Genomic DNA, 57,671 nt, shown 5'->3' with positions numbered 1-57,671 from the left:
CCTGCGTCGTAACGTGGAGATCGTGACGGCAGAAGGTAATGAAGATCTGATGGTGAAGCATTACGATCTGGGTGAAGGTGGCTTGAAGAACAGCCAGGCGCCCGAGGAGTTTTACGCCCGCGGCCATGTCATGCTGATGAACACCAACGCCTCTATCCACAATCTCTACCTGGGTAACCTGGGCCGGACCAACAAGCTGTTTGGCGGCAACGATACCCTGGTGGACGAGTTCGGTACTATCACCCACATTGGCGTCAACCCCATCGCTCGGTATCCTCTGCACTTCCATGAAGCGGGGGCTGCCGGTGAACGCGCCCTCGTCGCCGGCAGTGTGGTAGATCACTCCCCAGGCTGGGGGTTCGTTAACCACTCCTCCTCGGTGGATTTCCTCAGCAATACCGCCTACGACGTTAAGGGTGCCGCCTTTGTATCTGAGTTTGGTAACGAGATCGGCCGCTATGTCGACAACGTCTCCATCCGCACCGTTTCCCACCTGGATCATGGCTACAAGACCTATCCGGGAAAATCCCGCAATATCCCCACAACCTCGGACGAGGGGCGCAACGGTCATGGCTTCTGGCTGGTCTCCAACCTGGTCGAAGTGGAGGACAATGTCGCCAGCGGTTGTGCGGCGGATTGTTTCGGCATGCAGGGGCAGGGACTCGAAGATCTCGATGATGTCGGCCTGGACGTCAGCCTGCTCAGCCGCCCCGAACAGTTCGAGCCCGGCAAGGTGATCGAAGCCAAGGCGCCAGAGCGTCTCAATCGCAACAACACCGCCTACGGTGCCCAAACCGGCATGCGGCTCTACTTCAACACCGCCAAAGACAAGAACTGGGAGCGGGTCGATAACTTCACCGCCTGGTCCGTCTTTAACGGCGTCACCTTCTGGTATGCCGACCGCATCATCATGAACAACCCTGTCCTCATCGGCGATCGCAACAACCCCGCCGGTAACGGGTTGCATTCCATGGAGACCACGGACAACATCAGTCGCCACCGCTATATGGATCCCCATGTCGAAGGGTTTGATATTGGCGTGATCCTGCCCGGCAAATATGACAGCAACCTGCTGTTTAACGGCACCCTGGATAACCTGAGGAACCTGGCCTTCGGTAAGCGGGTCGACCGCTACTCGGAGATGAAGGTAATGGGCACAGTGAACTTCCAAAACAGCCTGCCCTTCGCCCAACAAAACCTGTTCGGACACGCCGAGATCCACAGCTTTGCCATGCTCAAGTGGATCACCGAATGGCCCGAGTCCGTCGTCCAGTTCCCCGGCAGCCTGGTGGGGCGCTCCGAGCCTCTGCTTGGCGCCTACATGACCGAGCAGCAGGCACCGGATTATGTCGCCTATAAGAGCTCAGAGATCACCGATCCCCGAGTGCTGGCCGTGATCCCGCCTCTCTGGCTCGACAAAACCAACGCCGAAATGGCGCAGATCGGCGAGCACACCATGGAGGATGGTACCGTCATCGCCGGCAACCAATGGTATAACGGCGGCGCCATCCCAGCCGGGGCCGAAACCCTTATCGACGATCCTGACTACGCCGTGATGCCCCTGGCAAAAGAGGCGGTCAACATGATGCCGGTGCGGGAGAAGTTTGTGGATGCGATTGTCGTGGCCCCGGGCACGACCTCGGTGACCGTCGATCTGACCGACGTTTTCAGTGATGTCGAAGGCGATACCATTAAATATCTGCTGCGCAAAAGTGTTCCGGCGCAGTCCGTCGGGTCCCTGAGTGCCAATGGCGATCTCGTCACCCTGACCATCCCGGCGGGCGTCAATGAGCAGATCTGGGTCTCCATCCGCGGGGATGACAGCAGCAACCACCCCAACAGTGAGCTGGACACCATCAACTTCTTTATTCAGCCTCAGTAAAACCCAAAAACCCCCAAGCCCTTCGGGCTTGGGGGTTTCCCTTCAACTCAGCGCGCCTGCATCAATGCGTTTCTGCCCAAACCGCCAACTCATTGCCCCCGGGCTCAACAAACTGGAAGCGACGTCCACCGGGAAAGGCGAAGATCGGCTTGATGATCTGCCCACCGTGGGCCAGAACACGCTGCTGCGCAGCCTCCAGATCCCTGCTGAACAACACCACCAGAGGCGCCCCCTGTTCGGATTGCGCCACCTGGCCGCTGGCATAGAGGCCACCGGCCACTCCGGCATGACTGAAGGCGCTGTAATCCGGTCCATAGTCGGTAAACTGCCAGCCAAATACCCGGCTGAAAAACGCCTTGCTGGCCGCCAGATCCCGGACCTGGAATTCAATGTAGTTAATGGGTTCCTGTACTGACATACCGTTCCTCTCCCTAAGGTAAGTTTCCCTGCTAAGCCAATGACAACCCCAGCGCACCCAGCGCCCGGGAAACACTCGCCCTGCCCGCTGCCTGCTCCGGGCTGAGCACCAGATAAAAACGCTCCTGTGCCTGATACCAGGCCAATCGCTCGACCAAGGCTTCATCGGGCTGCTCTTCCCCTATCTCGACAAACAGATCCCACTTAGGCAAGTAAAAATCCGCCACCAGCTCCCGGGCCAGGGGGACCTGGCAGGCAAAAGGGACGGCGGCGAGAAACAGGCTGTTGGCCAGCTGGAGCTGAGGCAGGGTACAGAGGTAATGACCACTCATGGCCCGGTACTTGGCGTCGAACCGCTGCTTAAAGGCCGCCACCGAATTGTGGGTCGAGCGGCTGTCGGCGTCATCGCCGCGATACTGGGCCAGCACGGCGCGCAGCGCCGGGTGACGCTCCAGCGAAGCCGGCCAGAGACTGTCCGGCAGGCCACTGGCAAAGGCCAGGTTTGCCATGCCGCCCACCGCCTGCCCGGCGGCGGTCACCCGCCAGCCCGCGCCAAGGGGGGAGAGCCAGCCCAACTGCTGCAACAGGCCACACAACTCGGCGGCGGTCAGGGAGAGTGCCTTGGCCAGCTGGCTTGGCGTCTGCAGCCCCTTGGGATCGGCCAGCTGCAGCCCTTCGGGCCAAACGATGTAGCGCCCAAACTTATCGCTATGGGCGTACTCTCCCCCGCTTTCCCGGCCCAGGGGCGTCAACAGCCACTGTCCGCCGCTGCGTAGCACCAGTCCGGCCTTAGCCAGCCGCTCAAACATCGGCTTGGCGGCAATATTGGCCTTTCGAGCCAGAGACGAGGTGGAGACATGTCGACTCATAAACACCTTCCTTTCGATTTTATCCCCAGATTACCAGTCACCTGCATCAAGCGGCAGCCTTTATTTGCGCTTGCTGTTGCTGCTCTGGCTAGCCCCCGACTTGCGCCGAAAGCGGCGCTTGGGTGAGGGCAGATTCGCCAGGGCAACGGGCGGTGGAGCCGTGCGCGCCTGCACCACCATCTGCTCTATCTGTTGATCCAGCGCTGCCATAAAGGGGCGGTAGCCGACCTTTTTCTCGGCCATATCCTGCAGTTGGCTCTCCCAACGCGCGGTCATATCCGGATAGGTCGCCGGCTCCGGCAGCGCCAGGATCAGCCCCTTACCCGCCTCCGTCGCCCGGATCTGCTTACCCTGACGGCTCAAAAAGCCACGCTTGAACAACAGCTCCAGGATCCCGGCCCGGGTCGCCTCGGTGCCCAGGCCGTCGGTCTCCCGCAGAATACCTTTCAATGCCGGATCCTGAACGAAGCGGGCGATCCCTGTCATCGCCTGCAGCAGGCTGGCCTCGGTAAACACCTTGGGCGGCTCGGTGAGCTTATCGAGGATCTCCCCCCGCTCACAGTGCAGCACCTCCCCTTGACTCAGGCGCGGCAGGCTTTGCTCCTCCTGGGTGTCCTCACCACGGAGCGCTTTGCCCCCCAGCAAGGTGCGCCAGCCTGGTGCCACCAATTGACGCCCCTTGGCCAGGAAGTGGCCCCCGGCGATCTCAAACTCCAGCCGGGCTTCGGCAAAACGGGCGGGGGGGTAAAACTGCATCAGATACTGGCGGGCGATCAGGCCATACACCTTGGCTTCATTGGCAGACAGTGAACGTCCTCCCGAGGCCTTGGGGGTGGGGATGATGGCGTGGTGCGCTCCTACCTTGGCATCGTTCCAGCAGCGGGATTTCAGGCTCAGATCCGCGCCCTCCACGGCACTAGCCAGCTCGCCATGGTTCGACCGGATCGCCCGACACACAGCGTCAGCTTCTTTCCAGTGATCCTTGGGCAGGTAGCGGCAGTCGGATCTGGGATAGGTGATCAGCTTATGCCCCTCATAGAGTTTCTGGGCACAGGCCAACACCTCCTTGGCCGACAATCCAAACCGTTTGGCGGCGTCGATCTGCAGGCTGGAGAGGGAGTAAGGCAGAGGCGCCGATTGGGGCTTCTCTTTAAACTCCGCTTCGGTCACTCGGGCATCCTGGCCTTGGATCCGCCCGGCCACGTGCTCCGCCAGCTTTCGGGACAGCAGGCGACCGGACTCATCCAGCCACTGGGCACAAGCCTCGCTGGGCTGCCAGCGCGCCCGGATGATCCCCTCGGGGTGGGCGATCAAGGCATCGAGCCGGTAATAGGGTTTGGGCACAAAGCCCTCAATCTCCTGGTCTCGCCGAACCACCAGGCCCAATACCGGCGTCTGTACCCGTCCAACGGACAACACCCCCTGGTAGCCGGCCTTGCGCCCCAGCAGAGTAAAAGCACGGGAGAGATTCATGCCATAGAGCCAATCGGCCCGGCTGCGGGCCAGGGCCGAGACGGACAGGGGCATAAATTCGCTGTTCTCCCTCAGCTGAGAGAGGGATCGCTGCACCGCCGCCGGGTTGAGATCGGCGATCAACAGACGCTTGATCCCCGCCCTGCGTGCCGAGCTGACGCCCAAGTGATCGATCACCTCATCCACCAGCAGCTGTCCCTCACGATCCGGATCCCCGGCATGCACCAGCGTCTTGGCCTGCTTGAGCAACTTGCGGATCACCGCCAGCTGCTTGCCCATGCCACGGCGGGCCTTGAGCTGCCACTGTGCCACCCGTAAAGGCAGATCTTCCATCCGCCACTGCTTGTACCTGGGATCGTAAGCCTCCGGCTCCACCTGCTCAAGCAGGTGACCCACGCACCAGGTGACGCAGTCGCCGTTTCCCAGCTCGATATAGCCTTCATGCTTGATATGGGGTTTGGGCAGCACGGCCGCAATGGCCCGGCCCAGGCTGGGTTTTTCGGCAATATAGAGACGATCCATGGCTTTCGAAAACGAGAAACGATGGCCACAGGGTAATCAAGCCGTAGAAAGGAGGCAACAAGAACTGTATATAAACACAGTGCAGGAGCGGTTTGTGCTCAATGCCCGATGTTGGCATCGATACTGCAGTCCCGCCCACTATACAGAGTGATCCAGCAGGGTTTTCGGGAGGCACGCATGAGCCAGGTTGTGGGTTTGATAGGTAACAGAGTACAAGATCCGGAATATAACGTTCATAAAAACAAACTGTTAGAAAGCCTAAGCGTGCCGAATCCCAAGATCTTCAGCCTCCGCTCTTGCTGGCTAGCCATCGCCCCAAGCGAAGCGTTATCCCCCGAGTGCTCCCTGCAATCCGCCACGCATATTGCAACCCTGTTGGGCCACCCCCTGCTCAGTGGCCACTACCAGCAGGATCTGGCCCGCCTGTGCCATGAGAAGGCCCCCGGCACGCTGTTGCAGCAGGCCCAGGGCGCTTTTACCCTGCTGCACTATGACAAGCAGGCGGGCACCTTGGGGATCTACCATGATCGCCTCGCCCTCAAACCCCTCTACTGGCTTGAGCAACCCGGTCTGATCGCCTTTGCCAGCCAGCAGCACAGCCTGAGCGCTCTCCCTGTCTCACTCACCACAGATCCCGTGGGTCTCAGCGCCCTGGCCACTCTGGGGTTCGCCCTGGGAGAGCGGACCCCCTACCGGGAGATCCGCTGCGCCCGACCCGGCGAGGCGCTGCAGTTGAGTGCCAGCGGGATCCGCCGTCATCGCTATCTGCACTGGCCCAAAGAGCAAGCCCCCGCCCCTCAGCAGACTCTGGTCGAACGGCTCGACAGCGCCTTTAGCCAGGCGGTTGATCTCAGCCTTGGGAGCGACAGTGAGAGCCTCACCACCCTGTCCGGCGGCCTGGACTCCCGAGTCATTTCGGCTGCGCTGCTGCGTCGTAAACAGAAGATCCGAGCCCTGAACTTCTCTCGCCCAGACAGCCAGGACAGCCTGTGTGCCCAGGGGTGGGCCGACAAGGTGGGCCTGGATCTGATCCGCATTCCCGTTACCGATACCCAGGGGATCACGGTCGAGCAGCGCCTGGGCCACAACCTGTCAGAGGCCGACCGGGGACGACGACGGATTGTCTGGTCCGGCAATGGCGGCAGCGTCTGCGCCGGGGGGGTCTACGTCGATCTCGGGGTGCAGCGGGCGATCACCACCGGCGATCCAGAAGCCGTGATCGATGCCTATATCGAGCAGCAACAGGCCTATCTACCGGCACGTCTGCTGCATAATGGGCAGCAACTGCAGGACGATCTCAAACAGGATCTGCTCAATGAGTTGCTGCGCCACCAGGACCGCCCCCTGGCACGGGCATTTCAGCTGTTTCTGTGGGAACAGGATCAGCATCGCCACCTGGCCGGGCCGTTTGAACAGTTCGCCGATTATCGCCTGGAGTTTCATCTGCCCTTTTACTCCGCCGCGCTGCAGGATGCGATCCTGGCAGCCCCGGCCGAAGCGGTAAACGGCCACCGGCTCTACATGGACTGGCTCGAGCTCTGCTATCCGGATACCCTGCTGACCCCCTGGCAAACCTATCCGGGCCACCTCCCCTGCCCCTTGCCGGCACCCGCCCTGCCCCAGTGGCAGTTTGCCGGCCGCCGCAGTCGGCGCCAGCGCCGAGATATGATCTGGCGCCACTGGCGCGGTCAACGTTCGAAGCAACTGCGCCCGGGCTCGGTGGCCCTGCTGTGTCTGGCCGATCTGCTGGGCGTGCGCAACGCCGGTCCCAGCCTTCAGGCTCTGCAGATCTTCAACCGTTATGGCGCACGCTGATCGCCTCGCAATAGCTGCCTTCACGACTGCGGGGCGTAAACCAGAGATAGCGGTAGGCATCAGCCCCCTCCGGCAGATACGCCTGCCAGCGGATGCGTGGTTCCTCGACCTCCAGCAGGGCAATGCTGAGGCTGCTTGCCCCCGAAGCCTTCAGATGAGCCGGCACCCCCTCCAAGGCGACGTGGAACCCGCCGGCCAGCAGCAGCCCCCCATCGGCCGCCTGGCTGGCCAGGGCGTGCGCCATGCTCGCATCCCTGGCCACCTGGATCTGCACCATGCGCGCCATCCGTGTTCTGGGCAGCTGACCGCAATGCTGCTGGTACATCAGCTCTCCCCAGGCGCCGCGCACCCTGGGCTCTACCTGTCGATAGGAGGCGTACCAGGGCGCGTCCGCAAAAGCGCTCTCCCCCTCGGCCATCGCCCCGGCCAGCTGCGTCGTGGTCAGGTTGCCCGCCACCAGACGCATCGACAAAGCCAGTGCCCGACGAACCTGCTCCTGGTAATCGTCCCAGGACCAGCCGCGTCTGGGCCAACCGACCCAATTGCGCAGCGTCTCATCATCCAGTTCAGCCACCGACCGTTCCAACGTGCCCATCACCTCATGATCCCCGGGAAGCATCTCCATCACCAACACCGGATGGCTTTCGGCCAGCGCCTCGATCGCGTCGGTCTCGATGCGGTGATGATCCGGGTTGTCGTGCTTCTCCCCAATCAACACGAATCGCTCCTTGGCAACCTCCTGCCACAGCTCTTCGGGTGACAGCATACGACCAGTACGGGTATCGATGATCTGCCCCACCAGGGGGTGATCCTGGCCATAGGGTGAGAGCCAGGTGCTCTGCGCCCTGACACCCATCGTCGTGAAAAAGCCAAGCCACAACACGATTCGACACGCCAAACCCAGTGCTGCCATCCCCCCAACCGCTGATCGCATCGCTCTCCTCCTGCGCCAGAACCGAGCCCGGTGACTGGGCTTAAGTGTAACCCTGACCTAAGATCTCCCCATGAAAACCCTCCTGCTCCTGCTGAGTCTCCTGCTGGTGTTAACCAGGGTGTTGGCCTACCCCTGGCTTGCTCACACGCACAGCCATCACAGTGTGCTCTACTACCAACCCCAGATGGATGAGGCCCTCGCGCACTTCATACTGCAGAGCACCTTGTTGGAGTGTCAGCTGAAAAGCCGTCAGATCCAGCTTCTGGTGCTCAACGCCGATGGCGTCGTCCATCCAAAGCAACGGCTCCCCTTCAACCAATTCGAGACACTGCTGCAACACTATGGGCTGGATCCCGCTTTGCCCGGTGGGGTGCTGATCGGCAAAGATGGTCAGATCGCCCTGCGCTGGCAGGCCCAAATCGATTGGCAGCATATCTTCTCGGCGATCGATGCCTCGCCACAGCGACAACATGAGCGCAAGCACAGACCCGATCCCTGCCTGATCTGATGCCTCTCCCTAAACGAACTTGCCAGACCGAGATCAACGCCCCATACTCCGGACCCTTGGTTATCGTTTAACTACACCTTGATAATGAGTGGTTATGGTTAATCTGCATTGGCTGCGCACCTTCTGCACCCTGGTGGAAACGGGCCACTTTACCCGTACGGCAGAGAAACTGGCGATGACTCAACCCGGGGTCAGCCAACAGATCCGCAAACTGGAAGCACACTATGGCCAGCCCCTGCTGCTGCGCGAAGGCAAGAAGTTCCACCTCACCGAAGCGGGACAGCTGGTGTATCAACAGGCCGGGGACACCCTGTCCCGACTCAGTCAACTGGAGCGGGAGCTGTCACAGGACGATCCCCACTCTGGGCTGTGCCGGCTGGCCAGTCCCGGCAGCCTGGGACTCAAGATCTACCCCTTACTGCTGGAGCGCCAATGCCGCCATCCGGATCTGGTGATCGATTACCGTATCGCCCCCAACGACGCCATCGAGCGGGATCTGGCCCAGCGACAACTCGATCTGGCACTCATGACCCGTCCATCGGAACTCCCTGAGCTGCACAGCGTGGCCATCGCCTCCGAGGCCCTGCAACTGATCACCCCCAACACCTCGACCGAAATAGATTGGCAGCAACTGATGCGGATGGGCTACATCGGCCACCCGGATGGTGCTCACCATGCCCGCCTGTTGCTGGGGGCCAACTTCACCCAATTTGAACAGCTCGACCAACTCCCCCTGAGAGGCTTTTGCAATAACATCGGCATGATCCTGGAGCCGGTCAGCCGGGGACTGGGGTTCACCATCCTACCGGCCCATGCCGTCGCGGCCTTTGCCAAACAGGACACCCTGACCGTCCATCGCCTGCCCCACCCGGTCGAGGAAACCATCTATCGGGTACAACGCCGCCATCAGGCTCAACCTCAACGCCTCCAACGGCTGCAACGGCTGATCGAAGACACCCTGGTCCCCTCGACACCCGACCAGGCTGGCGCCGAGGGGCAGTACAGAGGGTGACAAGCCCCCAAGGACGAACTTTACCTTGCCGTTTAAGCCGGGCTGTGCCTAAGATAACTTTCGGATTTACAAGGAAAGGAGCCCTTTATGGCCAATCGTAAGAGCAGCAACAAGCGCATCCGTCAGATCATTGCAGATCTGGAAAAAAACAAGGCCAAAGCCGTGCCGGCCAGCGAAGAGAAGTCCAAAGCCGCATAGGCTTCCTGACGACCACTCCAGGGGGCTAGCAGCCCCTTTGTTGTTTCCCCATTGCATCCATATCCTCGTACTACCAGCCCAGGCTCACACCATCTGTGCGCCGGCGATGACCCAGTCTCATCCCCCGCCTCACGGTTGCCAAAGCCAACGCCGGCCAAGCTGCAGCCTCACCAGGTTTGCAACGGCGCAGCGACAAGGTTAATAAAGTTTGAAATTTCCGCGATTTAGTTCGAGCTGCCTTGTCATTTTCAGCGCTATCGGCGATAACTGCTGTTTACCTCGATGATCCGCTCTGATGAGCGCAGCCAATAAGGGAATACCATGACCGAGTCTTTCGAAGGCCTGTTCGCGTTTCTGACCTACTTCGGCACAGGCCTGGGCCTGATGGTGCTATTCAAGTACCTCTATGCCCTGCTGACCCCGTTCGATGAGTGGCAGCTGGTTAAAAAAGACGGCAACAGCGCGGCGGCCATCAGCATCGGCGGTGCCCTGCTGGGCTTCACCCTGGCCCTGTCGGCCGCCGCCAGCAACTCCGTTGCCTACGTCGACTTTCTGATCTGGGCCGGTGTCGCCATGGCTGCCCAGCTGCTCACCTTCACCCTGGTGCGCTTTGTGGTGTTGCCCACCATTGTCGACAAGATCAAGAACAATCAGATCGCCGGTGCCGTGGTCTTGGCCAGCATCAACATCAGTGTCGGCCTGTTCAACGCCGCCTGCATGACCTACTAGGAGCCCCCATGAAACGCAGCAGTAACGTTCGCCGCGCCCGCTTCCGCAAAGCGGTCCCCACCGCCACCACGGTGGCGCTGTCCGTCTCCCTGATCCTCAGTGGCTGCGCCCCGGCCCCCAAGCAGGAGGAGGCCCAGATCTACCGCAATGCCGCGGAGTGCAAGGCGGTCTACCCGGACCAGCCCGCCCTGTGTGATCAGGTGTTTGGCTCCGCCCAAATGGATCACCTGGCCACCGCGCCGCGCTTCGACGGGCTGGCCCAGTGTGAAGCCGACTTCGGGGTTGGCAACTGTGAGGCCGCTCCGGAAAACCCGATCGCTGGTACCTCGCAGCCGGGCCAGGAGCCGAACCAAGCCCAGTCCTCAGCCGGAGGAGGCTGGTTCATGCCGATGATGATGGGCTACATGATGGGCAACCTGATGGGGGGCCGAGCACCGCGCCAGGCACCAGTTTACAGCTCCTCCGCGCCCAACTCCCCCATCAAGGATAAACTGGTCACCGGCAAGGGAGATGTGGTGGGTAACCGGGGCGATCGTACCGTGCGTACCAGTCCATCCGCCTTCCAAAAGCCCTCGGCGCCGACTCGAGTCACCCGTACCGGCGGCTTTGGCACCATGGCGGCACAAAAGGCCAGTGCCAGCCGATCCGCCACCGGCTCACGTTCCACCAGCCGCAGCTTCGGGGGCTAAATGCAGCGTCATTTGATCACCCCCCGAGCACACTGGAAGGCCCAGGCGGAAGAGTACGGCTTTAACTTCCATACCCTGTACGGCGAGCCCTACTGGGACGAAAGCCGCTACTACGCCTTTACCCTGGATCAGATCGAAAACGACATTGAGGCCCCCACCGAAGAGTTGCACCAGATGTGCCTCGATGTAGTGGAGGAAGTGGTCAACAATGAGAACCTGTTGCGCCGTTTCGCCATCCCGGAGGAGCACTGGGATCTCGTCGCCTCCTCCTGGCGCCTGAAGGAGCCCAGCCTCTATGGCCGGATGGATCTGGCCTACGACGGTAAAGGACCAGCCAAGTTTCTGGAATACAACGCCGACACCCCCACCTCCCTGTACGAGTCCGCCTTCTTCCAGTGGCTCTGGCTGGAGGATCGCCTCAAGGATGGCACCCTGCAACCGGGCTCGGATCAATTCAACGCCATCCAGGAAGCCCTGATCAACCGCTTCGCCGAGCTTAAGCAGCAGTGGCCACCCGTGCCCCTGCACTTTGCGTCCTGCGAAGAGAGCGTCGAGGATCGGGGCACGGTGCAGTACCTGGAAGATTGCGCCGCCGAGGCTGGCCTGACGACCCACTACACCGCCATCGAGCAGATGGGCCTGGGCAAGATGGACCAGTTCGTCGACGCCAGCGGCAACGACATTCGCGCCTGCTTCAAGCTCTACCCCTGGGAGTTTATGCTGCGCGAAGAGTTTGCCCAGTATGTGCAAAAGGCCAATGTTCGCTGGCTGGAGCCGGCCTGGAAGTCGATCCTCTCCAACAAGGCGATCCTCCCGGTACTCTGGCACAACCACAAGGGCCACCCCAACCTGCTGCCCGCCTACTTCCCGGACTTTCTAGACACCTGCACCGAGTCCAAGCTGGTGAAGAAGCCCATCTACTCCCGGGAAGGGGCCAATATCGAGATCATCGAAAATGGCAAGGTGGTGGAAAGCTCCGGCGGCGAGTACGGCGAAGAGGGGGTGATCTATCAGGGTTACACCCAGTTACCCAAGTTTGGCGACGACCACGCCCTGATCGGCTCCTGGATCGTCGGCGACCACGCCGCAGGCATGTCGGTGCGCGAAGATCACAGTCGCATCACCCAAGATCTCTCCCGCTTTGTGCCGCACATCATCCTGCCCTGAAGCCAGTGATGCTCTGAAGAGGCCACCCAAGCGGGTGGCCTTTTTATTCTCGCGATGATCCCTTTAGGACAGCTCTGTAAACAACACCTGATGACTGACGCCAGCAAAAGCCCTCCTTGCAAAAGGACACCTTGCTTCCTACCTTTATTTGCCGACTGAGAAAATCCTGACTCAGGTTGGCGTCCTCACTCTCATACCAAACTCAACAAGGAATTATTTCCATGGACGGAAAACCAAAAGTCGATATTTTTTTTCTGGTCGATGCGACCGGCAGCATGAGCAATTGCATTGCGAATGTAAAAAATAATATTGTGCAAACCTATGAGCAAACCGCTCAATGTGCCAAGTGTGATCTCCAGATTGGACTCGGCTATTATCGTGATATCGATGTCGAGAACAGCTACGACGAGTATGGGATCCTTCAAGGGATCACCGCAGACAAAACCCAGTTAACTGCCGCCCTGCAAAATTTAACCGTCTTCGGCGGAGGCGACGCGGCCGAATCCCAAGTCTATGCCCTGACTCAGCTCAGTGCCGATAGCGGCCTGATCAAGTGGCGACGGGGAGCAAACAGGATCGTCGCCTGGATGGGAGATATCTATGGCCACCCGGAACAGAAACTGAACAACGTCACTTATACCGTCGACAATGCCAATGAGAGTTTGTACTTGGCGAACATCTCCGTCTTGGCCTTTAGCATGGCTCCCACCAACCAGTTAAATGAAAGGGCCAGTTTACCTGGGGGTAAAAAAGCGGTGGCGGCATGGCAGATCACCGATGAAAATAACGGCAGCGTCACCCTGGACGTCGATCAGGATGATGCCGTCAGCGTTATTTTTAACTATATCAAACAGAATGTTCCAGGTTTTTCCTAACACTCACAAATGGAGCTCTGCCAGGGTTAACTGTTAAGTCAGCCTTGGCGTTGTTGCTCCCTTCGAAATAACTGCAATGCAAACATTACCGCTCGGTGTTACTCAGTCCAATGCCTGACAGGGCGCGCCCCCCGACTCAGGGTCAACACTCCTCGCCAGCGCAGCTCAACCCGTTTGGGCAGGACGTTCCGATCCGCGCTCCTATCGGACATCCCCTAAACAGCCGGTACTCCACGGACGACACGCCCATCAGCCACCGCGTATTGCCGATTCATCGATTAAGCGCCGCTTCATCACTGCGCATCAGCCAGAAGTAGTAGCCGAAGATGGCGCCGGCAAGTCCACCGACCACAAGGGATTTGAGCACAAAACGGACCGTCAGATCGCCCGACAGCCATCCGTTCAGCAGGCCGATCAGATCGCCGACAATCACGCAGACTGCGAGGGTCAGGGTGAGATAGGTCAGCCACTTGCGCACAGAGGAAAGCCGTCGAGAAGCATCGGTTTGCAGCTGCCGGGCAATGCGGATGGCGACATAGAGAAAGAGAGGAAATGCCACCACCAGTGCAGACACGGACCCGCGAATATTTCGCGCAATTGGATCTCCGTAGCGGACTGCCACAGGATCGGGAAAGGCCATATGGATAAACTGGAACAGCAGCTTGCCCAAATTCCACACGCTGAGATAGAGCATGCCGAACATCACAAGGTACAAGAACGCATCACGGGCCAAGAGTTGGGCTCTGGGCCGCGGCACAGGTATTGAAAATTCGATCGGTGCATAGGCCGCCAGGGCGGCCGCCACTTGCTCTTTCGACCAACCCGCCTCCAGCAGGACACGCTCCGTCTCCTCTCTGGAGGCCCCGCCTCGCAATGCGGCCTGTACGAAGGTCAATAGCGTCGCATCAGCCATATCAACCTCTGCCTGTTGAGAATCGTGCTAAGGAGAGCCCCGACGCACAGTGCAGTGCCCCCCTCGATCAATACGATCAACCCGGAGGGCTCACCCAAGCATAGGGGATCTACTCATCCCAGAGGGCCGCCTGGGTATAGGGACTGCCCTCACCGGTCCAAAACTCTGCACTGAAATAGCGATAATGTTTGTCCATCGCCGCGATGGCCGCCATATCATCCCGATCCAGGGTTAACTTGGCAGCCGCCAGGTTCTGTGCCAGACGCTGAGGGCTGACGGATTTCGGGATCACCGCCACCTGACGTGCCAGGTTCCAGGCCAGCAAGATCTGAGCCGGCGTCGCATCATGCTTATCGGCAATGGCCACGATCTGTGGATGGCACAGCAGCCTGGGATCATCATCGTTACGCAGAAATTCCGGGCGGTCCCCGGATCCCAACGGGGCATAAGCCGTCACAGAGATCCCGTTTCGATGGCAATAACGAACCAAAGAGGCCTGTTGCAGATAAGGGTGCAACTCCACCTGATTGTTCACCGGCGGGATCCGCGCCTGACTCAGTAGCGCCTCGAGCTTGCTCTCGCTGAAATTGGAGACTCCGATGCTGCGGATCAGCCCCTTATCCACACAGGCCTCCATCGCACGCCAAGTCTCGATCAGCGGCACCTCCTCAAGAGAAACATACTGTTCAGGTGAGCTGGCAAACCCCACACCAGGTTTGAAGGCTACCGGCCAGTGCATCAGGTAAAGATCCAGTTGGTCCAGCTTCAGGGCCTCCAGGGTCTGGCGTAACACCGGCTCGACAAACTCGGGATGGTGGTAGCTGTTCCACAGTTTGGAGGTGATAAAGAGCGCTTCCCGGGTCACCTCTCCATCGGCCATGGCATCATCCAGCGCGTCACCGATCTCCGCTTCATTGTCATAGGCAAAGGCGCAATCAATGTGCCGATAACCCAGGCGGATCGCCTCACGAACCGCCTCATACACTTCACCAGGCGTGGATTTCCATGTACCCAGACCCAGCGCGGGGATCCTGTGATCCAGTCCCAGGGGAAACTCATCAACAAACTGAGTAAGAGGGGGCGATATCGTCATAAAGACACTCCTTGATATTCGACTCACAATGGCGGCAAAACCGCGAGTGAGCCTCTATGCTAACTGACTTACTCATGCAGAAACATAGATCTGAGTCCATCCTTTGCATAATTGTACAGCCACTCCTTGGCCGCCAAGTGATTGCACTGCCGTTGCCTATCGGGTACGCTGCCTGCCCCCTGGCGGCCTGTCGCCATTTTGATATTGAGATCGACTATGCATTTTTCCGAGCTGGGCTTGTCTGCGCCCATCCTGTCTGCCGTTGCTGACAAAGGCTATGACACCCCATCCCCTATTCAAGCCCAGGCGATCCCCGCCGTGTTGGAGGGTAAGGATGTGATGGCTGCCGCCCAGACCGGAACCGGCAAGACCGCAGGTTTCACCCTGCCATTGCTGGAGCGTCTGTCCAAGGGACAGCGTGCCCGCAATAATCAGGCCCGAGCCCTGGTGCTGACCCCCACCCGAGAGCTGGCTGCTCAGGTCGGTGAGAGCGTAGAGATCTATGGTAAGAACCTGCCTATGCGCAGTGCTGTGGTGTTTGGGGGGGTTAAAATCAACCCACAAATGCAAAAGCTGCGCGGTGGCGTAGATGTTCTGGTGGCTACCCCGGGTCGTCTGCTGGATCTCTACCAGCAAAACGCCATCCGTTTCGACAGCCTGGAAGTGCTGATCCTGGATGAAGCCGACCGCATGCTGGATATGGGCTTTATTCGCGACATCAAGAAGATCTTGGCTTTCCTGCCCAAGCAACGTCAGAACCTGCTGTTCTCTGCCACCTTCTCCGACGAGATCCGTGCCCTGGCCAAGGGGCTGGTGCACAACCCGGTCGAGATCTCGGTCACGCCGAAAAACTCCACCGCTAAAACCGTTGAGCAGTGGCTGCACCCGGTCGATAAGAAGAAAAAGCCCAAGCTGCTGACCGATCTCATTATCGACAACGACTGGCAGCAGGTGCTGGTGTTTACCAAGACCAAACACGGTGCCAATAAGCTAACCCGTTACCTGGACGAAGGCGGGATCAGCGCCGCCGCCATCCACGGCAACAAAAGCCAGGGGGCCCGTACCAAGGCACTGGCTAACTTCAAAGACGGCAGCATTCGCGTCCTGGTGGCCACCGACATCGCCGCCCGAGGTCTGGATATTGACCAACTGCCCCAGGTGGTCAACTACGAGCTGCCGCAAGTGGCTGAGGATTATGTTCACCGCATCGGCCGTACCGGCCGTGCTGGCGCATCCGGCAAGGCGATCTCTCTGGTGTGTGCCGACGAGCATGAACTGCTGGTGAAGATCGAGCAGTTGATCCAGCGCCACCTGGAGCGTGTCTTGATGGATGGCTACGAGATGGTTCACCCCCTGCCGGAGTCCAAACCGATCCGAGCCCCGAAAAAGCCAAAGAAACCAAAGAAGCCCAAGGCGGAGCATCAGGATGGCCAGCGGGGCGTTCGGGATCACGGCAGTGACAGCCAGCACCGCGACAGCGAGCGCTCCCCCCGAGGACGTCGTGGCCGGGGCGGCAACTCAGCTGGTGGCGCCAATGCCAGCAACAGCGGCAACAAGCCCGCAGGCAACCGGCGCCGTCGTCCATCGGGCAACCGCAAGCCAGCCCAGGCTCAGTAAGCCCAGGTAAAAAAGCGCAGCCTTGAGGCTGCGCTTTTTCATTCTGACATAAAGGCCGGCAGAATATATTGCGGCGTAAACTCAAAGGGGCGGCGACGATCTGGCCCCGAATTGCTGCTGGTCACCACTACCACCAGTTCAAGCTCGGGCATCATGTAGATGAATTGGCCACGGGCCCCGCGACCGGAAATAGTCTCCACCGGCTTACCCTCGACCTTGAAATCCTCCGTCCACCAGAAGTAGCCATATTTGCCGTTGGGCGTCTTGGCCGAGGTCGCTTCCTCCATCCATGCCTGACTCAGGATCCGCGTGCCATTCCACTGCCCGCCCCCCTGGGTGGTTAATCCAAGCTTCAACATGTCACGGGAGGTCAGATACAGACCGGAGCTGGCCTTGGTCAGGCCACATGCGGACTCTTCCCAATGCAAATTCGTGATCCCGAGGGGAGAAAGCAGATGCTGCTGGGCATACTGCGCCAACGTCTGGCCCGTCGTCTCAAACAGGATGTGATTCAAGATGTCCACATCCGCCCCCTGATATTTGAAGGCCCTCCCTGGCGTCACCGGCTCTGTCAACGTCAGGTATTGCTCAACATGGTTATCCAGGGTGAGCTTGATGCCGTCTTTGGCCCCGTCAAAGCGCAGGCCAGAACGCATGGTGAGCAGATCCCGAATGCGGATCTGCGCCACGCCCTCTGCCAAGGGTTTATTTTTCAGGGCGGGAAAATAATCCAGGATCCGGTCATCGACGCTGGCGATCTTGCCCTGCTCAATCGCCTTGCCTATGGCATTGGACATGATATTTTTCGTAATGGAAAAGAGGTAGTGGGGCGTGTCAATCTCACCGCTGCCCCAGTACTCCTCCACCAGTAACTGGCCCTTGTGGTGGATAAGCAGGCTGTTGATCTGACCATACTCTCCGCCGCCGATCTTCGCTCTGAGCGTCGCAATGCCCGACGTATCGAGTTCAGCCTCGTTCAGGTCGCCCACACGTATGCCATCATCACGTTGCAGTGGTACTCGATATGGACGCTGGCGTTCATCCGAGCGCACCTCGCTACTGTGTTTCTGCTGGGCCAGATCGATCCGATTCAGGCTAACGACTTCATCGGCTAGGCCATCTTGTGCCCAAGCGCTCGTGGCACAACTGGCCCCGATCAACATTAGACCGGCGCAAAGCCTTGTCGGCTGATTGGTTATACGTTTATGCATCTTGCTTCCGTGTCCTCTTCACACTGCACAGCGGATCTGTTGGCGTCCCTCACACCGGGAGTTCACACGACATCGAGCTATACCTGGGTATAGGTCCGGGCGAGTCAAAATCCCCTCACGTTCACATACGCGCGTAGAAAAATAACCTTTAGATCACGTATGCTGGTGCATGCTAATAGATAGAAACATCGAGCAAAACGGGCAGCTGAGACCTTTACCTAACTTTGACTAATCGCCTGCTTCTCATCCGTCATTACTCTATGCTCAAAAGGCCCAGTGACGGGTTTTGGTATTTTTGACAGTGGATGTTATCTCGCCATGAATATGCTGAATAAGCTCAAGATCTCCCTCTCTGTTCGCTTACTTATCCTGCTTCCCCTGCTCTTCGCCATGATCAGCCTTGGGTTGTGGATCGGTCACCTGTCGGATCGGGTCACTCAGGGGCAGATGGGCCAGGAAGCGATAGAGCTGGCCACTTTACTCGACGAACTGGCTCATCAGCACGCCGTCGAAAGGGGCTTGACCGCCGGTTACCTGGCCGCCCCGAGCCCCGAACGGCTCGATAAAGTACTGGCGCAACGCCAGCAGGCGGATCGCGCGGGCGACGCGCTCACTGCCATCACACCGACGGAATATCCCGCCCTCGGGCCCGAAATCGTCAGCCGGATCCTGGCACCGATTCGAGGCCAGCTGGCGCACAGGGACGCTCTGCGCAAGAGGGTCGACGCGCTTGAGCCCGGCGCACAACCTTTTGCCTATTACTCCCGGCTAAACCAGCTGGCCCTGACCGGAATCGCGCAGCTGATCTTGGCCCTGGATGAGCCGACGCTGCGCCAACAGGCCCAGATCCATTGGTTACTCCTGAGCGTCAAAGAGCAGGCAGGACAGGTCCGGGGTAAACTCAATGGGGTGTTTGCCGCCGGTCGTGCCACCCAGCGTCAGCACAGTGAGATCACCGCTTACCTCAGTAGCAGTCAAGCCCACTTGGAGCAGTTTCAGCAGTTGACCTCACCCCATTGGCAGACACAACTTACAGCCTTGGAGCAAGCCTCACACTGGCAAGAGATCGCTCGGATCAGCACGGAATTTGTCAATCGTCAGAAACTGGAAGCGGTCACAGGCCCGAATAACTGGTTTAGCCTGGCGACGAAGCGGATCACGGATCTGAAAACCCTGGCCGATGAGCTCAAGCAGGACAACCTCGCCTTGAGTCAGCAGGAGTACCATCGCGCCTCCCGTCACCTCTGGCTTAACGTCGGCCTGTTCACCTTGATGCTGATGGCGTTGGGCGCCCTGACCTGGCGACTGGATCGCTTCCTTGCTGCCCGCGTTACCGGGATCCAGAAGACTCTCCACCGAGTGGCGATTGAAAAAGATCTCACCGCCCGCAGCCAGCTGGCCAATACCCGGCATAGCCAGAATGAGCTCAACCAAATCGTCCGCTCCATGGATGATCATCTTGACGATATGGCCAGGGTCTTTAACCAGACCCAAGGCCGCATAGAGAACAACCTGAGTCAACTGCAGAGCATCGCTGCCGCCGCCGATGCCGCCCGTCACAGCGCGGACGAGCAGCACAATATGACGGATCAGATCGCCACTGCCATGACCCAAATGAGCCAAACCAGCGAATCCATCGCAGCAGGAATGCAGTCGGCGGCCAGCGAAACGGAGCAGGTGGGCCAACACTGCCAAGAGAGTAAGCAGAGACTGGGTCAAATCCAACAGGTCATGACACAGATGGAGAGTGAGATCCAAAACAGCTTCGAGCGCGTTCAGGCGCTGACCGACAGCACAGAAAAGATCCGGGGGATCCTCAGCACCATCGAAGGGATCGCAGAGCAAACCAACCTCTTGGCACTCAATGCAGCGATTGAAGCGGCCCGGGCGGGTGAACAGGGCCGGGGCTTTGCCGTCGTCGCCGATGAGGTCCGTTCGCTGGCCGGACGAACCCAAGGTGCCACCAATGAGATCCACACCCTGCTTGCCACCCTGATCTCCGGCTCAGAGTTGGCCCACACGGCGATGCAAGGCAGCCATGATCTGACCTGTCATGCGACTCAGGAAGTGGAAAATAACCATGCCCAGTTTGACGAGCTCTTCACGGCGGTCGACCGACTCAACCAACTTATCGCCCAGACCGCGACCGCCTCGGAGCAGCAAACCGTGGTGGCCAACGAGATCAATCAGAGTGTGCTCACCGTCGCCCAGCTATCGGATCAAACCCTCAATCATATTCGCACCACCGACGAAACACTTCATCATATGGAGCAAGACTTTACCGAGCTAAAACGGCAAGTCGGCGCCTATAAAACCTGAGGCGGTCAGACAGGCAGTTCGCCAGCCATCACTGGATGGCTGGCCTGAGTATGTCGTTGCCCCGACTTGGCCGGCTCAGATCCAAGGCTCGATCCGGGATCACAAACCCATCACAGGCCGGCGCTGAGCTCCAGTACCGCTTTAGCCCCCGAGTATTCCAGTTCCACCCGGCTTTCCCGTAAGAAGATACGCTCGGCCGACAGCCCCAGCTCTTCGCTGAGCATCCTCTTGACCGCATCGGCTCGCTGAGACGCCAGTAAGCCCAGCTCCTCAGTGGATACGTTCTCATTGGCCAGCAACAATTGATGGAGCTGCTGATATCCCGCCTGAGGCGATGGTGCAGCCGCCAACAGGGTCTGTGCCGCGCCCTGGCCATAGTCCTTATCATAGGCCTGACTCAGCGCCGCACCCTCTTGGGCCGACAGGTCCGCGGGATCCATGTCTTCGGCCAAGCCGAGCCTGGCATTGAGCCTGGGGACGGCCAGGGCCAAACGATCACTGGACGACTCAACACTAGCCGATACCGATAGAGTCAGTTTCGGCCGCTGCTCCAAGGCCTGAACCAAACGCTCCAGCGCGGCGCGCTCAGACAGAGGGATCTGCGCGCTGCCGGGTTCAAATGCAACCTCATTATCGGGGGGATCCCCCCCCAGTAGTTTGCCAAGGAGATTAAATGGGGCCGTTACCAGCTTGGTAATGGCATTGGTCAAGGCCTTTAACACCAAGGGACCAATGGCAAATTCCGGATCCTCGACATCCCCCTGCACCTCCAGGCCAAGATCGATCACTCCATCACCATCCTGCATCAGGGCCACTGCCAGCGCCACAGGCAGATCCGTCGCCTTATCCGAGCCGCTGCGCTTACCCAGCTTCAACTTGTCCACCACCACACGGTTGCTCCCCTTGAGGGTCGTACCATCGAGCCGATAGTTCAGCGCCAGATCCAGCTGCCCCTGATCGATGAAATAACCCGCATAGGTCCCGGAATAGGAGTTCAAGCGGGTCAACTCAAGGTTGTCGAAGCGCAGGGCCAGATCCAGATACTTGTCGGCAGCCAGTGGCTGCAGTTCACCCTGAAGACTGACCGGGGCATAACGGTCGACCTGGCCGGTGATCGCCACCTTAGCCCTTGCCGCCGGGTCCGAGTTTAACCCCTCAATACTGCCGGACAGCTTCTCTATCCCGGTAGCAAACTTGGGCGTCAGGGTATTATCGGCAAAGAAGGCCGCCCCATCGCTGAAAAGGATACGGTCGATCGCCATCGACAGTGAAGGCTCGGCGGAAGCCGGGGCAGGTTGAGCAATGGCTTCCTGGGTGGCGGAGGGACTCAAGGATCCACTCGGATCATCTGGGCCCAGGATCTGCTTCAGGTTGGTGCTGCCATCCTCATTGATGATCACTCGGGCATAGGGCTGCTCCAGTGACACCTCTTCGATGGTCAAGGCCATGGGCTGGGTGGCAAAGCTCAGGGGGGCAGCCACCAGCCGTGACCATTTTATAAAATCCCTGTTTCCCGCTGAATCCTGGGTGATCAGATCGGCCACTTCCAGTTGCCCATCGAAATTCATATCCAGCGGCTCCAGCGAGGCGATCGTCAACCTTCCCTGACTGCTCAGGGTGCCGCTTGGCAGGGTCAAGTGAGCCGAATCCTGCCAGTAGGGCCGCGTGTCCGCCAGGTCAAACGTCTCCAGCTGCAGATCCAGGGCCGCTGTCAGGGGCACAGGCGTGATCTCTCCATCCAGGCGAAGGGTGCCGCCCTGGTTGATCTGCCCATCGAGATCCACCAACACGGGCTGGGTCAGATCTGTGCCCAGTGGCCCTAACGCCAACTGGCTCAGGAGCAGCTGCCAGTGGGCCTCCCGCGCAGGATCCCGAAACGCCACCCTGAACTCATCGAGCATCATCTCATCCAGCATGACCTGCCACCCTGGAGACTCCGGTGGACTCACCGTTTCCGTGGCCTGTTGGACCGGTTCCGACGGACTGGCCCCTACGTCCCGTTCAACGGGAGCGAAGATCTCAACCCAATCCACCCCACTGGCAGTCTGCGTTACTGTCGCCCAGCCCGGTCCGAGTCGAACCTCGGCGATATCCACCGTGCGTGCCGACAGATCCAGCTGCACCGACTCGACACCGATCTGCTCAAGCTGCAGGAAAGGCGTTTGCTCCTGGCTCAGGCTCAGCTCCCGCACACTCAACCGGCCCTGCTTGATCAGCAGTTGCAGCGGCTCAGCCTGCGGTTGGCTCAATTGTAATTGGGCATTGAGATCCAGCTTTGCGCTGTCGGGATAAAAGCGGAAGCCGTTCTCCACTAATGGCCAGTAGTGAAGCAGATCGGCATTATCAAGGCTGAGATCGGCCAACAAGTTCAAAGGCGAGAAGGTGGCTGCCAGGGCCAATTGCAATCGACCACCGCCGGGACCCGTCAAGGCTACGGCCAGCTGATTCCCTTTCCCATCAATATGGAGATCCTGAGCCGTTAGCGTCAGATCGGCAAAGAGTAACGAAGGATCATCCAGGGGATGATAGCCAACTTGGCCACTCACCAGCTCGATCTCAGCAAACTTCAGGCCGGGGAGCCCGCCTTGGTCCGACGCTGGCGTCGCTGCCGTGGTCTGCATCGGGGCCAACAGGCGGGACAGGTTCGTCTCCCCTTGCTCATATTCACGATAGTGTACGGCAGGGCCGTGTAGGGCCAATTCGCGAACCTGTCCTTTAAAGGTAAAAAGCGACAGCCAGGGATCCAGATCCACTCTCAGGCGGTCCAGGCTGGCAACCTTTTCCCCACCCAGATCCGTCAGGGTGATCGCCGCCATCTCAAGGCGCCAGCGCAAGGGATGAAAGCGAGTTTCACCTATGGTCAAGGTACCTGCCAGGTTCTGTGCGACCCACTTGGGCAACTGGGCCTGTAGCAGCCGGGGCAAGCCCCAGCCGGTGAGCAGCAGATAAAGCACGAATACCGCCAGGATCCACCCTGAGCGATGCAACCAGCGATTCGGCAATTTCGATTTTTCCTGCTGTTTTTCCACTGCTTTACCCCTATTTACCCGTTCTGCATGCTCATCTATGAGCGTAGCGCGAAGAGCGCCACCTGTCGGGATCCCGTGATGAAAAAACGCCAAGCTGCATCGGCAGACTTGGCGTTACCTTGTTGCCCCTTGGCATCACAGCTGACGGATCATCCGTTCGGGCACGGCAGAGCGACTCGGTGAGGTGGCTTTGTTTGGCGTTCCCAGGTAGAGGAAGCCAACGATCTCATCTTCCCCTTCGACACCGAGCATCTCCCGCACCCGTGGATGACGTGCATAGCTGCCGGTACGCCAGATCCCCCCCAGTCCCTGCGCCTGCGCCATCTGCTGCATCAACATCAGGGCACATCCTGCCGACAGGTGCTGTTCTATGGCCGGAACTTTCGGGTGCTGAGTCACCTTGGCAATCACGGTGATCACCATGGGTGCCCGAGTGGGTAGCAAGCGGGCCCGGGCCAGGGCCTCTCCCTGGGCACCGTCGGCGACAGCGGCCTGGAAGAAGATCTCCCCCAGGCGATTGAGTCCCTCCCCCTGAGCGACAACAAATTCAAACGGTTTCAGTCCAGCATGATCCGGGGCACGGTATCCGGCTGCGAAGATCTGCTCTAACTGTTGCTGTGTTGGGCCGGGTTCGTTCAGGCGGGGATTGGAGTGACGAGACAACAAAAATTCGATCGGTTCCATCAATGCGAACTCCTTATTTTTCAGCAAGTGTGCAACAGCCAATCAACAAGATCAACGAGACTCCTTCAACAAAGCCGTTTCCCCCTGCTCCAGAGCCAGGAGTGCTCGCTTGAGCGTCAAGCCTCCGGCAAAGCCCGTCAGGCTGCCATCGGCGCCTATCACTCGGTGACAGGGGATCACCACGGGCAAGGGGTTACGGCCATTGGCGGCCCCCAATGCACGGACCGCCTTGGGCCTGCCAATGACGGTCGCGATCTCACCATAACTGGCGGTCTTGCCATAGGGGATCTGCTGCAAGGCAGACCACACAGTACGTTGAAACTCGGTCCCCTGGGGAGCGAGTGTGAGGGAAAACGCCCGACGTTCACCACGAAAGTACTCGTTTAACTGGCTCACCACATCGGCAAAGGCCGTGTCATCCCGACGCCACTGGGGGGCAATCCCCACGGGCTGGAGGCCCTCTTGAAAACCTATATGGCGTAATCCCGCCCCATCGCCAGCGATCAGCACCTGGCCGAATGGGGAAACGATCATTCGATATAACATCATGTTGTCATGATCCTGTCTTGGAATAAGTTGAGTGTGTCGCTGACTGCCACAACAGCGTGGCCCCATAGCCGCGCCAGGGAGCCCACTGTTCCGCCTGTCTTGCCAGTGTCTTCGCATCCTGGGCCAGGCCTAACTGGCGAGCCTGTTTCAGCAACACCGCATCATTGGCAGGAAAGCTGTCCGGGTCCAGGCCACTGCGCAGCCGCCAATAATCCAGGGTCCAAGGGCCAACCCCTTTGATCGCCCCCAATGCCTGAACCGTAAGTTCGGGATCCGGCCACCGCTCCAGCGCCTGAACGCCTTGTCCATCGGTCTTCCATTGCTGGGCGAACTCGGCGACCGCCTTGAGGGTTCGCACTCGGCTACCAGGCATGCCGATCCCATCCAGATCCATGGCCAACAGGGCATGCGGTGATGGCAAACCGAAGCCCCCCATTGCCCCATGACGCGCCACCAGCCGCCCAAGCAGCGTCATGGCACCGGACACCGTGATCTGCTGGCCGACAATGGCCCGTAATAGCGCTTCCCAGCCATTGAAATAACTCGGCATACGCAAACCTGGCCATCGCCTGGCGAGCGGCGCCAGCACCTTATCCGCTGCCAGGAAAGATCCAATGCCATCGGGCTGCGCCTCCAGATCCCACATGCGGCGAACCCGAACCTGCAGATCCGGCCAGGCCTGGGGAGGCAAACCATAGGGTTCCAGCAATAGATGATCCCCGTCGCCCTGACGCACGCGAAATCCCTGCTGTGGATCGAGCTGGCGATGATACACCCCCTGCTCGACCGATTCGATCCCCGCCACGGCTCGCTGTGCGAAAAACGCCATCAAGGCGGGCAGATCCAAAGGGGGTCGATACGGCAAACGCAGTTGCACCAAAGGGTGCGAATCACCAAGCTGGCTTCGACGAAACTGCCCCGGGGCCATGCGATAGGCCGCGAGGAAGGCATCATTGAAACGACGCACACTGTGAAAGCCACTGGCAAACGCCACATCCGTGACCGGCAAGGTTGAATCGGTCAACAACTGCTTCGCTTGCAACAACCTCTGGGTCGCCAGCATCTGGAGGGGGGACACGCCCAGATGTTGCTGAAACAGGCGCCGCAGTTGACGTTCACTGATGCAGCACGATCTGGCGAGAGCCGCGACCGAGCCCACCTGCCCGCTGTGAAGCAGGGCGATGGCTCGGTGCAAGCGCGGCAGATGGGCCCGCAGATCATGGCTCGGCGGCGCCAGCTCTGGTCGACAGCGCAGACAGGGGCGCAGCCCCTGGGCTTCGGCCAGCGCCGCACTGGCAAAGTAGCTGACGTTTTTCTCCAGCGGGGGCTTCACCGGGCATACGGGCCGACAATAGATCCCCGTCGTCCAGACACCAGTATAGAAACGGCCGTCAAAACGGGGATCCCTGCTCAGCCGAGCATTCCGGCATTGGCCAGGATCCAGTGGGTGCGGTCGTGACAAGAGGGGGAAAGAGCTATCCATGTCCGCCAGCATAGCGCCGGGACCGGCCCGGCACTAGCCAAGTTCGGCCATCATACTGGATCTAATCGTTAGCCCGGGTAAGGAGGTGGTCCAAGCTGGTGTAGCGGCCGCCCCCGAGGAAAAACAGGGCGAGCAGCATGATGAAGTAGGTCGCAGCAAACTCGATGCCGTTATTCAGGATCACGAAGTTACCGGAGCTGGTAAGCCACTCATAGTTGCCGTGTTCTGCCAGCAGGGCGCGACCGCGCTCCAGTTTCTCCGCCGACGCCAGCACCTGTTCATTGGCCAGCCAGGAGCCCGTATCGGCGATCGCCAACCAACCATTTTGCCAATGGACGGCAAACGCCGCCACCAACATGGTGACCATGAGGGGAAGGCTTACCAGGCGGGTAAACAACCCGATGATCAACAGGGCGCCGCCAACCAATTCCGTCACAGACGCCAAACCCGCCATCAAGGTGGGGAACGGCAGTCCCAAACCCCAGTCGGGATTGCCAAACCAGGCCACGGTGTCGCCAAAGTGGGACAGCTTATTCCAGCCTGCTTGCATAAAGACAGGGGCGAGGTAAAGGCGAATGGCCAGCGGGGCCAGGCCCTCCAGCGGTGTCGTGGCAGCAAATAATCGCTGCCAGAGTTGGGTCAGTGGCTGCATCATGGATCCCTTTTCTACGAGTAATAAGCACAGACCGGACAGTGACGAAGATCCTTTCGACCTATTTGATACCCTGCCGGTTAACGCCTGGCGAGATGAATAAGGTCAGCATGCAGAGTATTCATCTCTTTTTTCAGGGTTTTCAATTGGCGGCCACTGAGACTTTGCTGGATCCCCGCCATCCCCTGGGCGAAGCGCTGTCGATTGTCCTCGATCAGCAACAAGTACTCCTGACTCCTCAACGCCTCGGGCTCCACCAGCAAGAGCCGAAGCGATGCCGCCAACTGGCCGCCATCCTGGCGCCCATGCAGAGCCTCTGACAGTTGCTCGTACCACTGCTGACGATACGCCAGCCATAACTCCAGGGTGCGGTGTCTGCTGTGATTGTAGTCATAAATCAAGGCTTTTTGCTGCTTGGTCAAACGCCCTATGCGCTTGCGGATCGACTTTTCCATCCGCTTGTTGGCGGCGCGGATCTGCTCTTTAAACGTCTGATCAGCATACTCATCACGCAGTGCCTGCTCCTCCTTGGCCACATTTTGCAGCAGCTCGGCCACCTGGGGATCGGACAAAGACTGGATCAGTGGGACCAGCTCTGGGATCAGGTGGCTGAACAGGCGATCCCAGTGTTCCCCACTGCGGGCGAGGTGAAACTGGATCTGCTGCGCCGTCATGGGCTGGTTCACCTCATCACTGAGCAGTTCGAGGTGTTCGATGTAACGGGGTAACTCATTGCGCCGATGCCATGCCAGCGCACGTTCTATCACCCCATCCAGTTCCCGCTCCTGGGCATCGGTCAGGGTCACGTAATCATCCAGCTGCCAGGGAATGATCCAGTCCAGCCAGTGATAGACGAAGCGTGTCGAACACGCCGTCAACCACAGTAGACCAAGCACCCACACCCAGTGTCTCACGCTTTCTCCTATTCCTGGCTCATCGGCCCCAAATGCACATGACCACGCAGGTTCGAAAGCGCCTGCTGGCGCCAATATGCCACATCGGCGCCTTGAGAAATCATGCGCAGCGACCAACTAAGCGACAGCAGTGCCAACAGCAAGCCTGCCGCTCGCAGTGCCAGTCGCTCCACATCACAGGGAACGACTCCCCGGGCGGCCAGGTAGTCTCGCCACAGGGGAAGGCGCGACTCGTTCGGCAGGGAGTCACTGGCCTGAGCCAGATCGATCAAGGGGTGGCCCAGGGTGGCATATTCGAAGTCCAGTGCCAACAAGGCTCCGTCCGATCCCTTACGCAGGTTGCCACTGTGCAGATCACCATGGCAAAACCCAGGTTTCAGTGCGCTGGCGCTCAACTGTGCTTCCCATACAGGTATGAGTCGACAGTAGGCTTGAAGTTCCTGTGCACCGATCCCCTGGCGTGCCAGCTGCTCACCCTCCAGATCCTCCAGATAATGGCGGATCCGTGGTCCCAGCTCCAGGGACTCCCCCTCGAGCGGCAGGCGGTGGAGGGCCAGCAGCAAAGCCAACAGCGCCGGGGACGACGGTTCGGAGCACTCCTCGCCCACATGATCACTGATACACCAGGCGTGATCCTCGGCCCAGTAGCGCAGGGGGGGCGCCAGTCCGGCAGCAGCGGCCCGCTGCCAGGCGAGTCGTTCAGCCTGACGACTGACCGCAAAGCCATTGGACTGGCCATGGAGGCGGATCACCAGATCCTCCCCACCGAGACGAGCCCGAATCAGGCGGTTGGCAGTGGCCCCCGCTAGCTGGGTATAGCACCAATCGCCTTGCGGGAACCCCGCCTGTGTCAGGATCCCCCCGAGCCGGTCCGATTCAAGCAACCGTTCAGGCAAAGGCCGGCGCCTCCCCCTGTTGCGTCCGGTATGCCTGCTGCCACTGGCGCAGGCCAAGCAGGGCCAGGCCCAGGTAGACGACGTAAAGGCCAGAGCTCAGGGCCAGGCCCTTACTCAGGTAGAGGTAGATGGAGACGCTGTTGATCACCATCCAGTAGAGCCAGTTCTCCACCACCTTCTGCACCACCATATAGGTGGTGATCACCGCAAAGCAGGTGGTCATGGCATCCAGATAGGCGAGATCGGCCCGAGTGTAGGTGTCCATCAGATATCCCAGGATCAGGGCGATCGCCGTCGTCGTCAGGATCACGCGAACATGCCGCTGCAACGACCAGCGAACCAGGGGCACCCCCTCCCCCTGACCACCGCCGTAGCGCCACTGCCACAAGCCGTAACCGGCCATCGCCAGATAGAAGAGGTTCAGCACCGACTCCATCAGCAGGGCCACATGCCAGAACAGCGCGGTAAAGATGGTGGTGCTCACCGCGGCACAGGCCCAGCACCACAGGCTTTGGCGCATGGCCAACAGCAGGTAGGCCACCGCCAGCGCCACCGCCACCGCTTCCCAGTGGGTCAGGGCGTGGGCATCGGCCCACAGCCCCGTCCAGAACTCACTCACTGTGGTCAAGGTTCACCCCGCCCGGAATGAATTTGCACACGAACACGCCCTTACCCCACTTTCGATGGGCCGCCTTCATCTCAGTGGCCAGCAGGGCCATCACGGCATCATAATCCCCACCAAGCTGGGTGCTCATGCCATTGGTCAAACGCTGAATATCCGGGTAGCTGTCCAGCCGGCCGATAAACCACTTGATGATCTCGAGGTAGTTGTCCTGCAGCGGGTACAGGCTGATCTCTACTGACAGTTGCATCGAAAATTCCTTAAAAATAATGGTATTGGAAGGTGATCCCGAGCTGACGGGGATCACCGTAGCGGATGTACTGTTTCGCCACCCAACCCTGATCAGGCTCGTTTTCGAAGAAGAAGCCCCGTGTGCCGTATTGCTCATCGGTCAGGTTGCGCCCCCACAGATAAAGCGACCACTGCCGGGCTTCATAGCCCAGCTTGGCATTCACCAGGGCATACGCCTCGGAGCGGGAATCGTGGCTGTCCGAATAGTAGAACGCATCCTTGCCGTTGACGTTCACATTGGCAAAGAAACCTCGGGCGTTGCGGTAGGTGGCACCCAGGGCATACTGGAAGTTGGGCGCATGGGCCAGCTCCCGGCCGGACAGATCCGTCTCGCTGGTATCGGCTTCGGTGAAGCGGTAATCCTTGTAGCGGGCCTTGAGCAGCCCCAGGCTGGAGTAGAGCTCGAGATCGCGGTGCAGCTGCCAGTTGAGCGCCCACTCCAGGCCGTAACTCTCGCTGGCTCCGGCATTATTGGTGTACAAGATGAAATTTGAATCATTATCAGGATCTTTCAGGGACGCCTCGACCTGTTGGTCTTGCCGATCCATGTAGAACAGCGCCAGGTCCGAGCGCAAGGCTCCGCCAAGCCAGCGGCTTCTGAGGCCCAGCTCGTAATTATACAAGGTCTCCATATCATAAGAGACATGTTTTGCTAAAAGATCAGGCAGCCCCATATTGAAGCCCCCCGCCTTGTAACCCCGGGCCAGGCGCAGGTAGGCGTTGTGCTCATCGGTCAGACGATAGGCCGCCGACAGATGACCCCCCCACATGTTCTCATCGGGGGAGAACGCCTCCCCGCTGTCATCCTGGTAATCCGCCTCACGGCGCTCGAGGCGCACGCCGGCAGAGAGATCCCAGTCGCCCAGCCGGCTGTCGAGCTGGCCAAACAGCGCCAGATTTTTTGCATAGTATTCACTGTTGAGGCGGATCTCGTAATCGGGAATGTCGTTGTAGTCACTCGCAAGGACATTGTCCTCCCACAACTTGCTGACATAGAGCCCCACCAGCCAATCCGTGGTGCCACCGAACACGCGGCCCGCCTCATCAGAAGCAAAGCGCACCTCCTGGCTCACCGTGTCACGCTTGGCCCGTTTGTCCCATGTCGCAAAGTACTCACAAGGCTCGGGTTCTTCGTCTGAACCACAATTTAGGCCCTCCCAGTACTCATTGTTGGACCAGTCCCCATCATAGGCGTGCCGGGCATGGGTGTTGCTCCAGCTGGTGATGGACTGCAGGGTGACCGCATCACTGATCCCCCAGTTCAGATCCAGCGACGCACCATTGGTGCGCTGGCTGTCGACGCCGGGCTCGTCGGTGCTGGTGGTAAAACCGTTGTTGTCCAAAGTCCAGACGTCGTAGCCGTTGTCCAGATCGGCGTGTAGGAAGGTCAAGTCCGCCACAAAGTTGTCCGCCGGTTGCCAGCGCCACTTGCCCCGAAACGTCAGCTCATCCCGCTTGTTGGTGTCGTCTCGGTCCAGGTATTCGTTGTGGCGGAACCCATCCTGGCTGTGGTGCTGCAGCGCCAGACGGTAGAGCAGCTCGCCGTGCGGGTCGGCAGCGCCTGAGACATAACCGGCGTAGGTCTGCTGATTGTCTTCGCCAAAGGTTAACTCGGTGCCCGCCTCAAACTGCTCGGTAGGATCCTGACTCTTCACATAGATCAGTCCCGCCAGGGCATTGGCGCCGAAACGGGTGCCCTGGGGGCCGCGCAGCACTTCCAGCTGCTGGATATCGTAGAGGCTGGCCGCCATGCCGATCCCGGACAGGTCGATGTTATCGACAATAAAGCCGACGGAGCTATTGGGTGCCCCTTGGTACTCCTCCTGCTCACCCACGCCCCGGATCTGAAAGTAGCGGGGACGAGAGCTGCCGCCGGACCAGTTGAGGTTGGCGATGCGGCCCAGGGCCTGTTCAAGATGCTCGGCGCCTTCGTCCTGCAGTTCATCGACGGAGAGGATGGTGGCGGAAGCCGGCAGACGCTCCAGCGAAGTGCCGCGCAGATCGGCGGTGACGGTGAGGGTTTCGATGGGTTCTTCGGCCATGGCCGAGAAACTGGCCAAGACGGCCAGGGAAAGCAAAGTACGACGCACTGTTCTCTTCCTAAGTCAGCAGGATGCGATCGGACTGTTGGGCATTGGGGGCCTGTTGCCAGCCATTCCTACGCCGGCACTATCCGGATCAGGTTCTACGGGTTTCCTAAAGGATCTCAGCAAGATAGTTTAATGTCCTGCACCCCGTGGCGGCCGTCACTATAGCAAGATTCTTAATGCAAATAGCAAGTTTCGTGACTCTGAAGAGAAAAAACGGGCCATTCATTCGAAGGGCCCGTCTGGGGAGATCGCAATGCCTTAGCGAACCGTTATTTCCGTACCACCTTGGATCCGGCGCCGGTGCGGGCACCGTCGTGAACGATCAATGCCCCAAAAACCAGACACAACACCAGCAGGGCCGCAATCAGGGTTGCAACCACCGGCGCTGAAAACAGGGCAGGTAGGATCTCAAGGATCAGCTCTTTCATGGGCGTTGTGCTCCAACTTGGCCAACTCAAGTCACCACAGCGCACACGCCCTGGCTCAACCCAACGGGGTCCAGCACATAGACAAGGCGAAGGACATGTGACGTAATGGTGACGTCAATGGCGCAAAATTGTACGCCCTTGCCACAAAAAGAGCGCGACCCGGATCACAATCCGGGCCGCTTGTTTCTCACACTGTAAGCCGCGCTAAGGGGTCACTCATCCGTTGCCCGGCGCACATAGATCTCAAACTCCACCGCGTAGGGACTGCTGGCCGTGGCCTGCACCGGTCGACGCTCTCCGCCATGCAGGTTGAGCGGTCGCCAACTGGTACTGCCTGGCTCAACCACCACCCCATCACTGTCGTAGAAAGTGAACTTGTACTGCAGATACCGATCCGTACTGACCCGGGAGATCAACAGCGCGGATCCCTGCAAAAAGTCGCCAACCCGGCGTTTTTGCACCCGCTCTATGCTGACCTCCCGCGCCACCGCACTCGAATCTATCCTCAGTGTCGGTTGATCGGAGCGGGCCGCCACCCCGGCAGTAATTGAGCTGCAACCGGCCAGCAACAACGCAACGCTTAGTAACACTAGTCTCATGGTCCCATCCTGCCCTGCACTTCCCAGGGCACTAGTCGATCAAAAAATGCGCCCTCGCCGTCGCGATGGGCTGCTTTCGGTTCGTCTGCCAGGCGCTGATACTGACATTGGCGACCCGTCGCCCCTGACGCGTGAGCTTACACTCACAATAGGCCTCCCGAGCATATCCCGCCCGCAAATAGTCGATAGAGAAATCGACGATCTTTGGCACCTGAGTCGTTTGCATCATCACCATTAACTGAACAATGGCCGCCATCTCCATAAATCCGGCGATCACGCCTCCGTGCAACGCGGGCAGCATAGGGTTACCCAGATTGCTCTCTTTGGGCGGCAAACGAAACACCAGTTCGTCACCAAAACGCTCGCACTCCATGCCGATAAACTGGGCGTAGGGCACCAGAGCCAGCAGCGCACCGTAATCATTACGGGCCGCCGCCTCATGGATCTGGTTGGACAGGGTCATGACTCTCCCTCCAGGGCCTGACGGAACGCGTCCGTCATCAGATCGGACCCTATCCGCATAAAGGAACCCACAGCCTGGGCCAGGGGTTGGTCCGTGGATTCTTGGTAGGCGATGGCTCGAACAAAGGCCACCGCCGAAGTGAGCTTATAACATTCTGAAAATCCGTATACTGGCAGGTTTGGCTGGGCCGGTTTCATATAATCCACCCGCAGATCCAGGGTGGGACTGAGCTCAATCTCACCACTCTTTTGCTTTATTGCGCACACCACCGCCGCACCGCAAGCGGTATCCATTAAGGTGGTGATCACACCGCCATGGATCACGCCGGTTTCCGGGTAGCCGACGATCTGGGAGTGGTAGGGCAACATCAACAACACATGATGCTCGCTGGCTTCCAGAGTCTTTACTCCCAGCGCCCGACACTGGGCCAACTGCTCGACAAAGCGCTGGGCAAAATCCGTTAATGGAAAGAACGCTCGATTGTTTGGCTGCACCTTGCCTCCCGTTATCCATATTGCCGCTCTACGCCGCCATCACGCTCCGCACCATGGCCGGTGAATACCCAAAGGTAACTGTAACAGCCTCTTAGCACACTTTAGCCTATCCCCTCACCGGCGTATCTGTCATGCGCCGGAGACAAAAGCAGGGTTTTCCCTTTAGCGTGAGGCACTCAGATATTCACCCGGACTCTCGGAGGCAACAATTGCTGCCACAGATCCAGACCCCTGCCTGACCGTGTGGCGACAGTGAACAGGGACAAGAGCCGAGTCCGCAGAGCGATTAGACAGCACATCCTTTGGAACCCGGTGCCATATGAGTGGCACTCAATACGGCCGGTGCCTGCAACGACGAATGGTAAAAGGTCCAGTCACAGTGCCGTGCTCCCACCGAGTGTGCCCGATACTCTTAACCTTAACGCATGCTTTACTCGCATAAAGCGTCCACTCCCGGTGATCCCTTCGCCTGTAACACTTTAAATGTTCGACAAGGAAAAAACGATATCGTCAAAGATAATCACCATTTTCATCAATTCCGAAAAGTAGATTACCGTCGGGATCAGTTAGTGTCGGACCAGGGATCCATTTCGAAAGACATGCTCGGTTTTTTACACAGGGATCGCTCAGTGAATGCAAAAATGCCTCTAACTGCTCCACACTCTCTTGCGTAAAAAGGTGAGAAACTTCACTTGGTCTGGGTAACCCCCCGTATTCCAACAACTCCAAGTGCTGTAATGCTTCTTTCGTGTTGGCGTAAAAGTCACTGTATTGCTGGCCTTCAGTCAAAATGCCAGGGTCATAATTCTCTAAAGAATAACCAGGGTCCAAATGGTGCACTATCACATCTTTAAGGTTTTGATATGCCCCCGCATGTCCCCAAGGGCCAGTCACATCGACATTCAGTAAACTTGGGGTTCTAAATGCAAATTTATCCTTTTCTTCATGGGTTTCCCTGTAGCGGCCAAAATCGTTGGTCGTTGAGTTACCATCGCCTTTACCACGCCCAATCTGGATCATCGCAATATTATGAAAGGACTCATCGGTAAAAAAGTCACCCTTATGGCAAGTATTACAGGCCGCACCTCCATCTTCTGTTGAGTTAAAAAATATCAGCGCACCTTTTTTGGCAGAAACAGACAAAGCATTATCATCACCCTCAATATACCTTCTCCAGGAACTCTTAGTTAACACCTGAGACCGCTCATAGAAACTGATCGCCTGCGCAACCAGCTCATAGGTAATGCTGGCATTAGGATCGACGAACTGCTCAGGAAAAGCCTGGGTAAAATACGCACGCCAGACGGGCTTGCTGTTCAGCCTTGCCGCCAACTGAACTCTTACCTCATGATTGTCCAGCCCCTGCAAGTGATTAAATCCTTTCATCTCCTCGGCAGAAGTGACAGGAAACCTGGCCTGCGCTTCGGGCAGATCTTCCCCGGCACCGGGATCGGCTTGGCCCAAGGGGGAATCTGGCGTCCTGATCAAAACGGGTTCGTTCGAATTCGTTAGACGCTCCACTCTCCCATCATGAAACATGACCCTTTGCCAAAACGCGACATTGAACGTCGTCGGGGCATTTCTTGGTACCGTAGGTCCGCCATCATAGTTATGGCCACTCACTCTCTGTTTTCTTCCCGGACCTAATAGATCAGGTTCTACCGACTCAGTACCAATCGACAGCGACATCGCGTCGCCTCCGCCAAGACTCGGGTGATGGCAGCTTGCGCAGGCAACGTCCTGATCCCCGCCTAATGTTTTGGAGAAGAATAGAAGCATACCGAGCTGAGCTCTGGGATCACGAATGTCGACTGTAACACCTCGTGACTGCTCTCTATTTTCCGGTGATCCCGTTAGTTTCAACTCGGTGATACGTTGATGCAGTTCATCGTCTAATGACTTGTTATCATGCTCACCACCACACGAACTTAGTGCCATCATGCCAAGAGGTAAAATCACAGACGCACCGAAAAACTTATAGGTATTCAACGCTCCTCCTTAGGCCAGACCAAGAAAACAACAAAAACCCTACCGCAATGCCTATTAAATATCCAGGAAACACCTTATCCCGGCTTAAATAAACACTTTTACCGACACCCGGAAAAAATATTTGCTCGCGAAAGACAACCAATCAAAATGCCAATCCAACATTATGACAAAGACAAGCCGACACCATACAATAACATTGTCCGTTCATCTCATGTATTAAATAGACAGCAACAAAAACAATCAGTTAATTAAGTTAAGCCGAGCATTTCTCTCCTGTCAAGCCTTTGAAACCGGCATCCGGCTATCGAAAAAACACGGGGTTCGACAACCTGTTTAAAACTAATGATGTTTTCCACATTATGGGATATAGGCATGGATCTGTTTCAACTCAAAGTCTTGCAAGTACTTCTGCTATCAGCTCAATCCAAACCGTTCTCTGAATGTTATCTGCCCACGCTCCCATTACGTCTCCACCCCATATCAAACAATGGATCTAAGCTGCTATGGCTATGATGGGCGGATGAAGCCAAATGAATGACATCACACCGTCGGCGTACAGGGGGACCTTTTCTGGCCTTTACCCTGAAATCCACAAGGCGCTGCTCCCGCTTACAAACCAACTGTCCTACATGATCCAGCTGAATGATCCGAGCACTCACGTCTGCTAAATGACGGTTATCGCTAGACGCTTTCTCTGAGCAGATCTTCTGGCCAACGCGACGAGGTCAAACCCACCTTAGTTGCCGACTTGCAAACTCATTGTTGAGAACTACCTTGTAAGAGATTTTCTTACCACCGACGCCTTACCATTATCAGCAGTTTGCTGTGTCGGAGGAGACAAAGCGATGTTCCGCTTTCTGTTATTTGCCTCTGCTCTCCTCTGTTCGACCGGGATCTTAGCGGTCGAACTCAGGTTCTCCACCAACCCAGATCGCAGCGCTTCGTTGCCGCTGGAACAGGCGGTGCTGAAGGATCAAGGCTATATCTTTGTCGCCGACCCCCTCAACATAGAGCAGGTGCTGTTCTTTATCGATGGCGATCAGGTTCAGGAAGAGAACCGGGCCCCCTGGGATCTCGCCGGTACCGCCGGGGACAGCCAGCGCAGCGCCTTGCCCTTTGACACCCACACGCTCACCGACGGCCCTCACCAGATCCAGGCACAGATCCGATTTAACGACGACAGCCAGCAGATCCTGACGGCGGCCGTCACGGTGCAAAACCTTCAAGCGGGTCTGCTGGTCTCCCCCATTCCTCTGTTCCAGTTTCTGCTTTCCGACGAGAGCCAAGAGCAGCCCCTTTCCATCAGCACCAGTGACGGTGAAGCGGTTATCGTCCAGCTTAGTGAAAATATCGACTGGCTCAGGGTCAACGAGCCAAGCGGGATCACCCCATGGAGCCCAATCATTACCTGGGACGGCACCGGCCTCGGCCAGGGGATCTACGGCGGCGAGATCACCCTCAGTGCCAATGGCTACCCTTCACTCACCCTGCCGGTCCAGCTGCAGATCGGAACGAGCGAGGCCGGCGACGCTCCCCAACTCCATCTGAGCTGGGCTCAGGGCCCGGACCGCATAACCGCAGTCTGGTTTACCGCCGATCCCTCCACGAACTCTCGTATGGAGTATCGCCTCATCGGCGACACCTTATGGCAACTCGCGTTAGGCCAGGTGCGTCACAGCAATAGCGACGGTCAGTATCATCAGGCCACCACAGGACCCCTGCCCCTGGGAGAAATCGTCGAGTTTCGTCTGCAAACCTCAAGCCAAACCGTCAGTCGGATCTACACAGCGAAAACCGGACCGATGCCCGATCAATACTGGCAGGCCGCCTTCCTCGCCGACACAGGTTTGATCGGCCGACTGGACGGTCTGGCGACCGGAACCCAGGCGGCGATCGATGCCCTCTCCCAGATCGCCCCCGATCTCCTCCTGCTGGGTGGTGATTACGCCTATTTCAATACCGATACCCGTTACGGCACCTTAGAGCGCAGCATTGACGCCTGGTTTAACCAGATGGCCCCCTTGGCCACCATCCCCATGATGCCCGCCTGGGGCAATCATGAGATCCAATTGGGTGAGGGCTTTGCGCCCTGGGCCGCACGCTTTGCCCTCCCTCAAGGCTATGATGATGGCCGGATGTATGCGTTCGATGTGGGCAGGGTTCACTTTATTGCCGTCTACGCCTTTAACGAGGACGAAGCCATGCCCGCCAGCGCACTGGCCTGGCTCAGTGATCACCTCGATAGCATTCGCTCAGAAAGCTACGACTGGGTGCTCCCCTACTTTCATGCGGCCCCCTTCTCCGACGGAGAAAATCACGAATCCGCGCTCTCCATACGCCAGCAGGTTGGCCCCCTGTTTGAACAGCATGGGATCCGCCTGGTATTGACCGCCCACGACCAATCCTATGAGCGCACATACCCATTGCGCGATGTTCCCGGCACCAACACCCCAGGCAGCCTGCGACTCGACTGCTACGGTCCGACGGAGGGGACCATATACATGAAAGTCAGCCCAGGGGGAAAACTGAGCAACCGAAACGGCGGATTCTCCCCATGGCGCAACACCCCGCCTCCTCCCTGGAGTGCCAGTCGAAATAATGATGCCCACCATATCGCCAACCTCAGCTTTATCGCTCGCGATGAGATACTGGTGGAAGTACTGGCTATCTCCAGCGATTCAACGCCAATAGGGATCGATCACTTTTTTCTCAAAGGCAGTTGCGGCCCATCCATCATCCCCGATCCCGTCAGCCTGAACTTTTCCCTCCTGGCAGAGGAAGTGGCGACACAGTCCCTGTCAATTTCACTCAGCGAAAGCCGCGACGCCCTGACATTAACCCCCTCCCAGCCCTGGCTTACCGTGTCTCCCAACGCCGGGGAAGCGCCGTTGCAGGCTCAGGTTCAGGTGAACACTGCCGGTCTCGCCAGTGGCAGCTATCACGCTGAACTGCTGATCCAAGCTGGCAGTGAATTACAGCGCTCGGTGCCAATCACGCTCGCTGTCCATGAGGCGGCCAGTGACGATGCACTCCGGCTCTCGATGCAGGCGGATCGCACCGCCCCATCCTCCCTGCAGGGCGCCACCCTCAGGGGCACGGTTTATCTCTTCGTCGAGCCGGGCAGCAGCACTGCCGAGCTCACTCAGGTGACGTTCAGTCTCGACGGCAACCCGGTTCAGCAGGAGAACCGCGCACCTTGGGACTTTGCCGGCACCAACAGCGACGATTCCGCAAAGCCCTATGACACAACGACCTTAAGCGAAGGCACCCATGAGATCGGCGCGCGACTGCTGCGCAGTGATGGCAGCAGCGAGCAACTCACGGCCACCGTCACCGTCGACAACGAAACAGACAACAACATTCCCCAGTTCTCTCCCTCGTCGCTACAAGCCCAGTTGATCCTTCCGCAGACCCACACCAGCCTCAGCACCACCATCACCACCAGCGACAGTGTCACCGTTACGCTGGAAAGTGAGGCAACCTGGCTCAATGTGAGTCCTACCAGTGCGCAAACGCCGGTCCAGCTCAACCTAGAGGTGGATGCCGACGGCTTGGCACCAGGCACCTATCAGGGGGATGTGCTGGCCACCACGGCGGAAGGGGAAAGCCGACTCAGCGTCAATCTGCTCTTGCAGGAAGAGGGGGTAGCCACGCCTATCTGGTACAGCTCACAGCCCGATCGCAGCGACCCGTTACCGCTGACGGGGCTGAGTCTATCCGGTGACGGTTTCGTATTCGTAGCACCTGAGCCCGAGATCAACCGGGTCATCTTCTTCATCGACGGCCAACAGATCCAAAGGGAGAGCCGGGCCCCCTGGGATCTGGGCGGCACCGGCAAAGACAGCGCCCGCAGTGCCCTGCCCTTCAATTTTTCCCAACTGACCATCGGGCCCCATCAGATGGACGTTGAGATCCGGCGCAGCCTGGGGGACGGTAACGTCACCGAAAGCGTCCGGCTCAACTTCACGGTCGCCCAATAAACATCCTGAGCGGTTCACGGGTCCGCCCCAGATCCCCGGTACACAACACCGGGGATCTGGCGGTTCAACGACGCAACGAGGAGAAAGCAACTGCAGGATGTTAACCAACGGCCGCCATATAACCACTGTGTGCCTCGGTATAGGCCTGCGCCTCACGCAAGGTCGAGAGCCACAAGTTGAGAGAACCTGCCCGACGCAATGCCAGCGTGTCATGATCCCGTTCATCTCTGCTCGCACGCCTGTGCCTGGCGATAGACCGACCCGTCCTGATATTCCGCTTCCCGTGACAACAACTGCCAGCAGACTTCACCGGCGGTACCAGCCACGCTCCACTTTCCAGAACATGAAGGCATCGCCCAAAAAGAAAAATGCCAGTCAGCTAACTGACTGGCATAAGCATGCCGTTTCTTACCAACCCAGCTCCGCCTTGGCATGGCAGACTTTCAATCAGACGCTCAGCATCGGTCCCAGGGGCTTGCCACCGAGCAGGTGCATATGGATGTGGTACACCTCCTGCCCGCCATGCTGGTTGCAGTTCATGATCAGGCGGTAGCCGTCCTGATCGATCCCCGCTTCCTTGGCCAGCTTGGCCGCCACGGTCACCATACGGCCCAACGCCGGTTCATCCGCCTCGCTCACGTCATTGGTGGTGGCCACCAGGTGATTCGGGATGATCAATACATGATGCGGGGCACGAGGATTGATGTCCTTAAAGGCCGTTACCAGTTCATCCTGATAGAGGATCTCGGCCGGAATTTCGCGTCGTATGATTTTCGAAAAGATGGTTTCTTCCGCCATGGGGGCTCCCTGTCTTGGCCATAAGTGATCTTGGCCTTGAGTATACGAGCCTTTGAGCCGTAAGAGAAAATCCACAGCCCATTTCGACGCCATCATCACAGGGATGGCTGACAAGGCCGCGGCGACATGTCTACAATCGGGCTTCGCCTATTCCCTAGCATTAAGAGTGTCTCATCGGATGATCCACTATCAGATCCAACCCAGCGATCCCCACGCCCACCTGTTTAACGTTACCCTGCGCACCGACAGCGCCCTGCCAGGTCAGCGCGTCACCCTGCCCGCCTGGTTACCCGGCAGCTATATGGTGCGTGACTTTGCCCGTCACATCATCGGCCTGCAGGCCCAAAATGGCCAGGGCCAGCCTGTGGCCCTGGAGCAAGTGGACAAGCAAACCTGGCAGGCCGGTGCACACGATGGGGTCCTGACTCTCAGTTATCAGGTTTACGCCTGGGATCTCTCCGTACGCGGTGCCCATTTGGATCAGACCCATGGCTTTTTCAATGGCTCCAGCACCTTCCTGGCCCTGATCGGACAGGAGGATAAGCCGGTTACCCTGGATATCCTGGCCCCGACTGGCGACGAGTATGCCAACTGGCAGATCGCCACGGCGATGCGGGAAGATGGGGCGAAACGCTACGGTTTCGGCCGTTACCGAGCGGACAATTACGATGAACTGATCGATCACCCGGTGGAGATGGGCACCTTTACCCTGGCCCAGTTCGAGGCCTGCGGTGTGCCCCATGATCTGGTGCTGACCGGCCGCCACCTGGCGGACACGGATCGGATCTGTGCCGATCTCAAGAAGATCTGTGAAGCCCAGATCGCCCTGTTCGGCGGCAGCGCCCCTTATGATCGCTACCTGTTTATGACCCAGGTGGTCGGCGAGGGCTTTGGCGGACTGGAGCACAGAGCCTCCACCGCCCTGGTGTGCGGCCGCGGCGATCTGCCCAGTCCCACCGAAGCCGAGATGAGCGAAGGCTATCGCACCTTCCTTTCCCTGTGCAGCCACGAGTACTTCCATAACTGGAACGTCAAGCGGATCAAACCGGCAGCCTTTACCCCCTATCGCCTCGATCAGGAGCGCTACACCCGTCAGCTGTGGGCCTATGAGGGGATCACCTCCTACTACGATGACCTGTTTGTCTACCGGTCCGGCTGCGTCGATAAAGCCACCTACCTCGACATGCTGGCCCAGGGAATGACCCGGGTCACCCGGGGCAGTGGTCGCTTCAAGCAGACCCTGCGCGACTCCAGCTTTAACGCCTGGACCAAGTTCTACAAGCAGGATGAAAACGCGCAAAATGCCATCGTCAGCTACTACACCAAGGGGGCCATGTTCGCCTTGATGCTGGATCTGGTGCTGCGCCAGGAGACCGAAGGCAAACACAGCCTCGACTGCGTAATGCAGCAACTGTGGCGGGACCACGGTGAAACCGGGCTCGGCACAGAAGAAAACACCCATCAGCGTATCGTCGAACAACTGCTGGGACGCCCGGCAGATGATCTCTTTGCCTACCTGGACAACACCGAGGATCTCCCTCTGCCTGCCCTGTTAGAACAGGTCGGTATGCAGATGAAGCTGCGCGCCTACAGTGGCAACGGCGATAAGGGAGGTCGCAGCGAATCTCTGAAGCACACCGGCCTGGGAGCCAGGTACAAAGCGGCCGCCCTAGGCGTGACCCTGATCAGCGTCACGCAAGGGGGCAGTGCCCATCGCGCCGGGATCGCCTCGGGCGATCAGCTTATCGCCATTGATGGCCTGCAGGTGAACGGCAATCTGGACGCACAGCTGGAGCGGTATGGTCCGGGTGTCGAGATCTCGGCGCATTGGTTCCGTCGAGACGAGTTATTGACGGGGACACTTGCACTCGAGCCTGCGGCCAAGGATACTGTGGTTATTGAAGAAGTGGACAGTGAAAAAAGTCACCTTTGGCTATGATCCTGCGTTTTCCCGCTAAGGGGGATGCAGGTGAAACACGGGTCCATACGCAGTGGAAGGAGCACGGAGGTAACCGATATGGCAAAACACACTACTGAGTTGGCCAGCTTGCTGCACCAACATTTCGAGAACGCCGGCTCCATTGCAGAACTGCGTGAACGGCTGCGCGACGTTGAGGAGGAGCTTCACGCCGTCTTTGCCGACGAGCTGTCCCGCTATGTCTCCGATACCGAATTGAGTGAACGGCGAGAAGCCTGAGTCACCCGGTATCCCGGAATGAAAAAGGCCAACCCCAGGGTTGGCCTTTTGCTGCCCACGGGGCAGCGAACGTCCTTTACGCCGTAACGCAGATCAATCCAGCGCCAGGATCGCCGACTGAGCCTTCGCCGCCAGGGCCACCTTAGCATCGACGCGCATGCCCAGATCCCTCAGCAGGCCGTCCGCCACATCGTAGATCAGTCCGTGTACCGTCAGATCCTGCCCCCGCTCCCAGGCATCCTGGACGATGGTGGTCTGGCAAGTATTGATCGCCTGAGCGATCACATTCAGCTCACACAGACGCCGAAGTTGCTCTGGCTTGGGCAAGGCTTCGAGGCTGGTCTTGTGGCTCTCATAGACATCTCTCACATGGCGAACCCAGTTACCCGCCAGGCCAATCTTGGCATTTTCCAGCGCCGCCTGAACGCCACCACAGCCATAATGGCCCACCACCATGATATGGCGTACTTTCAGGTGCTCTACCGCATACTGGATCACCGACAGGGCATTGAGATCTGAGTGCACCACGACATTGGCGATATTGCGATGAACGAAGATCTCACCGGGTGCGAGGTCAATGATCTGATTGGCCGGCACCCGACTGTCGGAGCAGCCAATCCAGAGATATTCCGGGGTCTGCTGCTGAGCCAGCTCGGAAAAAAAGTCCGGGTTCTGCTCGGTGATCCCCTTTGCCCATTCACGATTACGTGCAAACAGATGTTCCAATTCAGCCATAATTTTCGTCATCATTATTATCAATTTAAAGGAGTTTACCCCGGATCACCCGGATCAGTGGTCGGTGTTGAATGCACCTCGGGTGTGTTTGCGCACTTTTTCGCCGCCAGTTCACTGAGATCCTTTAAAAACAATCGGTTCCTGCCTTCTAACTTGGCTCGATAGAGCATCTGATCTGCCTGTGCCAGCCAATCATCCAACTCATCGGAGAAAGTTGCCTGGGCCGAGATCGCACCAATACTTACCGTCAACATCAGATCCTGGCCATCCGCCGTCGTGCTCATGGGAGTGCGGGCGATCTGCCGTCTGAGTCGCTCGAGTCGACGAATGGCCGCCTCCACACTCATTCCCGGCAGCAGGAGGACAAACTCCTCGCCACCATAGCGAGCCAGAACATCATTTTTTCGCCCAAACACCTCCCCAATGGTGCGAACCAAGGCCTTGAGACAATCATCACCCACCAGGTGGCCAAAGGTATCGTTGATCGGTTTAAAATGATCAATATCCAGCATGGCAATGGTCACGGGAAGCGCATTGCGCTGACAGAGCTCGATACTGACACCAAACTGGTCAAGAAGGTGGCGTCGGTTATACGCCCCGGTAAGCCCATCACGCAGGGCTAAACGGGAGAGCTTGCGGTTTGCCGCCTCCAATTCCGCAGTCCTGGCTTCCACCAAAGCCTCCAGTTGATCCTGATGCTGCCACAGGGCTCTGCGTTGTTGCTCCAACTGTTCATGAAGGATCTGCACCTCTCGGGCCGTTCCCCGGGGCAGAGCCAGCAAGGCGTGGCGGCCGCTTTTGCTCTGTCCAATGTCCCGAGCCAGGATCACCAAAGGGGCCGTCAGGTAGCGACTCAGTTGACGCACCAGCAAGGTCACCAACAGCAGCGCCAACAGCATACCAAGCATGCTACTGAGAAACCGCAATTCGGCGCGCCGCATCAAAGGGCGATAGGCCACCAGCAAATGCAACTGCCAACCGTTTTCCAGAGTGAGGCTGTAGGCCAGATGCTCCGGGGCGATGGGCCCATCTCCGTGTAAACGGATCAAGGCTCCCCAGCCCTCCCCATCTGGACGAAGCCACTCCAGGGTAGGCCTGCTCAAGGGACTCACCGGCAGTTCGGAGGAAGCCATCACCACCTGCCCCGAGGTATCCAGCAGCATCCAGCCCACTTCACTCATCCCGCTGTCGTCGGGGGCCAGGGCGGCAACATTGAGGGAGCCCTCCACGATCCCCAGCAGCCTGCCATCCTCATCGCGCCAGGGTGCACTCAAGGCGACAATCGGGTCCTGACCAAAACCCCGCCCTTGAAAAATCTCCGACTGATAGGGCAAACCGCTCTCCATCACTTCACGAAAATAGCCCCGCTCCGAGACGTTTTCCCCCTGGGCCAATGGGAGTTTTTCCTGTGGAGCCGCCGCGACAATCCGCCCTTCCCTGTCGGCCACGAGCAGGGTCAAAAATCCGGGGTATTGCCGATGAAGTTCGACAAGCTGGGCCTGGTGAAGATCCGCCGTAAGCCAGTGTCCGGCCAGGCTGATCACATCCAGGTGCTCTTCCAAGTGGGCCTGGATCTGTACCGCATGGTGGCGCCCCGTCGCCACCATGCCTTCATATTGGAGGCTCTGCTGGGTCTGCATAGTCTGTCGACCATAAAACAACAGCACCGTCATCAACACCAGGGAGAGCAGACCCAGGACTCCATGAACCAGTTTCTGATGGAAATTACGGACCAACACAGGCTGTTGCCGGGCCAGACGCATCCAGCCCTGGGGCAACCAGATCAGCAACAGGCTCGCTGCCGCACTGTACATCACGCCGTTAAAACCCAGTTTCGCGACCATGAATCCGATCGTATCCGTCGGAATTAGCTGCCAGTAGCGGATAACCAGCAGGCTCAGTGGCATGCCAATGAGCAGCCAGTACAGTGCATCGGCATACAGCAGGTACCAGCCACGACGGCGCATCCAGACCAGAAACAGGGCTTCGAGTCCGAACACGAGATACACCAGGGGAGAGTCCCAGGATAAAGAGAGGCCCGTTAGCGTCAGGGTTGCACACCAGATCACCCAGGGGTAGGAGAGGCGGCTGGCACACAGGACGATAAACAGATTCCCCACCACCAGCTCAATGTTGGCGTACAAGGGAATGGGAAACAAGTTGACGAGCAGCCCCAGCACACCCAGCGCTGTCGCGAGCACCAAGCGGGCGCGAAACTTCCATGCCATGGTAGCTTGTTGTTGACGTGCCATGATGTTCCTATCTACTCCCTGTATGGCACCACTTTAACAGTCCCAGGTGAGTTTGACTCCTTTTGACCTTGTCAGGGTTGAGATCCCGGCCTATTAAGATCTGTTTCCTCTACGAACCCGCTCATTGTGACCCATGACGACTATGAACTGAGACAGGCGACTATCGCCGATCTCGCCGACCTGCGTCGGCTTCACTACGCATGTGAGCCGGACTCCCCTTGGGCATTGCAGCAGTTACACCACTTTATCGCCACCCGGGGGAGAACTTTTGTTGCCCGTCACGGCCATCAACTGCTGGGGTTTATCTGCCTTAACCGCATCGATCACAGCATCCAGGCGCTCTATGTGGCCCAGGACGTCCGCAACCAGGGGATCGGCAGTGCCCTGCTGCATCTTGGTATGGTGGAACTGCGCGTCATGGGAGCTCGCTCCACCACCCTGATCAGCACCCCCAGTGCCCGCACTTTCTACCAACGCCACACTTGGCGAGTGACGGCAGACAACTTAACCCTGAGGCGGCGATTGTAAAGTGGCTCAGGGCGCCAGGCGATCGACCTTCCAACCGTCGCCATCGCGCACATAGAGGAAGCGATCATGGAGACGACGGGCGCCCCCCTGCCAGAACTCAATGCTGTCGGCCTGGATCCTGTATCCCCCCCAGAAATCCGGTACAGGGATCTGCCCCTTAGCAAATTTCTCTTTCATTTTCATGAAACTTCCCTCAAGTACACTGCGTGCAGAGAGGACCTGACTCTGGGGCGATGCCCAGGCCCCCAGTTGGCTGTCCCGGGGACGACTGGCGAAATACTTCAGCACCTCGGTCGTCGACAACTTCTCGGCCCTGCCGGTGATCTGTACCTGGCGATCCAGATCATGCCAGGGAAACAACATACTCACCTGGGCATTGGCGGCCATGTGCAGCGCCTTGCGGCTGCCCAGATTGGTGTAGAAGACAAAACCTCGATGATCATACTGCTTGAGCAGCACGATCCGTTGAAATGGCTGCCCGGAGGGATCCACCGTCGCCAGGACGAAACCGCTGGGATCTCGCAACTCGGCGTTTTGGGCCTGAGACATCCAATGATCAAACAGAGCCAGTGGGTCCTCGGGCAGATCCTCCCTGTGCAGCCCTCCCTGCAAATACTCTCTACGGATCTCACTCAAATCTCGCACAACAACTCTCCTGTCTGACTAACCCACACGCTGTCCTTCACCACGGCCCCGCTCACGCCAGTAACTGCCTGGCGACGTGCCGCTATGGCGACGGAACATGGCGATAAATGCCGATGAGGTACTGTACCCCAACTCGAGCGCGACCTCCTTAATGGAAATGCCTTTTCGCAGCATCGACAGTGCCGTCAAAAAACGCAGGCGTGAGCGCCAGTCGCTAAAGCTCATGCCCAGCTCCCGCTGACAACGCCGGGCCAGGGTCCGCTGTGTGGTGTGACAGCGCCGGGCCCAATCGTGGAGTGTGTCGTTGTTGGCCGGCTCGCCCTGCAAGCGTTCGAGAATCGGTTTGAGCAGAGGATCATCACTGCTGGGCAGGTAAACCGGCAGGGGTTCGACATGGATCAATTGATCCAGGATCACCCGGGCCAAACGCCTATCCGCTTCAGAGCCGGGAGCCTGGATCCTCCGCGCCGACAGATCCGCCAGTACCGCCCGTAACAATGGGGACAACTTGAGCATGCAGGGAACGGTACTGAGCCGGGCCGACCAGTCACGATTAAAATAGATCGCCCGATAGGCCACCCGCTGCCGACTGTAGCTGGTATGCACTACGTCCGGCGGGATCCACAAGCCATATTGGGGCGGCGACAACCAGTGCTGGCCCTCGACGCTCAGTTCCATCACCCCGGAGTCCACCAGGTTAAGCTGGCCCCATGGGTGACTGTGGGGCAAGAAGGTCGTCTCCGGGGCGATCTCCTCCTGATGGATGTAGATCTCCCGCTCCGGTTCCAACGGTAGCGGATAGCGCTCATTCCCGGCAGCTTCTTTCCCTGTGTCCTGATGGCAATGCATATTGTCCGATCTGCGTTATCTCAATGTATCTAGACAGTCTACAATAGCCCCGAACCTTCCCTCCAGATCTGTTTAGGACACCCGAGATGAGAGCCGCCATCTATCCCCTTATGGCCGTATTACTGTGGGCCGGCAACAACCTGGTTGGCAAATTGTCCGTAGACGCCATCTCGCCAGCCGCCATCTCCTTCTACCGCTGGGCACTGGCCGCGCTGCTGCTCACCCCCTTTATGTTGCCCGGGGTCTGGCGCCAACGCCGGGTGATCCGCCAGCATCTGCTCAAGCTCAGTGTCCTGGCTGCCTTCGGTGTGGTCCTGTTCCAGAGCTTGGCCTACATGGCGGCGGCCAGCACCAGCGCCACCAATATGGGGCTGATCGGCGCCACTGTGCCCCTGCTGACCCTGCTGATCAGCCTGCTGGTGCTCAAAGAAGCCCCCACCGTGGGGGCCGTCGTCGGCGGCACCCTCTCCTTTACCGGCCTGGCGGTGCTGCTTTCCGGTGGCGATCTCGCCAGCCTCGGCCAGAGCGGCTTCAACCGGGGGGACCTGCTACTGCTGATCGGGGCTACCGCCTATGCCTGCTATGGTGTGCTGATCCGCCGCTGGCAACTGCCTCTAACCGTCTGGCAATCCCTCTATATGCAGATCCTGCTGGGCCTGCTCTGGCTGCTGCCCGCCGTCCTGCTCAGCGATTCCATGGCCCTGAGCCGGGAGGCCCTGCCTCTGGTGCTCTACGCCGGGCTGGCCGCCTCCATCATCGCCCCCTACAGCTGGATGATGGGGATCCAGAAACTGGGGGCCAGCAACAGTGCCGTCTTTATGAATCTGGTTCCCCTGCTAACCAGCGCTGCGGCCGTGGCCTGGCTGGGCGAGCACCTCAGCGGCGCCCACCTGCTCGGTGGTGGCATGATTCTCTCGGGCGTGTTGCTGTCCCAGTGGTTACGCAAACCCCTGGTGGAGCTTTGGGGCAAGACGGCCTGACGTTATTCTGGCGCCTGCTCATACAGCGCCAGGAACGCACCGGCGGGATCCCGGATCACCGCAAACTGATCCCGCCCCATCGGATTGGGACCAATCACGACCGCCCCGCCGCCCAGGCGGACCTTCTCCAGGCTGACAGCCAGATCAGCCACAGCGACATAGAGCAACCATTGAGCGGGCAAGCCGCCATTGGGGCCGCGAGCATGACAGACACCCGCCCGCATGGTCCCGTCGGCCATCATGCCGAAGTCGTCATACCCTTCCATCGCCACGGTTTCGATCTGCCAGCCCACCACCTCGGCGTAGAAGTGTGCCACGGTGGCGGCGTCCTCCACCGTCAGATCCTGCCACAGAAATTCGCCGGTCTGTGCCCGATGCATGGCCTCTTCCTTCTCTCTATGAATGTCCCCAGAGCATAGACAGCGAGCCCGTGCCATGGCGGATTGCAAGCATGTTCATCTTCAAATACAAACTCTTTTACAACTCTGTGCGCATGGGTTTTTGACCGCTTGTTACCGGCTCGTTACTATCGCCATGACCCTTCAATCCAAACCAAAGGGATACTTGGATGAAAAAGATTGTGATCGGTGGCCTGTGTGCCTCCGCCCTGGTGCTGGCCGCCTGTGGCACCAGCCAGCCCACCACCACCGCAACGGCTGTTCAGCAAGCTTTGAGCTCCGGCATCGAACTGGAAAACTTTGACAGGAGCATTCGTCCCCAGGACGACTTCTACGGCTACGTCAACGGCACCTGGCTCAAGACCGCCGAGATCCCCGCCGACCGCACCACCACCGGCGCCTTTTACGATCTGAGGATCAAGGCACAAAAAGATGTGCGTAGCATCATCGAAGAACTGGCAGCGAGTGAAGGGCTGAAACCTGGCTCCGACGAACAGAAAGTGGCGGCACTGTATAACTCCATGATGGATACCGACACCATCAACCGACTTGGGGTGACCCCGCTCGAAGGCGAATTCACCAAGATCGCCGCCCTCAAGTCCCACGAAGATGTCGCCAATTACTTCGCCCATGCCCAGAGCATCGGCGTCGGTGCCCCCTTCGTGTTCTACGTCTCGGTCGATGCCAAGAACTCCAGTGCTTACGCCGGCCACCTGTGGCAGACCGGGCTCTCCCTGCCGGATCGTGACTACTACTTCAACGAAGGGGAACGCTTCGACACCCTGCGTGCCGATTTCGTCAAGCACATCGAAACCATGTACAGCCTGGCTGGTCTGGCTGGCGGCAAACAGGCCGCCCAGACGGTGATGGCAATGGAGACCGAGCTGGCGACACACCAATGGACCAAGGTGGAGACCCGCGACAGCGAAAAGCGTTACAACAAATACGCCACCGCCGATCTACGTGCCCTGGCCGCCGATTTTGACTGGCAGGACTACCTGAGCACCCTCGGCGTCCCTACCCTGGCGGAGATCATCATCAACCAGCCCAGCTACATCGAAGGCTTTAACCAGGTGTTTGCCAGCCACAGCGTGGCACAGTGGCAGACCTACCTCACCTGGCAGGTGCTCACCACCTATGCCGGTCAGCTTTCCGCCGAACTGGACGAGGAAAACTTCGACTTCTTTGCCCGCAAGCTGAACGGTCAGGAGCAGCAGCAGGACCGCTGGAAACGCTCGGTGGACAAAGTGAACCAGGATCTGGGCGAAGTCGTCGGCAAGGTGTATGTGAAGAAGCACTTCACCCCTGAAGCCAAGGCGCGCATGGGCGAGCTGGTGGAGAACCTGCGCAAAGCCTATGCCCAATCCATCGACGAGCTGGACTGGATGGGGGAAGACACCAAGAAGAAGGCCAAGGTCAAGCTGGCCGCCTTCACCCCCAAGATCGGCTACCCCGACCAATGGAAGGACTACTCCAGCCTGAGCATCGAAGCCGATGATCTGGTGGGTAACTCCATGCGTGCGGCGCAGTGGAGCCATCAGGAAGACCTGTCCAAGCTGGGCGGGCCGATCCGCAACTGGGAGTGGTTTATGAACCCCCAGACGGTCAACGCCTACTACAACCCCACCATGAATGAGATCGTCTTCCCCGCCGCCATCCTGCAGCCACCGTTTTTCAACATGGACGCGGATGATGCGGTCAACTACGGCGGCATAGGCGCGGTGATCGGCCACGAGATGGGCCACGGTTTCGACGATCAGGGTTCCCGCTACGATGAGAACGGCAACCTGGTGAACTGGTGGACCGAGGAAGATCTGATGGCCTTCCAGCGCCGCGGCCGCAAATTGATCAAGCAATACGCCGACTACAAGGTGTTTGACGATCTCAACGTCAACGGCCAGCTCACCCTGGGCGAGAACATCGGCGATCTCTCCGGGATCACCATCGGCCTCAAGGCCTATGAGCTGTCACTGGCGGGCAAAGAAGCGCCGGTGATCGACGGCATGTCCGGCACCGAGCGGGTGTTCATCGGCTTCACCCAGATCTGGCGGGCCAAGTACAAGGAGGAGGCACTGCGCAACCGGGTTCGCACCGATCCCCACTCCCCCTCCCAGTTCCGCGCCAACGGCCCCCTGGCCAACGTGCCGGAGTTTTACCAGCTCTACAACATCCAGCCCACGGATGCCATGTACATCCCGGAAGCCGACCGGGTGAAGATCTGGTAAGGGGCAAGGTTCCCAACCTTCAGGCGCGCCCACGGGCGCGCTTTTTTTGACTCAGCTTTCGGGTGAGTCAAGGCTTCACTGGCGAGGACGCTGGCATTGAGAGCCAGATCCCGTCCCGAAGCCGGGGATTGACTTACCATTGCCCCAAAGCCACATTCGATCGTCACCATGCGCCGACTCCTGTCACTCTGTTTCCTTTTCCTCTCTCTGCCCGCCTTGGCCGAGGAGCCAACCCCCATTCGCCTGGGCGTCCACTCCCATACGCCGCCCTTTGAATGGCGCAACAATGGCATCGATACCGGCTTCCATGTGGAGCTGACCCGAACCCTGGCTCGACGGCTCGAGCGCAAGGTCCGCCTGCGCCGCAACAACTTCCAGGCACTGATGGACGAAATGGATCAGGGCAGCATAGATCTGGTGGTGGAAGTCAGTGCCGCCGGCGTACCCCGCAGGGGGATGCTGCAGTCCGATCCCATCTATGCCACCCACGCCCGCGCCTATACCGCCAACGGTGAGATCTACATCGCCGACTGGAGCGAACTGGCGGGACTGCGGGTCGCCACCAAGCAGGACTCCTTTATCCACACCTTTGTCGACCAGACTCCACCGCCCTTTGAGCTGGTGCTGGTGGATCTGTACGAAACCGGTTTCAAGATGCTGGAACATCATGAGATCGACGTGGTCCTGGCAGAAAACTACGTGGCGCGGCGTCTGTTGCCCCGCTACCCCTGGGTGATCACCGCCTCGGATCCCCTGTTTTACGGCACCTTCAACTACATCGCCGCACCGCACAATAAGCCCCTGATGGAGGAGCTGAACCGAACCCTGCGTCAACTCAAGCGCAGTGGCGAATACGATGAGATGGTCAACTTCTGGTTTGGGGTGGGCCGTGAGCGGGTCGATCTGCGCCAGACCCGGGACAAGATCCTGATCTGGGGCTGGCTGATCGCCCTGATCTCCCTGCTCGGCATGACCTACACCTGGTTCACCGCGCGGGATCTGAAGGTCCAACTGGTGCAAAGGAAAAAGGCCGAACAGGGCTATGCGGATCTCTCCGGCCTGTTCCAGTCCGTACTCGATGGCCTGCCCCACCATATCGAGGTGTACGACGCCCAGTTAACCCTGCTGTGGGGTAACGAGCGCACCGGTCCCGGCAGCCCCAATGAAGCACTTCGCCAAACCCTGGCCCTGGTGATCGAGCAACAAACCCCACAGGTGATCACCCAGCAAGATCACAAAGGCCGGCACTGGGAGCTGAGGATCCACCCCCTGCCCGGCCACCAGGTGGTCCTCGCAGCCCTGGACACCACCGAATCCGTGATTCTGAGAGAGCAGAACGAGCGCGCCGCCCGCCTCGCCTCCTTGGGAGAGCTCTCCGCCGGGATCGCCCACGAGATCAACAACCCCACTGGCCTTATCATTCACGCCAGTGCCCTGTGGCGGGATGCCCTGCAGGATCTGACCGAAGCCGTGGCCCTCTATCAGCGCGACGACCCCTTCTGGCAGATCGCCGGCCTGGAGCCGGATCGGGCCCTGGCCGAGTTGAGCTATAGCCAGGAAACCGTCACAGACAGCGCCCAACGGATCAGCACCATCGTCCGAGATCTCAAAGAGTTCGCCCAGCCAGGTCAACTCAATGCCAAGGCACCGGTGGATCTCAACACTGTGGTACAAACCAGCCTAAGACTGACCGCCAACCAGCTCAAGACCGTCAAGATCGTGGAACAACTGGCGACCCAGCCTGTCATGATCTGCGGCAGCAAGGGCGCTTTGGAGCAGGTGCTGGTCAACCTGATCCAAAACGCCTGCCTGGCCATGGATCAGGACGCCTGCCTCACCCTGAGCACGGATCAGGATCGTCAGCACGCCTGGCTGACCGTCGAGGACAACGGCTGCGGCATGGCCCCGGAGATCCTCAAGCGGATCACCGAGCCCTTCTTCACCACTCGCCGCGCCAAAGGCGGCACCGGACTCGGCCTGGCCGTCAGTCAGCGCATCATTCAGCAACACGACGGCACCCTGACCATTCACTCCGAACCCGACCAAGGCAGCCGCTTTGAGCTTCGCTTCCCCAGGGCTCAGGCGGATTGTGAGTCGCGGTGAGTCGCACTGCTGCCGGGGCCTGAGCTGGATACCACGAAGTCCAAGGTATTTGCAGATACCTGCGACTTAGCCATGTCGTGGTTCACCAAGCTGTTGTCGCGCAGGCGACGGCCTGATCGACCATGAGAGCGGCGACTCCGCCGGGCTGCGTCTCCCCCTTAGCCTGCACGGCGACGGTGCGGTTACTGGGTCTACTCTGGTTGGTCCTAACACAAGGGCGGCTCCTTCCATCTGCAGCATCCAATGCGCCGCAGAGAAGCCCGAAGGTATCCGATGATAGGGTGTGAAGGCTCGGCCTCAAGGTTGATGAAATTGCAGGGGTTCACCGGGCCCAGGGGCAGCCCTCACCCCAATAAAAGCGTCACCGAAGAGATCATTAAACTCAACCCATTGAACAGAGAACGGCGTAAAACCAACATAAAACATCCGCCTTCGAGTACTAAAAGTGTTCCAATTTCGTTAATATGCGCGTCCATTTCTTGAAAAAGGGCTCCGCATGACGGATCTAAGTGGCAGTATCAACTCACTCCTAACTCAAGGTGATTTACGGCGATAACAACATTCGAAACCCAGAAGTATTCGACAAAAAATCCGTAATTTATCCTTAGGTCTCCCATGAGTTTACCCACCAGTATTAACAAACACGTCTTCTTCCCCTCGCTTCTCATCATTGTCCTACTGACCTTCACCACCTTTTTGTGGCCGCAATCTGCCGAGCAACTGTTCAGCGCCATGCAACACTGGTTTGTCACGCAAACCAGCTGGCTCTACATCCTCGCCGTTGGCCTGTTCCTCGTTTTCCTGGTGCTGCTGATGTGCAGCCGATTGGGCGATATCCGCCTGGGTCCGGATCACGCAGAAGCTGAATACAGTTTTGGGATCTGGCTTGCCATGCTCGGCTCCGCTGGCCTCGGCATTGGCCTACTGTTTTATGGCGTGGCCGAACCCGTAATGCATTTTGTGTCACCGCCCGAAGGCGATGCCGGTACCATTGAAGCCGCCAAGCAGGCGATGAAGATCACCTTCTTCCATTGGGGCCTGCACGGCTGGGCCTGCTTCGCTATCGTTGCGCTGGCGATGGCCTACTTTGCCTACCGCCATAAACTGCCCCTGCTGCCCCGCTCGGCATTGCACCCGCTGATCGGTGACAAGATCTACGGTCCAATTGGCCACGCTGTCGATATCTTCGCCGTCATTGGCACCCTGTTTGGCATCGCCACGTCACTGGGCCTGGGCGTTATGCAGGTCAATGCTGGCCTCAATTACCTGTTTGATATCCCGATGGGTTCAGGTACGCAGATGGCCATCATCGCCGTCATCACCCTGTTCGCCACCATCTCCGTCTTCTTGGGCCTGGATGGCGGCATTAAGCGTCTGTCCAAATTCAATATGATGGTGGCACTGGCCATGCTGGCTCTGGTGATCCTCATCGGTCCCACCGCGATGATCATGCAGACCTTTGTGCAGAACACTGGCGGCTACCTCAGCGAGATCGTCACCATGACGTTTAACCTGTACGCCTATGCGCCGAATGAAAGCTGGCTCAGCGGCTGGACCCTGTTCTATTGGGGCTGGTGGGTCTCCTGGGCGCCGTTTGTCGGCATGTTCATCGCCCGCATCTCCCGTGGCCGCACCATCCGTGAGTTCTTGGTCGGGATCCTCTTTGTGCCCTCCACCTTTGTCTTCCTCTGGTTTACCGCCTTTGGCAATACGGCCATCGACGCCATCATCAATCAAGGCAATGAGCACCTGAAGGACACCATCAGCAATAATGTGCCGGTGGCGCTGTTCACCTTCTTCGAAAGCATGCCCTACTCCAGCGCGCTCTCCATGGTCGGCCTGGTACTGGTGATCACCTTCTTCGTGACCTCATCCGATTCTGGCTCCCTGGTGATCGATACCCTCACCTCAGGCGGTGCGGAAGAGTCGCCCGCGTGGCAGCGAATATTCTGGGCGGTCACCGAAGGCATCGTTGCCGCGATCCTGCTCTCGGTCGGCGGCCTTACCGCCCTGCAGATGATGACGGTGGCCAGTGCCTTCCCAATCATGCTGCTGATGCTGGTGTTCTGCTACGCGCTGTTTAAAGCGCTGCGCAATGACTACCTGTTGCTCACCAGCGTGCAAAACCACAGCACCTCGGTGCAGTACAGTCAGACCAGTGTAAGCTGGAAGGACCGCATTGCCTCTCTGGTCAACAGCGCCAAACAGGCCGAAGCGGCGGCGTTTATCGACACCATCGCGATGCCCGCATTGAGCGAACTGGCCGCTGAAATGGACCAGCAAGGACTCACCACCCGCATCCAGGTCTTGGATGAGGAGCGCGTTCGCATGGTCGTCGAAAAGGAGGGTGTTGCCGATTTCGCCTATGGGATCCGTCTGCGCAAGTTCACCATGGCCAGCTACATGAACGAAGAACACGAGGAATACTACCGCGCCGAAGTGTTCTTGCTGCAGGGTGGCCAGCAATATGATGTGCTTGGCTACACTCAGGAGCAGATCATCGCCGATGCCATCACTCAGTACGAGAAGCACATGCACTTCCTGCATCTGGCCACCTCGGAACAGTTGGAGTTAAATCCCACATAAAGACAGAGTGCAAGACACTGCAAAGCCCCGCTCCGCTAGCGGGGCTTTTTCGTGTCTATGGACTGCGTTACCCATGCAGAAGCAGAAATCGAAACAGGACGCCTTGATGACACCCAGGATCCAGTTAAACAGGCGGCCCCAAGCGCCACACATCGCCCGTTTGAGCCTGTGCAGGGCCTCTTGGCGGAGGTGGGCGTTGAGCATAGCGGCCTCTTTATGGGCACGGACTTATCGGACAGATCACGCCCAGTCAAGCGACTCGCTCCTGTAGAGCCCAATCTCTGATCTGAGACGCCCCCACTCAGATCTCTCAGTAGATCCCGGGGATCAGCCGATAACGCACGTGCTGTGCATAGTCTCGATACCCAGGTAACTCTTCCTTTAACGTCCGATCTTCAAGTGCGGTTCTGATCACCGTGATGATCGATGCCACCACCGCGGGGATCAGCGTCCATACCGACCCCAGAGCAAGAGCAATACCTAAGAGTGCAATCAGGTTACCGGCATACCCTGGATGCCGCACCAGCCGGTAGGGACCCGTGTCACACACCAGATGCCCTCGCTCCGTCTGAATGCGCACCACGCTGGAGAAAAAACGGTTCTCCGCCAAAGCCCACGCAGCGAAAGCGTATCCCAGCCAGATCAAAATGAAACCGATCACAATAAGCCATAGGGGAAACTCACAGGACCAGTGATGGCGGTGATCCAGCCCCGCAACAATGACCATAGGAAAGCCGATACTCACCGCCATCAATGGCGCGAGAACCTTGTCCCAGGCTTTGGCGTTTGCCAAACTCTCAATGCTTTGCCGTTCGGCCAACAGTCCAGGATGCCGCTGCTCAGCCCACACTCGCCCGCCGATCCCGGCGGCAAGGATCAGTAGGGCGTAGAGCCACGCCTGCCACCACCCCGGATCCCCACCACATATCAACAGCATCGCCGGAATAAGGAGATACACCAGTACCAATCGGATCCACTGGCGCGCCGATCCCTGTGGGTCTACCCCATCATTCTGCCTCTTCGTTGACACCTCACCTCCTCAACTCGATCGGAACTGAGCCAATGCCCGACGCCACAGTCAAGTGTAAGCAACGCCACCAAGGTGACACCACCTTGGCTGAACCCGCGTGCCTGTGCCGTGACCGAATGATCCCGGAGATTGGCCAGCCAGTGTAGCTGAGGGCACTCAGCACTACAGCCTGCCAACTTAATGCGATCGACAGGGTACGGATCAACTTGGTCGCCCATCTACGCAGTGACCGGATGGTTGGCCAGCTTCAGAGCTGCGACACCCTTGCCCTCGGGGGATAGAGATTGATCCTGATAATGCTTTACCGATGTGGTTGTTTTCCAATTCGCTGTGCGGTCCCTCGGCGTAGGTTGGCGTTGAGCGCAGCGAAGCTCAACCCTGTTGAAAGCGGCAGCGGCGGCTCTTTGGGCACGGACCTATCGGTTCGATGGATGATCTCTGCCCTTTGGTGATGAGCTCGACACGCACCACACCGGCCCATTTGCCCCTGTGCACAGCCCGTCGGCGTAGGTTGGCGTTGAGCGCAGCGAAGCTCAACGCTGTTGAAAGCGGCAGCGGCGGCTCTTTGGGCACGGACTTATCGGTTCGATGGGTGATCTCAATGTCAGGTTACGCGAAAAGAGCGCTCGCTAACCTAACCTACAACAAACGGCCTCTTTATTGGCACGGACTTATCGGATCGATGGGTGATCTCTGCCCTTTGATGATGAGCTCGACACGCACCACACCGGCCCATTTGCCCCTGTGCACAGCCCGTCGGCGTAGGTTGGCGTTGAGCGCAGCGAAGCTCAACCCTGTTGAAAGCGGCGGCGGCTCTTTGGGCACGGACTTATCGGTTCGATGGGTGATCTCAATGTCAGGTTACGCGAAAAGAGCGCTCGCTAACCTAACCTACAACAAGCGGCCTCTTTATTGGCACGGACCTATCGGTTCGATGGG

The 57,671-nt window shown here is 58.7% G+C and carries 47 protein-coding genes and 1 riboswitch (1 of these 48 cut by a window edge); of the genes, 18 read left to right on the top strand and 29 right to left on the bottom strand.

Annotated features, from left to right (window positions below; genetic code table 11):
• Positions 1-1,882 carry the 3' portion of a G8 domain-containing protein gene (locus AC2D8U_RS16620; protein ID WP_484620198.1) on the top strand. Its footprint begins 701 nt before the window's first position, so 1,882 of the gene's 2,583 nt are visible here — the last part of the coding sequence; its start codon lies off the left edge, out of view; it ends in the stop codon at positions 1,880-1,882.
• Between the two features lie 61 nt (positions 1,883-1,943).
• On the opposite strand, the gene AC2D8U_RS16615 is transcribed toward AC2D8U_RS16620, so the two are convergent.
• The 3 genes from AC2D8U_RS16615 to AC2D8U_RS16605 are packed head-to-tail and all read right to left on the bottom strand — an operon-like array spanning position 1,944 to position 5,163.
• A complete protein-coding gene (locus AC2D8U_RS16615) occupies positions 1,944-2,300 on the bottom strand; it encodes a VOC family protein (RefSeq protein WP_484620197.1) in 357 nt (118 codons plus the stop codon).
• 31 nt (positions 2,301-2,331) lie between these two features.
• The gene (locus tag AC2D8U_RS16610; protein WP_484620196.1) at positions 2,332-3,168 is read right to left on the bottom strand and encodes a hypothetical protein; all 837 of its coding nucleotides are present in this window, start codon (positions 3,166-3,168) and stop codon (positions 2,332-2,334) included.
• A gap of 60 nt (positions 3,169-3,228) precedes the next feature.
• Positions 3,229-5,163, bottom strand: a complete 1,935-nt coding sequence (locus AC2D8U_RS16605; protein ID WP_484620195.1) for a DNA topoisomerase III — start codon at positions 5,161-5,163, stop codon at positions 3,229-3,231.
• Positions 5,164-5,340: 177 nt separating this feature from the next.
• On the opposite strand from AC2D8U_RS16605, the gene AC2D8U_RS16600 reads away from it, so the two are divergent.
• Positions 5,341-6,978, top strand: coding sequence for an asparagine synthase-related protein (locus tag AC2D8U_RS16600; protein WP_484620194.1), 1,638 nt, complete (start codon positions 5,341-5,343; stop codon positions 6,976-6,978).
• Here the strand turns inward: AC2D8U_RS16600 and AC2D8U_RS16595 are convergent.
• Positions 6,956-7,912, bottom strand: coding sequence for a ChaN family lipoprotein (locus tag AC2D8U_RS16595; protein ID WP_484620193.1), 957 nt, complete (start codon positions 7,910-7,912; stop codon positions 6,956-6,958). The two genes, AC2D8U_RS16600 and AC2D8U_RS16595, sit on opposite strands and share 23 nt — an antisense overlap.
• Before the next feature lie 70 nt (positions 7,913-7,982).
• Between AC2D8U_RS16595 and AC2D8U_RS16590 the strand changes: the two genes are divergently transcribed.
• The 6 genes from AC2D8U_RS16590 to AC2D8U_RS16565 all read left to right on the top strand — a co-directional run bounded on the left by AC2D8U_RS16590 (position 7,983) and on the right by AC2D8U_RS16565 (position 13,090).
• The gene (locus AC2D8U_RS16590) at positions 7,983-8,420 is read left to right on the top strand and encodes a DUF4174 domain-containing protein (protein WP_484620192.1); all 438 of its coding nucleotides are present in this window, start codon (positions 7,983-7,985) and stop codon (positions 8,418-8,420) included.
• A 94-nt stretch (positions 8,421-8,514) separates the two neighbouring features.
• Positions 8,515-9,432 carry a LysR family transcriptional regulator gene (locus AC2D8U_RS16585; RefSeq protein WP_484620191.1) on the top strand — a complete coding sequence of 306 codons (918 nt, stop codon included), beginning with the start codon at positions 8,515-8,517 and terminating at the stop codon, positions 9,430-9,432.
• 519 nt (positions 9,433-9,951) lie between these two features.
• Positions 9,952-10,359 carry a DUF350 domain-containing protein gene (locus AC2D8U_RS16580; protein WP_484620190.1) on the top strand — a complete coding sequence of 136 codons (408 nt, stop codon included), beginning with the start codon at positions 9,952-9,954 and terminating at the stop codon, positions 10,357-10,359.
• Between the two features lie 8 nt (positions 10,360-10,367).
• Complete coding sequence (locus tag AC2D8U_RS16575; RefSeq protein ID WP_484620189.1) at positions 10,368-11,048, top strand: DUF1190 domain-containing protein; 681 nt, start codon at positions 10,368-10,370, stop codon at positions 11,046-11,048.
• A complete protein-coding gene (locus tag AC2D8U_RS16570) occupies positions 11,049-12,215 on the top strand; it encodes a glutathionylspermidine synthase family protein (RefSeq protein ID WP_484620188.1) in 1,167 nt (388 codons plus the stop codon).
• 221 nt (positions 12,216-12,436) lie between these two features.
• Positions 12,437-13,090: a vWA domain-containing protein gene (locus AC2D8U_RS16565; RefSeq protein ID WP_484620187.1), complete on the top strand. Its 654-nt coding sequence runs from the start codon at positions 12,437-12,439 to the stop codon at positions 13,088-13,090.
• A gap of 271 nt (positions 13,091-13,361) precedes the next feature.
• Here AC2D8U_RS16565 and AC2D8U_RS16560 read toward each other — a convergent pair whose 3' ends face one another.
• Positions 13,362-14,003, bottom strand: a complete 642-nt coding sequence (locus AC2D8U_RS16560; RefSeq protein ID WP_484620186.1) for a DUF5671 domain-containing protein — start codon at positions 14,001-14,003, stop codon at positions 13,362-13,364.
• Between the two features lie 109 nt (positions 14,004-14,112).
• On the bottom strand, positions 14,113-15,096 hold the full coding sequence (locus AC2D8U_RS16555; protein ID WP_484620185.1) for an aldo/keto reductase: 984 nt from the start codon (positions 15,094-15,096) through the stop codon (positions 14,113-14,115).
• Positions 15,097-15,312: 216 nt separating this feature from the next.
• Between AC2D8U_RS16555 and AC2D8U_RS16550 the strand changes: the two genes are divergently transcribed.
• A complete protein-coding gene (locus tag AC2D8U_RS16550) occupies positions 15,313-16,713 on the top strand; it encodes a DEAD/DEAH box helicase (RefSeq protein WP_484620184.1) in 1,401 nt (466 codons plus the stop codon).
• A 38-nt stretch (positions 16,714-16,751) separates the two neighbouring features.
• Here AC2D8U_RS16550 and AC2D8U_RS16545 read toward each other — a convergent pair whose 3' ends face one another.
• Complete coding sequence (locus tag AC2D8U_RS16545; RefSeq protein ID WP_484620183.1) at positions 16,752-17,924, bottom strand: serine hydrolase domain-containing protein; 1,173 nt, start codon at positions 17,922-17,924, stop codon at positions 16,752-16,754.
• A 318-nt stretch (positions 17,925-18,242) separates the two neighbouring features.
• Between AC2D8U_RS16545 and AC2D8U_RS16540 the strand changes: the two genes are divergently transcribed.
• Positions 18,243-20,243, top strand: coding sequence for a methyl-accepting chemotaxis protein (locus AC2D8U_RS16540; RefSeq protein ID WP_484620182.1), 2,001 nt, complete (start codon positions 18,243-18,245; stop codon positions 20,241-20,243).
• 110 nt (positions 20,244-20,353) lie between these two features.
• On the opposite strand, the gene AC2D8U_RS16535 is transcribed toward AC2D8U_RS16540, so the two are convergent.
• The 15 genes from AC2D8U_RS16535 to AC2D8U_RS16465 form a co-directional block, all read right to left on the bottom strand.
• On the bottom strand, positions 20,354-23,272 hold the full coding sequence (locus AC2D8U_RS16535; protein WP_484620181.1) for a DUF748 domain-containing protein: 2,919 nt from the start codon (positions 23,270-23,272) through the stop codon (positions 20,354-20,356).
• A 135-nt stretch (positions 23,273-23,407) separates the two neighbouring features.
• Positions 23,408-23,956: an NAD(P)H nitroreductase gene (locus AC2D8U_RS16530; RefSeq protein ID WP_484620180.1), complete on the bottom strand. Its 549-nt coding sequence runs from the start codon at positions 23,954-23,956 to the stop codon at positions 23,408-23,410.
• Between the two features lie 51 nt (positions 23,957-24,007).
• Positions 24,008-24,505 (bottom strand): methylated-DNA--[protein]-cysteine S-methyltransferase, encoded by a 498-nt coding sequence (locus tag AC2D8U_RS16525; RefSeq protein WP_484620179.1) that lies wholly within the window; start codon positions 24,503-24,505, stop codon positions 24,008-24,010.
• A 4-nt stretch (positions 24,506-24,509) separates the two neighbouring features.
• Positions 24,510-25,988 carry a DNA-3-methyladenine glycosylase 2 family protein gene (locus tag AC2D8U_RS16520; protein ID WP_484620178.1) on the bottom strand — a complete coding sequence of 493 codons (1,479 nt, stop codon included), beginning with the start codon at positions 25,986-25,988 and terminating at the stop codon, positions 24,510-24,512.
• A gap of 61 nt (positions 25,989-26,049) precedes the next feature.
• Positions 26,050-26,640 (bottom strand): HvfX family Cu-binding RiPP maturation protein, encoded by a 591-nt coding sequence (locus AC2D8U_RS16515; RefSeq protein ID WP_484620177.1) that lies wholly within the window; start codon positions 26,638-26,640, stop codon positions 26,050-26,052.
• A gap of 80 nt (positions 26,641-26,720) precedes the next feature.
• Positions 26,721-27,554, bottom strand: coding sequence for a DUF6279 family lipoprotein (locus AC2D8U_RS16510; protein WP_484620176.1), 834 nt, complete (start codon positions 27,552-27,554; stop codon positions 26,721-26,723).
• 8 nt (positions 27,555-27,562) lie between these two features.
• A complete protein-coding gene (locus tag AC2D8U_RS16505) occupies positions 27,563-28,450 on the bottom strand; it encodes a phosphotransferase family protein (protein WP_484620175.1) in 888 nt (295 codons plus the stop codon).
• On the bottom strand, positions 28,443-29,069 hold the full coding sequence (gene pnuC / locus AC2D8U_RS16500; RefSeq protein WP_484620252.1) for a nicotinamide riboside transporter PnuC: 627 nt from the start codon (positions 29,067-29,069) through the stop codon (positions 28,443-28,445). The genes AC2D8U_RS16505 and pnuC overlap by 8 nt, the downstream gene beginning before the upstream one ends.
• Positions 29,062-29,322: a hypothetical protein gene (locus AC2D8U_RS16495; protein ID WP_484620174.1), complete on the bottom strand. Its 261-nt coding sequence runs from the start codon at positions 29,320-29,322 to the stop codon at positions 29,062-29,064. Before AC2D8U_RS16495 ends, pnuC begins: the two co-directional genes overlap by 8 nt.
• Before the next feature lie 10 nt (positions 29,323-29,332).
• A complete protein-coding gene (locus AC2D8U_RS16490) occupies positions 29,333-31,453 on the bottom strand; it encodes a TonB-dependent receptor (RefSeq protein ID WP_484620173.1) in 2,121 nt (706 codons plus the stop codon).
• Between the two features lie 48 nt (positions 31,454-31,501).
• Positions 31,502-31,610: riboswitch (TPP riboswitch) on the bottom strand.
• A 112-nt stretch (positions 31,611-31,722) separates the two neighbouring features.
• Complete coding sequence (locus AC2D8U_RS16485; RefSeq protein ID WP_484620172.1) at positions 31,723-31,881, bottom strand: hypothetical protein; 159 nt, start codon at positions 31,879-31,881, stop codon at positions 31,723-31,725.
• A gap of 212 nt (positions 31,882-32,093) precedes the next feature.
• Complete coding sequence (locus tag AC2D8U_RS16480) at positions 32,094-32,480, bottom strand: YcfL family putative periplasmic lipoprotein (RefSeq protein ID WP_484620171.1); 387 nt, start codon at positions 32,478-32,480, stop codon at positions 32,094-32,096.
• Positions 32,481-32,511: 31 nt separating this feature from the next.
• Positions 32,512-32,943, bottom strand: a complete 432-nt coding sequence (locus AC2D8U_RS16475) for a PaaI family thioesterase (RefSeq protein ID WP_484620170.1) — start codon at positions 32,941-32,943, stop codon at positions 32,512-32,514.
• Positions 32,940-33,437 (bottom strand): PaaI family thioesterase, encoded by a 498-nt coding sequence (locus tag AC2D8U_RS16470; RefSeq protein ID WP_484620169.1) that lies wholly within the window; start codon positions 33,435-33,437, stop codon positions 32,940-32,942. Before AC2D8U_RS16470 ends, AC2D8U_RS16475 begins: the two co-directional genes overlap by 4 nt.
• A 510-nt stretch (positions 33,438-33,947) precedes the next feature.
• On the bottom strand, positions 33,948-35,426 hold the full coding sequence (locus tag AC2D8U_RS16465; RefSeq protein WP_484620168.1) for a cytochrome-c peroxidase: 1,479 nt from the start codon (positions 35,424-35,426) through the stop codon (positions 33,948-33,950).
• An 845-nt stretch (positions 35,427-36,271) separates the two neighbouring features.
• Between AC2D8U_RS16465 and AC2D8U_RS16460 the strand changes: the two genes are divergently transcribed.
• A complete protein-coding gene (locus AC2D8U_RS16460; protein WP_484620167.1) occupies positions 36,272-39,406 on the top strand; it encodes a purple acid phosphatase family protein in 3,135 nt (1,044 codons plus the stop codon).
• A gap of 447 nt (positions 39,407-39,853) precedes the next feature.
• Here the strand turns inward: AC2D8U_RS16460 and hinT are convergent, their stop codons facing one another.
• Positions 39,854-40,204, bottom strand: coding sequence for a purine nucleoside phosphoramidase (hinT, locus tag AC2D8U_RS16455; RefSeq protein WP_484620166.1), 351 nt, complete (start codon positions 40,202-40,204; stop codon positions 39,854-39,856).
• Positions 40,205-40,382: 178 nt separating this feature from the next.
• Here hinT and AC2D8U_RS16450 point away from each other — a divergent pair, with 178 nt between their 5' ends.
• A complete protein-coding gene (locus tag AC2D8U_RS16450) occupies positions 40,383-42,143 on the top strand; it encodes a M61 family metallopeptidase (protein ID WP_484620165.1) in 1,761 nt (586 codons plus the stop codon).
• A 78-nt stretch (positions 42,144-42,221) separates the two neighbouring features.
• Entirely contained in the window at positions 42,222-42,401 is a 180-nt protein-coding gene (locus tag AC2D8U_RS16445; RefSeq protein WP_484620164.1) for a hypothetical protein, read from the top strand.
• A gap of 93 nt (positions 42,402-42,494) precedes the next feature.
• Here AC2D8U_RS16445 and can read toward each other — a convergent pair whose 3' ends face one another.
• Positions 42,495-43,136, bottom strand: coding sequence for a carbonate dehydratase (gene can / locus AC2D8U_RS16440; RefSeq protein WP_484620163.1), 642 nt, complete (start codon positions 43,134-43,136; stop codon positions 42,495-42,497).
• Between the two features lie 35 nt (positions 43,137-43,171).
• Positions 43,172-45,388: a sensor domain-containing diguanylate cyclase gene (locus AC2D8U_RS16435; RefSeq protein ID WP_484620162.1), complete on the bottom strand. Its 2,217-nt coding sequence runs from the start codon at positions 45,386-45,388 to the stop codon at positions 43,172-43,174.
• A gap of 126 nt (positions 45,389-45,514) precedes the next feature.
• Between AC2D8U_RS16435 and AC2D8U_RS16430 the strand changes: the two genes are divergently transcribed.
• Positions 45,515-45,916 carry a GNAT family N-acetyltransferase gene (locus tag AC2D8U_RS16430; RefSeq protein ID WP_484620161.1) on the top strand — a complete coding sequence of 134 codons (402 nt, stop codon included), beginning with the start codon at positions 45,515-45,517 and terminating at the stop codon, positions 45,914-45,916.
• A 6-nt stretch (positions 45,917-45,922) separates the two neighbouring features.
• On the opposite strand, the gene pdxH is transcribed toward AC2D8U_RS16430, so the two are convergent.
• Positions 45,923-46,561 (bottom strand): pyridoxamine 5'-phosphate oxidase, encoded by a 639-nt coding sequence (gene pdxH / locus AC2D8U_RS16425; RefSeq protein ID WP_484620160.1) that lies wholly within the window; start codon positions 46,559-46,561, stop codon positions 45,923-45,925.
• 18 nt (positions 46,562-46,579) lie between these two features.
• The gene (locus AC2D8U_RS16420) at positions 46,580-47,410 is read right to left on the bottom strand and encodes an AraC family transcriptional regulator (RefSeq protein WP_484620159.1); all 831 of its coding nucleotides are present in this window, start codon (positions 47,408-47,410) and stop codon (positions 46,580-46,582) included.
• A gap of 86 nt (positions 47,411-47,496) precedes the next feature.
• Here AC2D8U_RS16420 and AC2D8U_RS16415 point away from each other — a divergent pair, with 86 nt between their 5' ends.
• Positions 47,497-48,390 carry a DMT family transporter gene (locus AC2D8U_RS16415; RefSeq protein WP_484620158.1) on the top strand — a complete coding sequence of 298 codons (894 nt, stop codon included), beginning with the start codon at positions 47,497-47,499 and terminating at the stop codon, positions 48,388-48,390.
• 2 nt (positions 48,391-48,392) lie between these two features.
• On the opposite strand, the gene AC2D8U_RS16410 is transcribed toward AC2D8U_RS16415, so the two are convergent.
• Positions 48,393-48,770, bottom strand: coding sequence for a VOC family protein (locus tag AC2D8U_RS16410; RefSeq protein ID WP_484620157.1), 378 nt, complete (start codon positions 48,768-48,770; stop codon positions 48,393-48,395).
• A 188-nt stretch (positions 48,771-48,958) separates the two neighbouring features.
• Between AC2D8U_RS16410 and AC2D8U_RS16405 the strand changes: the two genes are divergently transcribed.
• The 3 genes from AC2D8U_RS16405 (at position 48,959) to AC2D8U_RS16395 (ending at position 55,702) form a co-directional block, all read left to right on the top strand.
• Positions 48,959-51,013: a M13 family metallopeptidase gene (locus tag AC2D8U_RS16405; RefSeq protein ID WP_484620156.1), complete on the top strand. Its 2,055-nt coding sequence runs from the start codon at positions 48,959-48,961 to the stop codon at positions 51,011-51,013.
• A 168-nt stretch (positions 51,014-51,181) separates the two neighbouring features.
• Positions 51,182-53,116: an ATP-binding protein gene (locus AC2D8U_RS16400; protein ID WP_484620155.1), complete on the top strand. Its 1,935-nt coding sequence runs from the start codon at positions 51,182-51,184 to the stop codon at positions 53,114-53,116.
• A 615-nt stretch (positions 53,117-53,731) separates the two neighbouring features.
• Entirely contained in the window at positions 53,732-55,702 is a 1,971-nt protein-coding gene (locus AC2D8U_RS16395; RefSeq protein WP_484620154.1) for a BCCT family transporter, read from the top strand.
• A 310-nt stretch (positions 55,703-56,012) separates the two neighbouring features.
• Here AC2D8U_RS16395 and AC2D8U_RS16390 read toward each other — a convergent pair whose 3' ends face one another.
• Positions 56,013-56,732 (bottom strand): methyltransferase family protein, encoded by a 720-nt coding sequence (locus AC2D8U_RS16390; protein WP_484620153.1) that lies wholly within the window; start codon positions 56,730-56,732, stop codon positions 56,013-56,015.
• Positions 56,733-57,671 lie beyond the last annotated feature (939 nt).

This window comes from Ferrimonas sp. YIN67 (assembly GCF_057219095.1).
This window is presented reverse-complemented; position numbering and strand designations above follow the sequence as displayed.

Coding starts and splice junctions, on each gene's coding strand:
- AC2D8U_RS16410 (WP_484620157.1), bottom strand. CDS start 48,770: ATGCATCGGGCACAGACCGGCGAATTTCTGTGGCAGGATCTGACGGTG.
- AC2D8U_RS16595 (WP_484620193.1), bottom strand. CDS start 7,912: ATGCGATCAGCGGTTGGGGGGATGGCAGCACTGGGTTTGGCGTGTCGA.
- AC2D8U_RS16555 (WP_484620185.1), bottom strand. CDS start 15,096: ATGACGATATCGCCCCCTCTTACTCAGTTTGTTGATGAGTTTCCCCTG.
- AC2D8U_RS16480 (WP_484620171.1), bottom strand. CDS start 32,480: ATGAGACTAGTGTTACTAAGCGTTGCGTTGTTGCTGGCCGGTTGCAGC.
- AC2D8U_RS16545 (WP_484620183.1), bottom strand. CDS start 17,924: ATGCATAAACGTATAACCAATCAGCCGACAAGGCTTTGCGCCGGTCTA.
- AC2D8U_RS16460 (WP_484620167.1), top strand. CDS start 36,272: ATGTTCCGCTTTCTGTTATTTGCCTCTGCTCTCCTCTGTTCGACCGGG.
- AC2D8U_RS16400 (WP_484620155.1), top strand. CDS start 51,182: ATGCGCCGACTCCTGTCACTCTGTTTCCTTTTCCTCTCTCTGCCCGCC.
- AC2D8U_RS16415 (WP_484620158.1), top strand. CDS start 47,497: ATGAGAGCCGCCATCTATCCCCTTATGGCCGTATTACTGTGGGCCGGC.
- AC2D8U_RS16495 (WP_484620174.1), bottom strand. CDS start 29,322: ATGCAACTGTCAGTAGAGATCAGCCTGTACCCGCTGCAGGACAACTAC.
- can (WP_484620163.1), bottom strand. CDS start 43,136: ATGGCTGAATTGGAACATCTGTTTGCACGTAATCGTGAATGGGCAAAG.
- AC2D8U_RS16560 (WP_484620186.1), bottom strand. CDS start 14,003: ATGGCTGATGCGACGCTATTGACCTTCGTACAGGCCGCATTGCGAGGC.
- AC2D8U_RS16525 (WP_484620179.1), bottom strand. CDS start 24,505: ATGATGTTATATCGAATGATCGTTTCCCCATTCGGCCAGGTGCTGATC.
- AC2D8U_RS16530 (WP_484620180.1), bottom strand. CDS start 23,956: ATGGAACCGATCGAATTTTTGTTGTCTCGTCACTCCAATCCCCGCCTG.
- AC2D8U_RS16585 (WP_484620191.1), top strand. CDS start 8,515: ATGGTTAATCTGCATTGGCTGCGCACCTTCTGCACCCTGGTGGAAACG.
- AC2D8U_RS16565 (WP_484620187.1), top strand. CDS start 12,437: ATGGACGGAAAACCAAAAGTCGATATTTTTTTTCTGGTCGATGCGACC.
- AC2D8U_RS16520 (WP_484620178.1), bottom strand. CDS start 25,988: ATGGATAGCTCTTTCCCCCTCTTGTCACGACCGCACCCACTGGATCCT.
- AC2D8U_RS16600 (WP_484620194.1), top strand. CDS start 5,341: ATGAGCCAGGTTGTGGGTTTGATAGGTAACAGAGTACAAGATCCGGAA.
- AC2D8U_RS16575 (WP_484620189.1), top strand. CDS start 10,368: ATGAAACGCAGCAGTAACGTTCGCCGCGCCCGCTTCCGCAAAGCGGTC.
- AC2D8U_RS16515 (WP_484620177.1), bottom strand. CDS start 26,640: ATGCAGCCACTGACCCAACTCTGGCAGCGATTATTTGCTGCCACGACA.
- AC2D8U_RS16540 (WP_484620182.1), top strand. CDS start 18,243: ATGAATATGCTGAATAAGCTCAAGATCTCCCTCTCTGTTCGCTTACTT.
- AC2D8U_RS16395 (WP_484620154.1), top strand. CDS start 53,732: ATGAGTTTACCCACCAGTATTAACAAACACGTCTTCTTCCCCTCGCTT.
- AC2D8U_RS16450 (WP_484620165.1), top strand. CDS start 40,383: ATGATCCACTATCAGATCCAACCCAGCGATCCCCACGCCCACCTGTTT.
- AC2D8U_RS16615 (WP_484620197.1), bottom strand. CDS start 2,300: ATGTCAGTACAGGAACCCATTAACTACATTGAATTCCAGGTCCGGGAT.
- AC2D8U_RS16405 (WP_484620156.1), top strand. CDS start 48,959: ATGAAAAAGATTGTGATCGGTGGCCTGTGTGCCTCCGCCCTGGTGCTG.
- AC2D8U_RS16445 (WP_484620164.1), top strand. CDS start 42,222: ATGGCAAAACACACTACTGAGTTGGCCAGCTTGCTGCACCAACATTTC.
- AC2D8U_RS16610 (WP_484620196.1), bottom strand. CDS start 3,168: ATGAGTCGACATGTCTCCACCTCGTCTCTGGCTCGAAAGGCCAATATT.
- AC2D8U_RS16475 (WP_484620170.1), bottom strand. CDS start 32,943: ATGACCCTGTCCAACCAGATCCATGAGGCGGCGGCCCGTAATGATTAC.
- hinT (WP_484620166.1), bottom strand. CDS start 40,204: ATGGCGGAAGAAACCATCTTTTCGAAAATCATACGACGCGAAATTCCG.
- AC2D8U_RS16550 (WP_484620184.1), top strand. CDS start 15,313: ATGCATTTTTCCGAGCTGGGCTTGTCTGCGCCCATCCTGTCTGCCGTT.
- AC2D8U_RS16590 (WP_484620192.1), top strand. CDS start 7,983: ATGAAAACCCTCCTGCTCCTGCTGAGTCTCCTGCTGGTGTTAACCAGG.
- AC2D8U_RS16570 (WP_484620188.1), top strand. CDS start 11,049: ATGCAGCGTCATTTGATCACCCCCCGAGCACACTGGAAGGCCCAGGCG.
- AC2D8U_RS16435 (WP_484620162.1), bottom strand. CDS start 45,388: ATGGCACGTCAACAACAAGCTACCATGGCATGGAAGTTTCGCGCCCGC.
- AC2D8U_RS16605 (WP_484620195.1), bottom strand. CDS start 5,163: ATGGATCGTCTCTATATTGCCGAAAAACCCAGCCTGGGCCGGGCCATT.
- AC2D8U_RS16580 (WP_484620190.1), top strand. CDS start 9,952: ATGACCGAGTCTTTCGAAGGCCTGTTCGCGTTTCTGACCTACTTCGGC.
- AC2D8U_RS16485 (WP_484620172.1), bottom strand. CDS start 31,881: ATGAAAGAGCTGATCCTTGAGATCCTACCTGCCCTGTTTTCAGCGCCG.
- AC2D8U_RS16420 (WP_484620159.1), bottom strand. CDS start 47,410: ATGCATTGCCATCAGGACACAGGGAAAGAAGCTGCCGGGAATGAGCGC.